The 57,067-nt window shown below is 59.7% G+C and carries 51 protein-coding genes and 1 riboswitch (1 of these 52 running past the window's edge); of the genes, 25 read left to right on the plus strand and 26 right to left on the minus strand.

Going from position 1 to position 57,067, the window contains the following annotated elements:
* Positions 1–234: 234 nt before the first annotated feature.
* Positions 235–1,146, minus strand: a complete 912-nt coding sequence (locus tag ABCN01_RS01465) for a hypothetical protein (RefSeq protein WP_035137032.1) — start codon at positions 1,144–1,146, stop codon at positions 235–237.
* Between the two features lie 214 nt (positions 1,147–1,360).
* On the opposite strand from ABCN01_RS01465, the gene ABCN01_RS01470 reads away from it, so the two are divergent.
* On the plus strand, positions 1,361–1,771 hold the full coding sequence (locus ABCN01_RS01470; protein ID WP_342995630.1) for a peptide deformylase: 411 nt from the start codon (positions 1,361–1,363) through the stop codon (positions 1,769–1,771).
* A gap of 75 nt (positions 1,772–1,846) precedes the next feature.
* Here ABCN01_RS01470 and ABCN01_RS01475 read toward each other — a convergent pair whose 3' ends face one another.
* Both ABCN01_RS01475 and ABCN01_RS01480 read right to left on the minus strand, forming a co-directional pair.
* The gene (locus tag ABCN01_RS01475) at positions 1,847–3,328 is read right to left on the minus strand and encodes an aminotransferase class I/II-fold pyridoxal phosphate-dependent enzyme (RefSeq protein ID WP_342995738.1); all 1,482 of its coding nucleotides are present in this window, start codon (positions 3,326–3,328) and stop codon (positions 1,847–1,849) included.
* Between the two features lie 201 nt (positions 3,329–3,529).
* Positions 3,530–4,387 (minus strand): LysR family transcriptional regulator, encoded by an 858-nt coding sequence (locus ABCN01_RS01480; protein WP_342995631.1) that lies wholly within the window; start codon positions 4,385–4,387, stop codon positions 3,530–3,532.
* 282 nt (positions 4,388–4,669) lie between these two features.
* Here ABCN01_RS01480 and ABCN01_RS01485 point away from each other — a divergent pair, with 282 nt between their 5' ends.
* The gene (locus ABCN01_RS01485; protein ID WP_342995632.1) at positions 4,670–5,416 is read left to right on the plus strand and encodes a DMT family transporter; all 747 of its coding nucleotides are present in this window, start codon (positions 4,670–4,672) and stop codon (positions 5,414–5,416) included.
* A gap of 139 nt (positions 5,417–5,555) precedes the next feature.
* On the plus strand, positions 5,556–7,805 hold the full coding sequence (locus ABCN01_RS01490) for a KUP/HAK/KT family potassium transporter (RefSeq protein WP_342995633.1): 2,250 nt from the start codon (positions 5,556–5,558) through the stop codon (positions 7,803–7,805).
* A 79-nt stretch (positions 7,806–7,884) separates the two neighbouring features.
* Here the strand turns inward: ABCN01_RS01490 and bsh are convergent, their stop codons facing one another.
* Together bsh and ABCN01_RS01500 are read right to left on the minus strand one after the other, a co-directional pair.
* Positions 7,885–8,850, minus strand: a complete 966-nt coding sequence (gene bsh, locus ABCN01_RS01495; protein ID WP_342995634.1) for a choloylglycine hydrolase — start codon at positions 8,848–8,850, stop codon at positions 7,885–7,887.
* Positions 8,851–8,981: 131 nt separating this feature from the next.
* Positions 8,982–9,401, minus strand: a complete 420-nt coding sequence (locus tag ABCN01_RS01500; RefSeq protein WP_035137017.1) for a peptide deformylase — start codon at positions 9,399–9,401, stop codon at positions 8,982–8,984.
* A gap of 193 nt (positions 9,402–9,594) precedes the next feature.
* Between ABCN01_RS01500 and ABCN01_RS01505 the strand changes: the two genes are divergently transcribed.
* Positions 9,595–10,905, plus strand: coding sequence for an NCS2 family permease (locus ABCN01_RS01505; RefSeq protein ID WP_342995635.1), 1,311 nt, complete (start codon positions 9,595–9,597; stop codon positions 10,903–10,905).
* Positions 10,906–11,084: 179 nt separating this feature from the next.
* Positions 11,085–11,708: an alpha/beta hydrolase gene (locus ABCN01_RS01510; protein ID WP_342995636.1), complete on the plus strand. Its 624-nt coding sequence runs from the start codon at positions 11,085–11,087 to the stop codon at positions 11,706–11,708.
* Between the two features lie 60 nt (positions 11,709–11,768).
* Here ABCN01_RS01510 and ABCN01_RS01515 read toward each other — a convergent pair whose 3' ends face one another.
* The 4 genes from ABCN01_RS01515 to ABCN01_RS01530 form a co-directional block, all read right to left on the minus strand.
* Positions 11,769–13,103 carry a uracil-xanthine permease family protein gene (locus ABCN01_RS01515; RefSeq protein WP_342995637.1) on the minus strand — a complete coding sequence of 445 codons (1,335 nt, stop codon included), beginning with the start codon at positions 13,101–13,103 and terminating at the stop codon, positions 11,769–11,771.
* Between the two features lie 123 nt (positions 13,104–13,226).
* Positions 13,227–14,360, minus strand: coding sequence for a 5-methyltetrahydropteroyltriglutamate--homocysteine S-methyltransferase (locus ABCN01_RS01520; RefSeq protein WP_342995638.1), 1,134 nt, complete (start codon positions 14,358–14,360; stop codon positions 13,227–13,229).
* 155 nt (positions 14,361–14,515) lie between these two features.
* Positions 14,516–15,412, minus strand: a complete 897-nt coding sequence (locus ABCN01_RS01525; protein ID WP_055286633.1) for a LysR family transcriptional regulator — start codon at positions 15,410–15,412, stop codon at positions 14,516–14,518.
* A 10-nt stretch (positions 15,413–15,422) separates the two neighbouring features.
* Positions 15,423–16,331: an HAD-IIB family hydrolase gene (locus ABCN01_RS01530; protein ID WP_342995639.1), complete on the minus strand. Its 909-nt coding sequence runs from the start codon at positions 16,329–16,331 to the stop codon at positions 15,423–15,425.
* Between the two features lie 66 nt (positions 16,332–16,397).
* Positions 16,398–16,508, plus strand: a riboswitch (TPP riboswitch).
* Between the two features lie 51 nt (positions 16,509–16,559).
* On the opposite strand from ABCN01_RS01530, the gene thiM reads away from it, so the two are divergent.
* Genes thiM through ABCN01_RS01545 form a run of 3 tightly spaced genes read left to right on the plus strand, consistent with a single transcriptional unit; the run spans position 16,560 to position 18,436 of the window.
* A complete protein-coding gene (gene thiM / locus ABCN01_RS01535; RefSeq protein WP_342995640.1) occupies positions 16,560–17,399 on the plus strand; it encodes a hydroxyethylthiazole kinase in 840 nt (279 codons plus the stop codon).
* A gap of 3 nt (positions 17,400–17,402) precedes the next feature.
* On the plus strand, positions 17,403–17,744 hold the full coding sequence (locus ABCN01_RS01540) for a thiamine-binding protein (protein WP_260699032.1): 342 nt from the start codon (positions 17,403–17,405) through the stop codon (positions 17,742–17,744).
* The gene (locus ABCN01_RS01545) at positions 17,741–18,436 is read left to right on the plus strand and encodes a thiamine phosphate synthase (RefSeq protein ID WP_006234517.1); all 696 of its coding nucleotides are present in this window, start codon (positions 17,741–17,743) and stop codon (positions 18,434–18,436) included. Before ABCN01_RS01540 ends, ABCN01_RS01545 begins: the two co-directional genes overlap by 4 nt.
* Positions 18,437–18,536: 100 nt before the next feature.
* On the opposite strand, the gene ABCN01_RS01550 is transcribed toward ABCN01_RS01545, so the two are convergent.
* Positions 18,537–19,406 carry a patatin-like phospholipase family protein gene (locus ABCN01_RS01550; RefSeq protein ID WP_342995642.1) on the minus strand — a complete coding sequence of 290 codons (870 nt, stop codon included), beginning with the start codon at positions 19,404–19,406 and terminating at the stop codon, positions 18,537–18,539.
* Between the two features lie 324 nt (positions 19,407–19,730).
* Here ABCN01_RS01550 and ABCN01_RS01555 point away from each other — a divergent pair, with 324 nt between their 5' ends.
* The 6 genes from ABCN01_RS01555 to ABCN01_RS01580 all read left to right on the plus strand — a co-directional run bounded on the left by ABCN01_RS01555 (position 19,731) and on the right by ABCN01_RS01580 (position 27,068).
* Entirely contained in the window at positions 19,731–22,448 is a 2,718-nt protein-coding gene (locus tag ABCN01_RS01555; protein ID WP_342995643.1) for a bifunctional diguanylate cyclase/phosphodiesterase, read from the plus strand.
* A 127-nt stretch (positions 22,449–22,575) separates the two neighbouring features.
* On the plus strand, positions 22,576–24,105 hold the full coding sequence (locus tag ABCN01_RS01560) for a diguanylate cyclase domain-containing protein (RefSeq protein ID WP_342995644.1): 1,530 nt from the start codon (positions 22,576–22,578) through the stop codon (positions 24,103–24,105).
* Positions 24,106–24,179: 74 nt separating this feature from the next.
* The gene (locus ABCN01_RS01565; protein WP_195544244.1) at positions 24,180–24,803 is read left to right on the plus strand and encodes a flavodoxin family protein; all 624 of its coding nucleotides are present in this window, start codon (positions 24,180–24,182) and stop codon (positions 24,801–24,803) included.
* 11 nt (positions 24,804–24,814) lie between these two features.
* On the plus strand, positions 24,815–25,156 hold the full coding sequence (locus ABCN01_RS01570; RefSeq protein ID WP_022093957.1) for an arsenate reductase family protein: 342 nt from the start codon (positions 24,815–24,817) through the stop codon (positions 25,154–25,156).
* Positions 25,157–25,242: 86 nt separating this feature from the next.
* Positions 25,243–26,373 (plus strand): GTP-binding protein, encoded by a 1,131-nt coding sequence (locus ABCN01_RS01575; RefSeq protein WP_342995647.1) that lies wholly within the window; start codon positions 25,243–25,245, stop codon positions 26,371–26,373.
* Between the two features lie 95 nt (positions 26,374–26,468).
* Positions 26,469–27,068: a tRNA (cytidine(34)-2'-O)-methyltransferase gene (locus tag ABCN01_RS01580; protein WP_195233114.1), complete on the plus strand. Its 600-nt coding sequence runs from the start codon at positions 26,469–26,471 to the stop codon at positions 27,066–27,068.
* Positions 27,069–27,097: 29 nt separating this feature from the next.
* On the opposite strand, the gene ABCN01_RS01585 is transcribed toward ABCN01_RS01580, so the two are convergent.
* The 4 genes from ABCN01_RS01585 to ABCN01_RS01600 form a co-directional block, all read right to left on the minus strand.
* Positions 27,098–29,593, minus strand: coding sequence for an excinuclease ABC subunit UvrA (locus ABCN01_RS01585; RefSeq protein ID WP_342995649.1), 2,496 nt, complete (start codon positions 29,591–29,593; stop codon positions 27,098–27,100).
* Positions 29,594–29,603: 10 nt separating this feature from the next.
* On the minus strand, positions 29,604–30,722 hold the full coding sequence (locus ABCN01_RS01590; protein WP_342995650.1) for an AAA family ATPase: 1,119 nt from the start codon (positions 30,720–30,722) through the stop codon (positions 29,604–29,606).
* Between the two features lie 93 nt (positions 30,723–30,815).
* Positions 30,816–32,819, minus strand: coding sequence for a GTP-binding protein (locus ABCN01_RS01595; RefSeq protein WP_342995651.1), 2,004 nt, complete (start codon positions 32,817–32,819; stop codon positions 30,816–30,818).
* Between the two features lie 305 nt (positions 32,820–33,124).
* The gene (locus tag ABCN01_RS01600; RefSeq protein ID WP_342995652.1) at positions 33,125–33,613 is read right to left on the minus strand and encodes a GNAT family N-acetyltransferase; all 489 of its coding nucleotides are present in this window, start codon (positions 33,611–33,613) and stop codon (positions 33,125–33,127) included.
* Positions 33,614–33,690: 77 nt separating this feature from the next.
* Here ABCN01_RS01600 and ABCN01_RS01605 point away from each other — a divergent pair, with 77 nt between their 5' ends.
* On the plus strand, positions 33,691–33,987 hold the full coding sequence (locus ABCN01_RS01605) for a hypothetical protein (RefSeq protein ID WP_055310006.1): 297 nt from the start codon (positions 33,691–33,693) through the stop codon (positions 33,985–33,987).
* A 48-nt stretch (positions 33,988–34,035) separates the two neighbouring features.
* Here the strand turns inward: ABCN01_RS01605 and ABCN01_RS01610 are convergent, their stop codons facing one another.
* Positions 34,036–34,740 (minus strand): class I SAM-dependent methyltransferase, encoded by a 705-nt coding sequence (locus ABCN01_RS01610; protein WP_342995653.1) that lies wholly within the window; start codon positions 34,738–34,740, stop codon positions 34,036–34,038.
* Positions 34,741–35,181: 441 nt separating this feature from the next.
* On the opposite strand from ABCN01_RS01610, the gene ABCN01_RS01615 reads away from it, so the two are divergent.
* Positions 35,182–35,583 (plus strand): hypothetical protein, encoded by a 402-nt coding sequence (locus tag ABCN01_RS01615; RefSeq protein WP_342995654.1) that lies wholly within the window; start codon positions 35,182–35,184, stop codon positions 35,581–35,583.
* A gap of 125 nt (positions 35,584–35,708) precedes the next feature.
* Here ABCN01_RS01615 and ABCN01_RS01620 read toward each other — a convergent pair whose 3' ends face one another.
* The gene (locus ABCN01_RS01620; protein ID WP_342995655.1) at positions 35,709–36,524 is read right to left on the minus strand and encodes a putative RNA methyltransferase; all 816 of its coding nucleotides are present in this window, start codon (positions 36,522–36,524) and stop codon (positions 35,709–35,711) included.
* A gap of 178 nt (positions 36,525–36,702) precedes the next feature.
* Here ABCN01_RS01620 and ABCN01_RS01625 point away from each other — a divergent pair, with 178 nt between their 5' ends.
* Entirely contained in the window at positions 36,703–38,085 is a 1,383-nt protein-coding gene (locus ABCN01_RS01625; protein WP_342995656.1) for an MATE family efflux transporter, read from the plus strand.
* Between the two features lie 27 nt (positions 38,086–38,112).
* Here the strand turns inward: ABCN01_RS01625 and ABCN01_RS01630 are convergent, their stop codons facing one another.
* The gene (locus tag ABCN01_RS01630; protein ID WP_117734567.1) at positions 38,113–38,979 is read right to left on the minus strand and encodes a LysR family transcriptional regulator; all 867 of its coding nucleotides are present in this window, start codon (positions 38,977–38,979) and stop codon (positions 38,113–38,115) included.
* Between the two features lie 156 nt (positions 38,980–39,135).
* On the opposite strand from ABCN01_RS01630, the gene ABCN01_RS01635 reads away from it, so the two are divergent.
* Together ABCN01_RS01635 and ABCN01_RS01640 are read left to right on the plus strand one after the other, a co-directional pair.
* Positions 39,136–40,038: a DMT family transporter gene (locus ABCN01_RS01635; protein ID WP_117769856.1), complete on the plus strand. Its 903-nt coding sequence runs from the start codon at positions 39,136–39,138 to the stop codon at positions 40,036–40,038.
* A gap of 87 nt (positions 40,039–40,125) precedes the next feature.
* Complete coding sequence (locus ABCN01_RS01640) at positions 40,126–40,851, plus strand: uracil-DNA glycosylase (RefSeq protein ID WP_342995658.1); 726 nt, start codon at positions 40,126–40,128, stop codon at positions 40,849–40,851.
* A gap of 50 nt (positions 40,852–40,901) precedes the next feature.
* Here the strand turns inward: ABCN01_RS01640 and ABCN01_RS01645 are convergent, their stop codons facing one another.
* The 3 genes from ABCN01_RS01645 to ABCN01_RS01655 form a co-directional block, all read right to left on the minus strand.
* The gene (locus ABCN01_RS01645; protein WP_342995659.1) at positions 40,902–41,582 is read right to left on the minus strand and encodes an SDR family NAD(P)-dependent oxidoreductase; all 681 of its coding nucleotides are present in this window, start codon (positions 41,580–41,582) and stop codon (positions 40,902–40,904) included.
* A 9-nt stretch (positions 41,583–41,591) separates the two neighbouring features.
* The gene (locus tag ABCN01_RS01650; RefSeq protein WP_022093974.1) at positions 41,592–42,314 is read right to left on the minus strand and encodes a VUT family protein; all 723 of its coding nucleotides are present in this window, start codon (positions 42,312–42,314) and stop codon (positions 41,592–41,594) included.
* A 156-nt stretch (positions 42,315–42,470) separates the two neighbouring features.
* Positions 42,471–44,084: a peptide chain release factor 3 gene (locus tag ABCN01_RS01655; protein ID WP_342995660.1), complete on the minus strand. Its 1,614-nt coding sequence runs from the start codon at positions 44,082–44,084 to the stop codon at positions 42,471–42,473.
* 217 nt (positions 44,085–44,301) lie between these two features.
* On the opposite strand from ABCN01_RS01655, the gene ABCN01_RS01660 reads away from it, so the two are divergent.
* From ABCN01_RS01660 to ABCN01_RS01675, 4 genes are all read left to right on the plus strand, one after another.
* Positions 44,302–44,682, plus strand: a complete 381-nt coding sequence (locus ABCN01_RS01660; RefSeq protein WP_342995661.1) for a GntR family transcriptional regulator — start codon at positions 44,302–44,304, stop codon at positions 44,680–44,682.
* Positions 44,683–44,705: 23 nt separating this feature from the next.
* The gene (locus ABCN01_RS01665; RefSeq protein WP_342995662.1) at positions 44,706–45,587 is read left to right on the plus strand and encodes an ABC transporter ATP-binding protein; all 882 of its coding nucleotides are present in this window, start codon (positions 44,706–44,708) and stop codon (positions 45,585–45,587) included.
* Positions 45,584–46,291 (plus strand): ABC-2 transporter permease, encoded by a 708-nt coding sequence (locus ABCN01_RS01670; RefSeq protein WP_342995663.1) that lies wholly within the window; start codon positions 45,584–45,586, stop codon positions 46,289–46,291. Before ABCN01_RS01665 ends, ABCN01_RS01670 begins: the two co-directional genes overlap by 4 nt.
* A gap of 68 nt (positions 46,292–46,359) precedes the next feature.
* Positions 46,360–47,235 (plus strand): EamA family transporter, encoded by an 876-nt coding sequence (locus ABCN01_RS01675; protein WP_342995664.1) that lies wholly within the window; start codon positions 46,360–46,362, stop codon positions 47,233–47,235.
* Positions 47,236–47,250: 15 nt separating this feature from the next.
* Here ABCN01_RS01675 and ABCN01_RS01680 read toward each other — a convergent pair whose 3' ends face one another.
* The 4 genes from ABCN01_RS01680 to ABCN01_RS01695 all read right to left on the minus strand — a co-directional run bounded on the left by ABCN01_RS01680 (position 47,251) and on the right by ABCN01_RS01695 (position 50,505).
* The gene (locus ABCN01_RS01680) at positions 47,251–48,042 is read right to left on the minus strand and encodes an EFR1 family ferrodoxin (RefSeq protein WP_342995665.1); all 792 of its coding nucleotides are present in this window, start codon (positions 48,040–48,042) and stop codon (positions 47,251–47,253) included.
* Between the two features lie 37 nt (positions 48,043–48,079).
* Complete coding sequence (locus tag ABCN01_RS01685; protein WP_342995666.1) at positions 48,080–49,384, minus strand: chloride channel protein; 1,305 nt, start codon at positions 49,382–49,384, stop codon at positions 48,080–48,082.
* A gap of 125 nt (positions 49,385–49,509) precedes the next feature.
* A complete protein-coding gene (locus ABCN01_RS01690; RefSeq protein ID WP_342995667.1) occupies positions 49,510–50,043 on the minus strand; it encodes an LOG family protein in 534 nt (177 codons plus the stop codon).
* Positions 50,044–50,079: 36 nt separating this feature from the next.
* Positions 50,080–50,505 (minus strand): potassium channel family protein, encoded by a 426-nt coding sequence (locus ABCN01_RS01695; protein WP_225093282.1) that lies wholly within the window; start codon positions 50,503–50,505, stop codon positions 50,080–50,082.
* Positions 50,506–50,703: 198 nt separating this feature from the next.
* Here ABCN01_RS01695 and ABCN01_RS01700 point away from each other — a divergent pair, with 198 nt between their 5' ends.
* Positions 50,704–53,508: an ATP-binding protein gene (locus ABCN01_RS01700; RefSeq protein ID WP_342995668.1), complete on the plus strand. Its 2,805-nt coding sequence runs from the start codon at positions 50,704–50,706 to the stop codon at positions 53,506–53,508.
* Between the two features lie 42 nt (positions 53,509–53,550).
* Complete coding sequence (locus tag ABCN01_RS01705) at positions 53,551–54,030, plus strand: pyridoxamine 5'-phosphate oxidase family protein (protein WP_342995669.1); 480 nt, start codon at positions 53,551–53,553, stop codon at positions 54,028–54,030.
* 70 nt (positions 54,031–54,100) lie between these two features.
* Here the strand turns inward: ABCN01_RS01705 and ABCN01_RS01710 are convergent, their stop codons facing one another.
* A complete protein-coding gene (locus ABCN01_RS01710; RefSeq protein WP_342995670.1) occupies positions 54,101–56,293 on the minus strand; it encodes a hybrid sensor histidine kinase/response regulator in 2,193 nt (730 codons plus the stop codon).
* Positions 56,290–57,067 carry the 3' portion of a substrate-binding periplasmic protein gene (locus ABCN01_RS01715; protein ID WP_343014160.1) on the minus strand. It continues 92 nt past the right edge of the window, so only the last 778 of its 870 coding nucleotides appear in the window; the start codon falls outside the window, past its right edge; its stop codon occupies positions 56,290–56,292. Before ABCN01_RS01715 ends, ABCN01_RS01710 begins: the two co-directional genes overlap by 4 nt.

Raw genomic sequence — 57,067 nt, forward strand, 5'->3', positions numbered from 1 at the left:
CCCCAACGACTAGTCATTCAAGAACGTCCCCAATGACTACCTTTTGGCAAGTTTGAATCAAGGCAACGCCGATGTTTTGGTACCGACAGCGAGCGCCCACCAGAGCGAACAAATTGGCAAGAAAAGAGGGCGGCATAGACCTTCTGGTCATGCCGTCCTCTTTGAATGACAAGTTGTCGCTCTGGTGGGCGCGCAGCGTCAACTAGTTACGCCGTTCGTAGAACCGCGTAACCCCTAGAAACGGTTGCCGCGGAAGCCGCCACCGTTGCGGCCGCCACGATCGCCACCACGACCGCCACGGTCGTTACCGCGGTTGCCGCCAAAGCCGCCACGGTTGCCGCCGCGGTCGCCATAGCCACCACGGTTGCCGCCAAAGCCGCCGCGACCGCCACGGTCGCCGCCGCGGTCACCAAAGCCGCCACGGCCACCGCGATCGCCACCGCGGCCGCCACGGTCGCCACCACGGCCACCGCGATCGCCAAAGCCGCCGCGACCGCCACGGTCGCCGCCACGGCCACCACGGTCGTCACGGCCGCCGCGAGGACCGCGATCCTCGTCCAGGCCCATGGCGACGAGCGGAGCGATAACCTTATCGAGAGCGGCCATCAGCTCGGTGGCCTCCTCGTAAGAAAGCTCGGGCAGGAGCTTCTCCTTCTTGTTGGCAAGCTCGACCAGGCCCTCAGCGGCATCCTCGGCAGCGAAGACGACGATCTTGCGCATATCGCCCTCGGCGTCGTCGATGCGGCCGACCAGATCGGCAGCCTCGGCCTCGGCCATCAGGCCATCGAGCTCACGAAGGCGCATGCCCAGCAGGTCGGACATTTCCTTCTGCTCCATCTTGGGCTTGAGGTCAAGAAGCTTGATGGCGCGCTCGATGTTCGCCATGCGCTCGGCCTTGGCCTCCTCCTCCTTGGAAATAGCAAAGCGACGGCTACGCAGCAGGCGGGCGGCCTTCTGCATCTTGTCCATCAGCTCTTCGTCATCGTAATCAACGGCGGCCTCGACAACCTCGGCCTCCTCCTCGGCGGAAACCTCGTCAGCAGCCTCAACCTCGGCAGCTTCGGTCTCCACGGTCTCGACTGCCTCGACCTCGGCAGCCATGGTCTCGTTCTCGGTCTCGTTCATGATCTCTTCGTTCTCGGACATGAGACTCCTTCTTGGCCCTCTCGGGCATCGTCGCCCCATTCGCGGGGCCCGTCGCGCACTCTTTGCGCTTTAAACATTCATGCCTCTCGGCAAAACGTCCATTAGTTTATGGTGTCGCCATCCAATCTAGCTGCAGAATCTATGTGCACACATTAATGCGACATGTCGCGGTATCATGGCCTGAACCAAACGTGTCCACCTTAAGGAGCCCGCCATGATTAAGCCCATCATGAAATCCGAGTTCTTTTTGCGCCTGCCTTCCGAAGACGCAGGACCCGATGACGCCGTGATCGGGCAAGACCTCCTGGATACGCTCCACGAGCATGAGCACGAGTGCGTGGGCCTCGCCGCCAACATGATCGGCGTGCGCAAACGCATCATCTGCATAAAGGACGGCAACAGGGCGCTCCTGATGTACAACCCTCAAATTCTTGAGCAGGTCAATGCCTATCAGACGAGCGAAGGATGCCTCTCGCTGGTCGGCGAGCGTCCCTGTACCCGCTATCGCCGCATTAAGGTTGAGTATTTGGACGAGAACTTCGTCCACCGCATCAAAAACTTCTCGGGCTACACCGCCGAGATCATCCAACACGAAATCGACCACTGCAACGGGATAGTGATCTAGTTCCACCGATTCAAGAAAGCTCCCTGCAGCAAAACAACTGCAGGGAGCTTTTCATAGTGCGGAGCTTCTATCCCACTAGCTTTGGCGGTAATGATCGAAGAAGTCGGCAAGGTCTTCGAGCGACTCTTTGAGCACTTCCATGCGCGGCAGATACACGATGCGGAAATGGTCGGGCTCGCCCCAGTTAAAGCCGCCGCCGCGCGTGATCAGGATCTTCTTCTCGTGCAGCAGGTCGAGGGCAAACTGCTCGTCATCGGTGATGTTGAACTTCTTCACATCCATCTTGGGGAAGATATAGAACGCCGCGCGCGGCTTGACCACCGAGATGCCATCGATCTTGTTGAGTGCCTCATACACAAAGTTGCGCTGCTCGTAGACACGACCGCCGGGACGGATGTAGTCGTTAACCGACTGATGGCCGCCGAGCGCTGTCTGAACAATCGACTGAGCCGGCACGTTGGAGCACAGGCGCATGTTAGAGAGCATGTTGACGCCCATGATGAAGTCACTCATGCAGCGCTGGTTGCCCGAAAGCACCATCCAGCCAATGCGATAGCCCGCGATCATATGCGACTTGGACAGGCCGCTAAACGTAATGCAAGGCAGGTCGGGGGCGAGCGAGGCAATGGAGACGTGCTCGTAGCCGTCCATGCACAGGCGGTCGTAGATCTCGTCGGCAAAAATCATGAGCTGGTGCCTGCGCGCGATCTCAACAATGCCCTCGAGCACCTCGCGCGGATAGACAGAGCCCGTGGGGTTGTTGGGGTTGATGATGACGAGGGCCTTGGTCGCGCTCGTGATCTTGGACTCCATATCCTCCAGGTCGGGATACCAATCCGCCTGCTCATCGCACAGATAGTGCACGGGATGACCGCCGGCAAGGGTCGCGCACGCCGTCCAGAGCGGATAGTCGGGGCTGGGGATCAGAATCTCGTCGCCATTGTCGAGCAGCGCGTTCATCGAAAGCTGAATGAGTTCGGACACGCCGTTGCCCGTGTAGATGTGCTCCATCTGAACATTGGGCAGGCCTTTGATCTGCGAATACTGCATGATCGCCTTGCGCGCAGAAAACAGGCCGCGCGAGTTGGAATAGCCTTCGCAGTCGGGCAGCTGCTGGCGCATATCCTTAATGACCTCATCGGGCGTGCGGAAACCGAAGGGCGCCGGATTGCCGATATTGAGCTTGAGGATGCGCTCGCCCTCGTCCTCCATGCGGGCAGCCTCGTCGACGACGGGACCGCGCACGTCATACAGGACGTTATCAAGCTTGGTGGATTTAGAAAAAGTACGCATGGTGGTGCTCCTTGGAATTTGAGCTGAGGGATGGGGTTCGGGCTTGGAATCGTTGCGAGGCGATGATGTCTCGCCTTGATCGGCGTCACCGGCAAGCAGCCAGGAAACATCGACCTCCAAAATGCGGGCGAGCAGCTCTGCCACATCGCGCCGCGGAATCGTCTTGCCACTCACATATTGGCTCATCTGACTCTTGCCGAGTTTTTTGCCGAGCATCTCCGATGCGCGGATTACGTCCGACTGGCGAACGTCGCGATCGGACATGGTCTGTCGCAGGCGATCGCTAAACGTCTCTTGGGCCACTAGAACCTCCTTGCTGGCAAAGTTCAATTTACAGAACACGAATTGAACCTGAGTTCAATTTAGGCAGCAGTATAGCGCGGCATATTATCCGAAAGTTCAATTTCACAAGAAAATGTACCGAGCCCTGAGAATTGTCCCAAAGTGGACAACAGGTACGCGCTTTTAGAGGTATTCAAGGAAACGGGCGGCGGCAAGCGAAACGTCAGCCGTGCGATATATCGCATTGATCTGCCGATGAGGATGTCCCTCGAGCGGGCGCACGGCAACATCGAACTGGCAGCGGCGCAAGATGAGCGCGGGAAGAATGCTCACGCCCAGGCCGTCCTCGACCATGGCCATAATCGCATAGTCATCCCAGGTCGACAGCTTAGAGCGCACCGCCAGGCCTGCGCGGCGAAACAGCGGCGTTATTTCGTCGTCGCTACCGCGTTCCAGCAGAATAAACTGCTCGTTGGCCAAATCGGCAAGGGAAACGACCTCCGCGGTGGCAAGCGAAGAGTCCGCTGGCACCACGGCCATCAGCTCGTCTTGCACCAACGGCCGCGACGCCATGCCGGCACCGCGCGGCTCGCGCGGAATAAAGCCCAAGTCGCAGCGGCCTTCTGCCACCCATTGCTCAATCTCGGAGTAATCGCCCATCAGCAACTCATAATCGACGTCCGGATGATCGGCGCGAAATCGTGCGATCACCGGCGGCAGCACGTGGGTCGCCACACTCGAAAACGTACCGATGCAGATTTTGCCGCGCATGAGTCCACGCATCTCGTCCACGCGTCGCTGCAGGCGGCCAAACTCTTCGCATAACGCCTCGACTGCCGGCATGACCTGCCGCCCGTCGGCAGAAAGCACCACGCCCTCGCGGCTGCGATCAAGCACTTTAAAACCCCAGTCTGCCTCAAGGTCGCCCACCATGCGGCTCACGCCCGACTGCGAATAGCTCAGCCGCTCTGCGGCACGCGTAAAGCTGCCCGCACGCACCGTCTCAAGCAGCACTTGCATCTTTTGGATATTGGTCTCCACGGCACGCCTCCACCTTTGCATGAGTTTTTGTCATGTTTGCCATGCATTATATTCGCTTTTCTTCTAAAGCCAGTTCACCCATAGTGAACATGCTCGGATATAGAGGGGATGTCAGCGCATGAACAACGGACTGTTTACGTACCTAGCAGCATTGCTATTGTTTGGCTCCAACGGCATCATCGCCGCTGCCATCGCGCTGCCGAGCTCCGATATCGTGCTCCTGCGCACGTTTTGGGCGCGCTCTCGCTTGTCACTGTCCTCGCCATCACCCAACGCCATAAGTTGCAGGCGCCATCTCGCCCCCGCGAAGTCGCAGCCCTCCTCCTCTCGGGAGCCGCGCTGGGCGCCAGCTGGATTTTTCTGTTCCGCGCCTACCAGACGATCGGCGTCGGCGTATCCTCGCTGCTGTACTACTGCGGCCCCATCATCGTTATGGCCCTCTCCCCGCTCATTTTTGGCGAGAAGCTGACCGGCGGTAAAATCGCCGGCTTCATAGCTGTCGCCTGCGGCGCCTTCCTCATCGCGGCCCAAGGCCTCGGCGGCAATATGCCCATCGCAGGCATCGTGTGCGGCATCGCCTCGGCCTTCTGCTACGCGTTGATGGTCATTGCCAGCAAGGGTGCGCCACATATCGAAGGTCTCGAAAACTCCGCGCTTCAGGTGAGCGCCGCCTTTGTAACCGCGCTGATCCTTACGCTCTTCACGCAAGGTGTCCCCTCGTTCCTCTCCCCCAGCATTGCCGCCGGCATCGATTGGCGCGCCGTTGCCATGCTCGGCATTGTCAACACCGGACTCGGTTGTCTGCTCTACTTTAGCGCCGTCGCCAAACTGCCCGTGCAGACCGTCGCCGTCGTCGGCTACCTTGAGCCGCTTTCGGCCGTCGTGTTCTCGGCCGTCCTTTTGGGCGAAACCATAACACCGGTCCGTCTGATGGGCGCCGCGCTTATCATCGGCGGCGCGATCTTTTGCGAACTCGCCGGCAAACGCACAAACACCAAGGCTGGCATCGCCCAGACAGCACGTGCTTAATAGCTCCTGCTTTGAAATGCTACCTGCGTACGTGAATAATCCCCAGCTGGGGATTATTGTCTAAAATAACCCGATGTGCCAAACTGCTCTTATATGTATAAAGATGGCATAAAGGTCTACTGCTCGTGGCAGAGGCCAGATGTCCAAGGGAGTCCACGTGGCACACAACAAGCTGGAGGCAAGCCTCCAAGACCAGCGTAGTCAAGGCGGGCATGGAGCCATTCCCCTCTCCGCTGGCATGCTGCTCGTAACGCTCGGCGTCGTCTACGGTGACATCGGCACGAGCCCCATGTACACCATGAAATCAATCGTCGCCAACAACGGCGGCATCGGCACCGTCAGCGAAGATATGATCCTTGGCGCGCTTTCGCTCGTCATCTGGACCATGACGCTCGTGACCACGGTCAAGTACGTGGTAATCGCCATGAAGGCCGATAACCACAACGAAGGCGGCATCTTCGCCCTGTTCAGTCTCGTGCGCAAGGTGGCGCCATGGCTGATTCTGCCCGCCATGATCGGCGGCGCGGCGCTGCTCGCCGACGGCATCCTCACCCCCGCGGTCACGGTCACCACAGCCATCGAGGGCCTGCGCACCATCGAGTGGGGCCACGCGCTATTGGGTGACGGGCAAACCAACGTCATCATTATTACCATCATCATTATCTGCGGCCTATTTGCCATGCAGCGCGCCGGCACCTCGTCAATCGGCAAGCTGTTCGGCCCGCTTATGACGCTATGGTTCCTGTTCCTGGCGGGCGCCGGCCTGTTCAACATGCTCGGCAACCTGTCCATCCTACGCGCGCTCAACCCCATCCGCGGCATCATGTTCCTGTTCTCGCCCATCAACCACTCGGGTATTATGGTGCTCGGCTTCGTCTTCCTGTCGACGACCGGCGCCGAGGCGCTCTATTCGGATATGGGTCACGTGGGCAAGGCTAACATTTACGCATCCTGGCCGTTCGTAAAGGCGGCCCTCATCCTTAACTATCTGGGTCAGGGCGCTTGGCTGCTCGCCAACAACTCCAATCCCCAGATGCTCGCGATGGATATCGTCAACCCGTTCTATATGATGCTTCCCGAGCCCCTGCGCCCCTTTGCCATCGTGCTTTCGGCCGTAGCGGCCATCATCGCCTCGCAGGCGCTCATTACCGGCTCGTTCTCGCTGGTATCCGAGGCCACGCGTCTCAACCTTATGCCGCATCTGCGCATCCACTACCCCAGCGACACCAAGGGCCAGCTCTATATTCCGCTCGTCAACAACATCATGTGGGTCGGCTGCATCTTCATCGTGCTGCTGTTCCAAAACTCCGAGCGCATGGAGAGCGCCTACGGCCTCGCCATTACCGTGACCATGCTCATGACCACGACGCTTTTGACGAGCTACATCGCCGGCATCCTCAAGCACAAGCTGGGTGCCTGCGTCTTCGCCCTGCTCTTCGGTGCCATTGAGTTGTGCTTCTTCGCCTCGTGCCTCACCATGTTCTTTGACGGCGGCTACGTCATGATCTTCCTGGCCGCGCTGCTGTTCGGCCTTATGTATGTGTGGCGCCGCGGCACCGCCATCGAGCGCACGCAGACGATCCTGCTGCCCGTCTCCAAGTACATCGACCAGCTCAACCGCCTGCGTAACGACGAGACCTACCCCGTGCTCGCCGACAATCTGGTGTTCCTTACCAACAGCCCCGACCCGCTCACGCTCGACCGCGACGTGCTCTATTCCATCCTGGACAAGCACCCCAAGCGCGCCAAGGCATATTGGTTCATCAACGTGCACGTTACCGACGAGCCCTATACGCATGAGTATTCCGTTGAGACCTTTGGCACAGACTTCCTGTTCCGCGTGCGCCTGGACCTGGGCTTTAAGGTCAACCAGCGCGTTAATGCCTACCTGCGCCAGATCGTTGGCGACTTGATGGCATCGGGTGAGCTGCCGCCGCAGCATCACACCTATTCCATCTACGAGACACGCGGCAACGTGGGCGACTTCCGTTTTTGCATGCTGCGCAAGATGCTTGCCCCCGAAACGGACATCAACCGCAACGACCATCGCGTCATGGCCATCAAGTACGCCGTCCGCCGCGCCTGCGGAAGCCCGGCGCGTTGGTACGGTCTCGAGAACTCGGCCATCATCATCGAGTACGTGCCGCTGTTTGCCCGCATGCGCCCGGCCGTTAAGCTCGTGCGTACCCAGGTGCCGCTCGAGGTTCAGATCGAAGAAGCCGAGGAAATGGAAGTCGACATCTTCTCGGACGACCTGGTCAACGGCAACGAAGCCGGCAAGAACATGAACGTCGATCCCACCGAGCTGCTCGAGAGCGTCGCCGATACGCCCGAACAGCAACAGCTCGACGGCCTCGAGAACGAACAACTCAACGACGCCAACTTCTAGCGACGTTACAAATCAACGACAGCGGCCCTGCACCTCACGAGAGACGCAGGGCCGCTTTGCATTGCAGTAAAGCTAACGGCTACGAACGACGCGGCTCGGGAACCACGAGCCTATCGGGGCTCGCGCCCTCGGCATCCATCAGGCTCACGTAGCGAATCGACGGATCCCCATACATCGCGTAGTAATAATTGCCCGTGCGCGCGCTAAAGCATCCGGTGTAGATAGTCTTCTCGAACTTGCCATCGCCCATCCTGGACGCCCCCTCGATCATCACCACGCCCTCGAGCGAGCGGAACATGCGAACGACGTTTTCGGTCTCGCTCTCCTTTTGCGGGTAATTGGCATTGAGGTACGCCGCCTTTACAAAACGGCTCGGCGAATAGCAATCGCCCGGAATGCCGCGCATGCCGGCACCCGCGCCATAGGGTTTGAGCTCGGCGCCACGCCATGTCGCCGTCTGCGGAAAATCGCTTGTGGCGGTGATATAGGTGCGGAGGTTTTCCATGTGCCACGGGAAGGTCGGCTGATTGGCAAGGGTGTCGACCGGATCGTCGTATACATGCAGGCCGTCAGCCATCATCTCGACCACGATGCTTCGCTGGCTGTCGCCAATAATCCAATGGAGCAGCGACACGCCCAGCCCCTCTCCGGCAGATTTGGCAACAATCACCGTATCGCGCAGCGCAGCCTCGACCTCGTCGACCGTCGAGAACGTCGCTGCCACCCACAGGGGAAACTCATAGGCCGCGATATTGTTCTTGCCGTCGACAGGATCCTCGGCATACTCGGCATAACCCGGGAAATTGAGACCCGCCACAGCGAGGCCCGCATCGTTGCCGCAATCGAAAAACATAGGGTAGTTCTCGTAATCGATGCACATGCCGATTACCGCGTGCGCCGCCGACGCATCGTCGATAAACGAATACGGAATGTGAAATCCGCGCGGCATCACGCGAACCTGTTGGCCGTAGCCAAAGCTCCAGTCGAGGTTGCGGCCTAGATACATGTGACCAGAATTATCGGTAAATCGAATGCTCGTACACATAGCGCCTCCTAGCTTTACGTTCTTGCTAAGGTTATTGTCACCAAACAAAAAGGCGCTAAACACAAAAGCCCGGACATGACAACAATGTCACGCCCGGACCAAAAGAGACGAAGTGCGGTGCTTTGATCCCCTTAGACCAACTTTCCTAGACAGTGGTCAATCATGTGTTGAATCATCTGCGCCTCAAAGCCCGCGTAGTCGCGGCGGCACTCCTTCATCTTGCCGTCGACGATCTGATCAAAGGCGACCTTGCACTTGATGTAGCGCGTGGACTTGGTGACCTCCTCGTGCGTCAGGCAGCTCTCCTCCATCTTGCTGGCGCCCAAGCCAAACACCAGACGGGGGTTATAGAGCACGTGGGGCTCGCCGGCGTCGTCCAGATAGACGCAGACCTTCTTGGTAACGCCAATCTGGTTAGCGGCAAGGCAGCCGGCATCGTCGAGCGACTTGATGGTATCGATCAGGTCCTGAGCAACCGACTCGTCCTCGACGGTCGCGACCTCGCAACGCTGGGACAGGATAGCCTCGTCGTGGCAAAGCTCTTTAATCATACGTTCCTCCATAGGGGTCGTTGTAACCGCTTAAGTATACGGTACCCACACAATTTCATGCGAAAGATACCGCCCGTCCGTTACAAACCGCCGAACATCAACATGTGAGGAACACCAACTTCACAAAGGCGATATAGTGGGTGAGTTCGTGTCAATCGGCCTAAACTCGGGGCCGAACAAGGAAAGGGTATGCATGGACGAACTATTTCACGTCAGCGAGCGCAAGTCCACAATCGGGACCGAACTTCGTGCTGGACTGACAACATTCCTGGCGATGGCCTACATCATCGCCGTCAACCCCGCAGTGCTCTCGGGCGCTGGCATCGATGCGGGAGCGCTCGCCTGCGCCACCTGCCTGGGCGCCGGCATCATGACCATCTGCATGGGCATCTTCGCCAACCGCCCGCTCGCCTGCGCATCGGGCTTAGGCGTCAACGCGATGATCGCTGGAATCACCACCACCGTCTGCGGCGGTGACTGGCACGTGGCCATGAGCGTCATCTTCCTTGAGGGCGTCGTCATCTTGCTGCTCGTGCTTTGTGGCCTGCGCGAGGCCATCATGGACGCCATCCCGGTTGTCCTGCGTCACGCCATCTCGGTGGGTCTGGGCCTGTTCATCGCCATGATTGGCCTGTGCGATGCCGGCATTATCACCGCTGGCGCCGGTACACTCGTCGGTCTGGGCGACATCACCTCCCCCACCTTCATCGTCGGCATCATCTCCATCCTGGTGACAGTCGCCCTCGCCTGCCGCAACGTCCCCGGCTCGCTGCTCATCGGCATCGTCGTCGCCGTCATCGCCGGTATCCCCCTAGGTGTGACCCATGCTCCGACCGGTATCATCGCCCCGCTCGACTTCTCGAGCATCGGTGGCCCCATCGCCGACGCCGGCGGCGTGCCCGCCATCGTCAAGGTCCTTACCGACCCCACGCTTCTCGTCATCTCGTTCTCGCTGCTCATGAGTGACTTCTTCGACACCATGGGCACCGCGATGGCCGTGGCCAAGCAGGGCGAGTTCCTCACCGACGACGGCAACGTCGAGAATATCAAGGAGATCCTGATCGTCGACTCCGCCGCCGCTGCTGTGGGCGGTTTCATGGGCGTCTCCTCCATCACCACCTTCGTCGAGTCCACCTCTGGCGCTGCCGACGGTGGCCGCACGGGCCTCACCTCCGTCACCACCGGCGTGTTGTTCATTCTCGCCGCGTTCTTCTCCCCCATCGTCACCATCGTTTCCAGCGCCGCCACCTGCGGTGCTCTGGTCTACGTCGGCTACCTCATGATGAGCGAAGCCTCCGAGATAGACTGGTCCGACGTGTCGCAGGGTTTCCCGGCGTTCATGATCGTCGCCGGCGTGCCCTTCACCTACTCCATCTCTGCCGGCATTGGCCTGGGCTTTATCGCCTACGTGATCGTCGCGCTCTTTAAGGGCGAGGCCTCCAAGATCAAGCCGCTCATGTGGATCGCAGCCCTTGCCTTCCTCGTCTACTTCTTCGTGGCGTAACGGCATAGTCTGCTAAAGCAAAACAACAAGGCGAGGAATCGCATCGAGCGGCTCCGCGCCTTTCTTTTAGCGTCTGCCCCCGTGCCAGCGTGCGACAATTGAGGCTGTCAATATCACAACACCGAGAGAAGCCTGCCTTGGAAGCGCATCATAAACAGATAACCGTTTATTCAGAGTGTGTGGAAGGCGCGCCCGTCATCTACCTCCCCGTGGTTATGGGCGACGGTAGTGAAGTCTACGAGCGCTGCCGAGAGCTCGACTGCCCGCCATTCACCCTTGTCGCCATTGGAGGGCTCGATTGGAATCGCGAGCTGAGCCCCTGGGAATGTGAGGGAACTATACGAGATGCCGAGCCCTTTGGCGGACAGGCTGCTGGTTTTCTTGACGAGTTGTTGAAGCAGATAATCCCCCAGGCCGAATCATCGCTCCCGCAACCGCCCGCCTGGCGCGGCGTTGCCGGCTACTCGTTGGCGGGTCTTTTTTCACTGTGGGCACTTTGGCAAACAGATGTCTTTGAGCGCGCGGCAAGTGCATCGGGGTCGCTGTGGTTCCCCGGCTTTATCGACTACGCGCGCGAGCGCACGATGACAGCCACGCCCGACGCCGCCTATCTGTCGCTCGGTAAAAAGGAAACCAAGACGCCCAACCGCATGATGCGGCACGTACTCGACGATACGCGCGCGATGGAAGAGCTGTTTATCGAGCGCGACATTCCAACAACGCTGGAGCTCAACCCCGGCAACCACTTTGCCCAAACTGACCTGCGCATGGCGCGCGGCATCCACTGGATACTGACGCATTAAAAATGGCGTCCACGCGTACATACGCATGGACGCCATTTTTAATTTGGCTGAACGCAGCTACTATTCAGCAGTCTCCTCAAGCTCGGAAGTATCGAACTCAAAGTCATTACCAGGCAGGATGGCGTTGAGCACAATGCCCACCAGCGAGCCCACGGCAAGGCCCGAAAGCGAAATCGTCACGCCGCCCAGCTCCAGCACGATGGCACCGGCGGTACTGTAGGCAATGCCGAGCGAAAGCACGAGCACCAGAGCCGCCACCAGCACGTTGCGGTTGTTCTGGAAATCAACCTGATTCTCGATGAGGTTACGCACGCCAACGGCGCTGATCATGCCGTAGAGCACGAGTGACACACCGCCGATAACGCACGCCGGCATAGCAGCGATCACAGCAGCAAACTTGGGGCAGAACGAAAGCACGATGGCACAGCAGGCGGCAATGCGAATCACGCGCGGGTCGAACACACGCGTAAGCGCAAGCACGCCGGTGTTCTCGCCATACGTGGTGTTGGCCGGAGCGCCAAAGAGCGACGCCAAGATGGTCGCCAGGCCATCGCCGAGCAGGGTACGGTGCAGACCGGGATCGGCAATGTAATTGCGTTCGCAGGTAGAGCCAATGGCGGAGATATCGCCAATGTGCTCAATCATGGTCGCAAAGGCCAGCGGCATGATGGTGATGATGGCCGTCGTGGCAAGACCGCTATCGAACTGCGGGCCAAAGAGCGCAAACACGGTGTTGTCCCACACGATGGGCAGACCGACCCACGGAGCGGCGGCAACGCCCGAAAAATCGACCTCACCCAACGCAGCCGCAACGGCATAGCTCACCACAACGCCCAGCAAAATCGGCACGATCTTGACCATGCCGCGGCCCCAAATATTGCAGATGACGATGACGGCCACGGCGACAGCGGCGACAAGCCAGTTGGTCTGGCAGTTGGCAATGGCAGAGCTCGCTAGGATCAGGCCGATGGAAATGACGATGGGGCCGGTCACCACCGGCGGGAAGAAACGCATAACGCGCTTGGCGCCAAAGGCACGGAACAGGGCCGCCAGCACCGGATAGAGCAGGCCGGCACAAGCTACGCCCAGGCAGGCGTAGGGCAAAAGCTCGGTCTCGCCGTTGGGCGCGATTGCGGCATAACCGGCAATAAAGGCAAACGATGAGCCCAAAAATGCCGGCACCTTACCGCGCGACAGGAAGTGGAACAGCAGCGTGCCGATACCGGCGAACAGAAGCGTCGCCGAAACGGAAAGGCCGGTGAGCACGGGCACGAGCACCGTGGCTCCGAACATCGCAAACATGTGTTGCAAACCCAACACAAACATGCGCGGGCGGCCGAGCGACGATGCATCGTAGATGGCATCGGTGACGGCGGGCGTCGAGGATTGGGACATGGAAGTCCTTTCATGATGGAAGGGCGATCAGGCATATCGGATAACCTGCCCGAACGATACGATCCGAACCATTGTACGTGATACACCATGTCTCGCGCGCGCCGTCACCTGCAAACGGTAGCGTTACTTCCAAACGCGCTCGGCAATGCGCTTGACCAGCGCGATCTTTGCCCACTGCTCGTCCTCGGTCAGCTTGTTGCCAATCTCACAGCTGGCAAAGCCGCACTGGGGCGACAGGTACAGGTTCTCGAGCGGCACATACTTTGCGGCCTCGTGGATACGTTCGACGATAACGTCCTCGTCCTCAAGCTCAGCCGCCTTTGTAGTGACCAGTCCCAGCACGACCTTCTTGCCGGGAGCAACGTACTTGAGCGGCTCAAAGCCACCGGCGCGCGGCGTATCGAACTCAAGGTAGAACGCATCGACGTCCTCGTGCGCAAACAGGTACGGTGCAATGGGATCGTAACCACCCTCGAAGGCATACGTGGAGTGATAGTTGCCGCGACACACGTGCGTATTGATAACCAGATCGTCGGGCTTGCCCGCGATGGCGGCATTGTTGAGCGCCACGCCCAGCTCGCTCACTTTTTGCAGGTCAACCGGGCTCATGCCGGTCTTGGACACAAAGTCGGTATCGCAATAGATGCCCCAGGTGCAGTCATCAAATTGGATGTTGCGGCAGCCCGCAGCATACAGGTCGGCAATCACGGTGCGGTATGCTGCGGCAATGGCATCGGCGAGCTCTTCGTCGGTCTTATAGACGGCACGCAGGCTCTCCTGCTGGCCATCACAGCGGTCGAGTGTGACTTCGGAGAACGTCTGGATCGGCGCCGGAATGGTCTGGCGCGCGATCTGGCCCTCACCCTCGAGCGACTTGACAAATTTGAAGTGCTCGACGAACGGATGGTTCTCGCCGCTAATGGGGCCGGTTACCACGGCGGTGTCGGCGGTAGTCTCCTCATCGTGAAACATGTAGCCCGTACGCGAGGCGCGGCGCTCAATGCCGTTGAGTCCCCACATAAAATCGAGGTGCCAGTAGCTGCGGCGGAACTCGCCATCGGTGATCACCTGCAGGCCGGCGGCCTTCTGCTTGGCCACCAAATCGCGAATGGCATCGTCCTCGACGGCCTTAAGGCCGGAAGCGTCGAGTTTACCCGCGACATAGGCGGCACGGGCATCCTTTACAGCCTGCGGACGAAGAAAACTGCCGACGATATCGGCACGAAACGGCGCGTTCGGTTGAATCGAAGTGCTCATAGATATCTCCCTTTGCATTGGTTGCTTTACTGGGACAGAGTATGAGCGCTTATATGGTCATCGTAAAATATACGTTTATAACAGTTTGATATAGATGCTTCCTATATCAGTCTGGACTGTCATAAAGAGACTTGAACCGTGCGGAGCACAGCAGCCTAGATATGCTGACGAATCGCGTCGATATAGGCCCGACCGTAGCGCGTGAGCGTCGTGTTCTTGCGCGTGATGATGCCAATCTCCATGTACTCGTCCACGTCGAGCGGAATCGAGATAATGCCGGGGCCGTTGAGCTCGTGGCTGATCACGCCCGAGCATACCGTGTAGCCGTTGAGGCCCATGGCCAAATTGAACAACGTCGCACGGTCGCGCACGCGGATATTTTTGCGACGCTCGAACGTCGAGGTCAGCTCCTCGGAATAGTAAAACGAGTTGTAGCTGCCCTGCTCGTAGGACAGGAACGGGTAATCTTCCAGATCCTCGAGCGTCACGCTGGAGCGGTCCGCCAGCGGATGGTCGGCGCAGACGAAGACATGCGGCGTGGCGCAGAAGAGTCCTTCGAACACGAGCTCGTTGGCCACCAGCATGCGCTCGATGACCTCGCGGTTATGCTCGGATAAGTACAGGATGCCCAGTTCGCTTTTCATATGCGCGACATCCTCGATAATCTCGTGAGTCTGCTCCTCGCGCAGGGTGAAGTCGTAACGCGCGGCATCGAACTCGCGGATCACGTCGACAAACGCGTTGACGGCAAAGGAATAATGCTGGCAGCTCACACTAAAGTGCGGCACCTGCTCGGATGCGCCCTTGTACTTGCCCTCGAGCAGGTCGGCCTGGTCGAGTACCTGGCGCGCATAGCCCAAGAAGGTCTCGCCTTCCTCGGACACAATGACGCCCTTGTTGGTGCGCTCAAAGATGTGCACACCCATCTCGTTTTCGAGATCGCGAATCGACGCGGTAATCGAAGGCTGCGACACAAAGAGACGGCGCGAGGCCTCGGTAATGCTGCCGCATTCGGCAACTTTGACGACATATCTGAGCTGCTGGAGCTTCATGGCTGTCTCCTTAGCTGTTCGCGAGATTCGCGTCGGCTGCACCCTCCTGACGCATAAACGACGGCATCTCCCCCGTCGCGGCGCAGGCGGCAATCTGATGCAGAGCCCCGGCAACCGCATCATCTGCCGCAGCGCCGATATGCCAGCGTGCGGCAGCCGTGACGGCCTCGTTGGCATTGGCGACTGCAACGGAGTTGGGAACGGCATCGATCATGGGCAGATCGTTATCGGAATCGCCAAATACGGCCACCTCGTCGGGCGTCAGGCCCAAGGCGCGTGCCAGCTCCAGCGCAGCGCAGCCCTTGTCCCAACCATCCGGAAGGATGTCGAACAGGCGCACTCGGTTGTTGGGAAACACAAGCGAGAGTTCCGGCACCTCAACGGCAACGCGCTCGCGTAGCTCCGCGAGCTCCTCACGCGAACGGGCACTCCAGATATTCGCCTTAAACACCGGCGCGCCATCGACGACGGGACGACACGGGGCCTCTTCGCCTTTGAGCCATGCATTGCCGCCCGACTCCATAGCGCGACGCACACGCTCGGGATTGCTCGTCACGCAATAGGCATCGTTACCCCAAAAGTCATCGCCCAGGCTGTAGACTTTTAGAAATGTATCGTCGGTCTCTTGCTCCAAGTAGTCAGCCAAGCGCATAAGAGCGGCGTTGTCGGTTGCATGCGAGGCTACCGCCTCGCCGTCCACAAACATGACCTGGCCATTGCAGAACGCACCGGTCGAAAAGCACTCGGAACAATTTTTGAACATCCAGCCCATCGCGGACGGCTGACGGCCCGAAACCGGGCCAAAGTGCAGACCCGCCGCCTGCATGGCATGAATGCCCTCGATAGCGTAGTCGCTGGCGCCGTCATGCCCAGCCGGAATCAGCGTATCGTCCATATCGGTCAGCACAAGTTTGATCATAGAGTCCCCCCCCCCCGTCATTTTCACCGCAACCATTGTAACGGTGCGCTAGTATAGGGAACAACAGATTCGATGCGGGAGTGCCGGCGGTGCAAACCACAAGGCTGAGAGGGCATGGGGCCCAATCCTTTGAACCTGTCAGTTAATGCTGGCGTAGGGAGCATGCCGCCTTTACAGGGGCGCTGTCTATGCACAGCGCCCCTTTTCTATGCCAAGGAGGCATGTGCAGTGATTGATTCGGAACAGCTTAAGCAACATATGGTCAAGACCGTGGAGGAGATTCGCGCCACCAATCCGATGGCCGGCTCCATCACCAACACGGTGACGATCGACTTTGTCGCCAATGCTCAGCTCGCCGTGGGCGGATCAGCCGCCATGGTCTATCTGCCCGACGAGGGCGAAGCGCTCGTTGCCGGCGGCGGCGCCATCTATCTCAACATGGGCACGCTCTTCCCCATCTACGAGCAGACGATTCCCCGCGCGGCCAAGGCGGCACACGACGCCGGCAAGCCTTGGGTGCTCGATCCGGTTGGTCTGGGCATCGGCAGCCTGCGCACCCAGCTGGTAAACGAACTCAAGCAGTACCAGCCCGCCATCGTGCGTGGCAACGCCTCCGAGATTATCGCGCTCGCCGGCCTGTGGGGTCTTGAGGGCGAGGCGGCCGATCTGAGCCGCGTACGCGGTGTCGATACCACCGACACGGTAGACGCCGCCCGCGATGCCGCGGTGGCGCTCGCCCGCTACACCGGTGGCGCCGTAGTCGTCTCGGGCGAAGTCGACCTGATCACCGACGGCACGACCGTGGCCAAGTCCCACGGCGGCAGCCCGCTCATGTCCAAGATCACCGGCTGCGGCTGCTCGCAGGGCGGCGTGCTGGCTGTGTATGCCTGCGCCGCCGATCCGTTTACGGCAGCCGTCTGCGGTACCGCCGTCTACAACGTCGCTGGCACGCGTGCCGCCGCTGTCGCCGATGCCCCGGCAAGCTTTAAGGTTGCCTTTATCGATGAGCTCTACCGCGCGACCGCCCAAGACATCGCCGATAACCGACTCGAGCTCGAGGAGGCATAGGCCATGTCCGAGCCCACAACCAATACCGGCATGAACACGCTCGTCGCCGTGGCCATCGCCCCGTGCGGCACCGGCGATGAGCTCTCCGCCGAGGTCGCCGAGGTCGTGCGCGTCATACGCGAGAGCGGCCTTCCCAACCGCACCACCTCGATGTTCACCGAGATCGAGGGCGACTGGGACGAGGTCATGCAGGTCGTGCGCGACGCAACCTTTGTGTTGGCGAGCAAGGGCATCCGCACCGAAGTCGTGCTCAAAGCCGATATCCGGCCCGGATTTACCGACACCATGACCGGCAAGCTCGAGCGCATGGAAGCACAGATCAAAAAGCAGGAGGAAGCACGATGAGCATCCGCGACAACCTTGATATCTCGGCCTATCTGGTACTCGGCCCCGAAAACACGCTCGGGCGCCCCGTGGGCGATGTGGTGGCCCAGGCGCTCGACGCCGGCTTTACCTGCATCCAGGTGCGCTCCAAGGTGGCAAGCGCCCGCGAGATCATTGCGCTGACCGGCGACGCCGCGCAGGCAATCGCTCAGGCCGGCAAGACCGGTCAGGTCGCCTTGCTGATCGACGACCGTCTGGACTGTGTGCTTGCCGCACGCGAGCAGGGTATTGCTGTCGACGGTGTGCACGTGGGCCAAAGCGATATTCCCGTCGAGGTCTGTCGCAAGTTGCTGGGCCCCGACGCCATCGTGGGCCTTTCGGCCCGTTGCGAGGAGATGCTCGAGTACGTCAAGACCGCCGACATGAGCCTAGTCGACTACCTGGGCATCGGCCCACTCCACGAGACTGAGACCAAGCGCGACTGCGGACGCGCGGCCGACGGCTCTATCATCACCAAGAGCTTTGAGGACCTGGCCGCACTCCACGCGGCAAGCCCCGTGCCCATCGTGGTGGGCGGCGGCGTCAAGACAGCCGACTTGCCGCAGCTCAAGGCCACCGGCGTCGACGGCTTCTTTGTGGTGAGCGCCGTCTGCAGCGCCGATGACCCCTACGCCGCGGCCAAGGAGCTTGTCGACACCTGGCAGCAGGCATAGGCATAAGCCGAGCAGCTGATTCGCAGCCTCATATCTTCAGCAATGAAAGCGCATCCCAGTTTGGATCTCCATTCCGGGATGCGCTTTCCGCATGCGACCCTTACCCCGCCAGATACGCTTTCAACGCCGGCAAGGTCGCCTCCGCATCGCGGCGACCAATCTGGTAGATGCGCTCAAGTTCATCGGGCTCGCGACACAGCGACGGCACCTTCACCGATTCGCTCGGCCGCACCACAAAGATCTCGCCGGCAGCCTCGCGACGTGCCAGGTCATCGAGCGTGGCATTGTAGACCTCATGCCGATGCTCAAGCGCTGCGACAAACTCCGGATAGTGACGGAACGCGCGCCGCAGCATGGGCATCACACTGTTGGGCTGCTTCACAAAGCCCGCCGGCTGCGTGAGTACCACGATATTGCGGTCATACCCCTGCGCAAACAGCCATGCGCTGGGAATGGAATCAGCCACGCCGCCATCCAGGTACTTGCGGCCCTCAATGGCGACAGGACGCGTCGCCACGGGAATTGCCGACGACGCCCGGATCCACTCGATATCGCGCTCGTCGCCATACGGCAGATCGTGATAGACGGCCTTGCCCGTCTCGATATCGGTACACACGCACGTAAACCGCATGGGGCAGGCGCGATATGTCTCCAGGTCGATGGGATCGCGCTCGATGGGCACCTCGTGATAGGCAAAATCGGCATTGAACATATCGCCGGTTCGCAGCCAGCTGGTCACGCTTGCGTAGCGCTTGTCGGCACAATAGGCCTTGTTGTAGCGAATGGCGCGGCCGATCTGGCGCGATTTAAAGTTGTAGCCAAACGCCGCGCCCGCCGAGACACCCACCATATGGTCGCAAGTTAAGCCGTGCTCCATCCAAACGTCGAGCACGCCCGCCGTATACATACCGCGGTAGCCGCCTCCCTCGAGTGCCAGCCCCACCGTGCGCGTCGTATTTGACTGTGCCATGCGACCATCTCCGTCCCCACAAATTCAAACGGAACAAGTATACCCGTCAACATATATCGTCTCAGTCGCATTTTCATCGAACATCGCATCGTCGCGCTACCGCTTGTCGAATAATAGCCGCCCACAGCATGTGCACCCATATATAATTGTGCACTATTGTTTACACTACTCAGCTGTTATCAACAGTGAACATTAGCCGACAAATTAACTCAACAACGCAGCAAGGCGGGGGCCTGGATACATGCAAAACGCCGAGCAACGACGCGTGTACACAACGAGCTCGCCCGACGCAATCCGCCCCGACCTCAGAAAGCCGCTTAGAACATGGATACTGTCAGCAATTACATCGAAACGCTCGAAAAGACCGTCCGTGACCTTCTCGAGCGGCAGGAGGATCTGATCAGGACTGCCTTTACCGACCAGCTTACTGGGCTTGGCAACCGTGGCGGCTTTGCCCGTTCCCTCGAGGAGCTCTGGGAGCAGGACGCCCCCGTTACCATGGCGTTCATCGATATCGACAATCTCAAGCACTGCAACGACGTCTTTGGGCATGACGAGGGCAACCGCTATATCTTGCAGGTAAGTCTCTATCTTAAGCTGTATATGAAGGTGGGCGAAGCGGCGTTTCGCATAGGCGGCGACGAGTTTGCCATCCTATCTACGATTGCAACCGAGGACGACCTCGCCGAACGTCTGAAACACTGCCGAACGGTTCTGCTCAAAAACAACGATTCCGAGATGCCCCGCTCGTTTAGCTACGGAGTGTCACATGCCGACCCCGCCCTGGGCGAGGCTTCCAATCGCATGACGCTCGATGCCGACCATCGCATGTACGACTACAAGCTACGTCATGCCATGCACCTCGATCGACGCAATATCACGCAAGTTCACGCCGACGACTTCGAAATAAGCGATCGTATTTTTGACGCCTTTTCGATGCTCAACGAGGGCCGTTATTTCTTTATCGAGAACTTGGACAAACATCGCACCCTTTGGTCACAAGGTGCCTTGCGCGATCTTGGCCTTCCCTCGGAGCACATTGACAACTGTCGCGATTACTGGAAAACGCGCGTCCATCCCGACGACCTTGAGGCCTGCATCAACGACATCGACCAAGTCTACAACGGCACCAAGCACCGTCGCGTCATGCAGTATCGTGTGCGCAACGCCGTCGGCGACTACGTCCTTTGCCGTGCTCGCGGGTTTCGTATCGACGGAGACGGAAATGTCCCCTCGCTCTATGTCGGCGAGCTCGTCAACCACTCACTTGCCGAAACCGTCGACGCCGCCACAGGCCTCGGAACGCAGCGCATGCTGGCCAACGCCATCGACGCCTGCCGCCGCGATCGTTGCGAGACAGGGCTTATAGCGGTGCGCGTTCGTGGCACGACAAAGCTCAACGAGCTCTACGGGGCCGAGGCTGTCGACAACATGCTTGCCGAATACGCAGGCCGCATGCTGTCGATCACCCGCGGCAGGAGCCGGGTCTACCGTTCACGAAGCGTCCAGTTCGTCGTGCTCAGCAACGACCTAGACCACGAGGCATTCGAGCAACTGACCCGCCACCTTAAAGAGGCCGTTTTCGCCCCTGTTCGAATCGCAGGCGACACCATTACTCCCGTCTGCCTTGTCGTCCCGGCCTTTTACGAGCACTTAACCCATCAAGCGACCGCCGTTTTAGGCGAACTCGACCGTCGCCTTCGCACGGCCGGCGGGCTTGTTCCCAACGACAGCCTCCCCATACCCGAGGCGGAGCGCAAAAGCGCCATAGCCGAACGTATCGACTCGCTCACGGGCCTCTATCGACCCAGCGAATTTATGCGGCGCGCCAACGCATTTCTCGAAACAAGGCGCAACGGCACCTGGTGCATCGCCACGGTCGACATGGGCCACATGCGCCTGTTTAATGAATGGCACGGCCAGGCCGAGGGCGACCGCGTACTCGCCGATGTGGGCACGGTCCTCAAGGACATCGAGAATGCCGATATGGGCGTCGCAGGGTACTGGGGCCAAGATGACTTTTGTGTACTCATCCCCTTTAAGCGCATCACCGTCCATCAAATCTACAACCGTGTTCGTGAGGCAGTAGCCAGACATGATGATGGCGTAGGTTTCTGGCCGTCCATGGGCGTTTACCCCATCGACTCCAATGAGGAAATCACCATCGATGCGCAGGCAAAGGCCATGTTTACCAATCGACGCGCAAAAAACGACTTTAAGGAGCGCATTGCCATTTTCCGCCCCGCGGAGTACGAGCGCGAAGTCGCGTTCCACCGCACGCTGACCGAATTCCAGTACGCGCTGTCAAATGGTCGCATCACGTACTATCTTCAGCCCCAGGTCGATATGGAAACCGGCGAGATTATTGGCGCCGAAGCACTCACCCGCTGGATTGACAAGGACGGCTCTCTCATTTCGCCCGCAACGTTTATCCCCGCACTCGAGGAAAGCGGCTTTGTAGTGACACTCGACAAGTACATTTGGCAGGGTGTCGCCATATGGCTTCGCGAGCGTCTCGATCGCCGTCTTCGCGTGGTTCCGGTCTCGCTTAATGTGTCGCGCGTGGATATCCTTGCCTGCGACGTTGCCGAACATATGGGGGCGCTCGCCGCCCAATACAACCTACCGCCCGAGCTCATGCGTATCGAGATCACCGAGACGGCTTATACGGGAGAATCCGAGGCCGTGGATAAGCTGACCGCAGATCTGCACACCCGCGGCTTCTCGACCTATATGGACGATTTTGGCACCGGTCAGTCCACGCTCGCGATGCTCAAGAACGTCAACGTCGACGTCATCAAGCTCGACCGCACCTTTGTGCCCACCGACCGCGATCAAGGCCGCAGCACGCAAATCATTTCATCGATGCTCGAAATGGCGCAGTCGCTCCATCTGCCCGTCGTGGTCGAAGGCGTCGAGACAAATGAGCAGGCGAACATGCTACGACAAATGGGCGCCCGCTACGCTCAGGGCTTTCTCTACTACCGCCCCATGCCGGCGAAGGATTTTGAGGCATTGCTCGATGGTGGCAATAACAACTGATACGCTCGCGCGCAAAACGCCACCGTCGAAGGGGATATTTGTCTCCATTAGCTAACTTATATCCCCAATTCAAACCGAATTGGGGATATGATACAAACCGTTGTTCCGCCCAAGGAGGTTATCCATCATGAACGAGTCATATCGCCTGGGCGAGCAATCGATTATTGCCTATCTTCAGCGACTTGCGAACGGCGTCTCGACCGCTGAACTCGATGTTGCCGCGCTGCCTGCTGAGCTACGCGCCGTTGGTGAGCAACTGCAAAAGACGCATGCCATCCTGCAACAAGAGCGCCAGCTGCTTGAGCGCAACGCCTATATCGATCCGCTCACCAACTTGGGCAACCGCAACGGATTCGACCGTCACGTCGAGCAACTCTGGCGCAAAGGCGACCCCTTCACCTGCGCCTATATTGACATCGACCATCTCAAGCATTGCAATGATAGGTTTGGCCACGCCGAAGGCAATCGCTATATTCTGGGCATCTGCCGCACGCTCTCCGAAACCATGGAGAACGATGAGATGCTGTTCCGTATCGGTGGAGACGAGTTTGTGCTTATCTCGCTCTCCGCAAACGAGATTGAACTCGAGCAGCGCTTGGAGCAGGTACGTACCAGGCTGATCGAGGCGAGCTCAGGTGGCAAGGCGCCCATGATCGGCAGCTTTAGCTTTGGCTGCTCACGCGTCGATCCACTTGCTGGCGACACGCGTCGCCAGATGACGATGGATGCCGATCGCAAGATGTATCGCTATAAGCTTATGCATCGTGTGCAGCAACCGAAAGACGATGACGCGCCGCAACGTCCAATCGTCGATCAGCTTCCCTGCAACGACCGGGTGTTCCAAGCGATCTCCATGAGCTCCGAGACGCGCTATCCGTTTATCCTCAATCTCGATACGGGAGAATCGCAATGGTCGGTTAACGCCGTGCGCGATTTTGACCTGCCCTCCCAGCACCCTTTTAACTCACTCGATATGTGGCTCGCCCGCGTTCATCCCGAGGACCGCGACAACGTACGTGCCGAGCTCGACATGGTGATAAACGGCACGTGGCACTTCCACTACATGCAGTATCGCGTAATGGATGCCACCGGAAAATACGTGCTTTGCGACTGCACGGGCTACCGCTTGGACGGCACCGATACCGAGCCCGGCATGTATGTGGGCATTATCATCAACCGAAGCTTGGCAGATACGACCGATTCCGTGACCGGCTTGGGCGATATTCACGCCCTGGTCAACGCCATTGGCGAAATGCGTCGCGTGGCGCGCAAGGCTGGTTTGATCGCCATCAAAATCGACGATATCGCTCAGGTCAATGCCCGCTTTGGCTTTGATGCGGGCGACCGCGTTTTGGCAGAATGTGCCGCCTGTCTGGTGGAATGCTCGCGCGGTAAGGGTCGTATGTTCCGCTCGACGGGGCCGATGTTCGTGGCTCTTTTCGACGACTTTGATCCCGAAGAAACCGATGCGATTGCAGAGGAAATCGAGCGGTTCCTGGGTTCGCCCGTGCTCTTTGGCCCATTTGAATATCAGCCACCCATTCGCGTGGCCACGCTCCATCTGGACGGCGTCGACCGTCAGCCCGTTTCCATTTTGAACGAGCTCAAAGCGTTGCTCGGAAAAGCCGTGCAGGTGCCAGGCACCAAACTGGATTAGCGCCGCGCCCGCGCCGCCTCCCCCATCGTGCGATAATCCTCTGCAGAAGTCACCAAAAGCAGAGGGAGTTAGTGATGAAGGTTCTTTTGGTCAATGGCAGCCCCAAGGCAAACGGCAACACCGCCCGCGCACTCGCCGAGGTCGCCGAGCAACTCAATGCCGAAGGCATTGATACCGAGGTGTTTCAGCTGGGCACCAAGCCCATTCGCGACTGCATTGGCTGTGGTCAGTGCGGCAAGCTCGATTGCCGCTGCACCTTTGACGATGACGTGGTGAACGAGCTCATCGCTGCCGCCGAGCAGGCAGACGGCTTTGTCTTTGGCTCGCCCGTCTACTATGCGCACCCCAGCGGCCGCATCCTTTCGGCCCTCGATCGCGCCTTCTATGCCGGCAGCAAGGCCTTTGCGCACAAGCCGGGCGCTGCCGTCGCCGTCGCCCGTCGCGGCGGCACGTCGACCACCTTCGATGTGCTCAACAAGTACTTCACCATCAACCAGATGCCCGTGGTTGCCTCCACGTACTGGAACAACGTGTTTGGCGCCATGCCGGGTGAAGCTGCCCAGGACGCCGAGGGCCTGGCCACCATGCGCAACATCGGCAAGAACATGGCCTGGCTCCTGCATTGTATCGAGGCAGGACAGGCCGCCGGCATCGAAGCCCCCGAAGCCGATCGCGAGCGCACAAACTTCATCAGGTAGAACGGCGGAACATGAATATCCAGATTTTTGGCACCAAAAAGTCTTTCGACACCAAGAAGGCGCAGCGTTATTTTAAGGAGCGCCGCATTAAGGTGCAGTTTATCGACCTTAAGGAAAAGGAGATGAGCAAGGGCGAGCTCACGAGCGTGATGCAGGCGGTCGGCGGCATCGACAAGCTGCTCAACCCCAAGGCCAAGGACGAGGAGACGCTCGCGCTCATCCAGCACCTCACCCCTAGCCAGCGCTTCGACAAGCTGCTCGAGAACCAGCAGGTTCTAGCCGAGCCCATCGTGCGCAACGGCAAAAAGGCCACCGTCGGTTATTGCCCCGATGTATGGGGAGCCTGGGAGTAGCCTGTGTTATTTGCCGGCGCGTGGGTATAAGAGCAGGCGTTTGGCATAAGATTCAACTGTAAGCCATGTCTAACAAAGGAGGGCACATGCCCAACAAACCCGTGAAGATCATCATGCTTACCGGATACCTCGGTGCCGGCAAGACCACGCTGCTCAACCACATCCTCGCTAACGACGGCGGCATCCGCGCCGCCGTGATCGTCAACGATATCGGCGAGATCAACGTCGACGCCAGCCTTATCGCCGACGGCGGCCTTTCCGAGACCGATGACCTCATCCCGCTCACCAACGGCTGCATCTGCTGCACGCTTTCGGACGACCTTGCTAACCAGCTGCAGGGCATCGCCGATTCGGGCAACTTCGACTACATCATCATCGAGGCCTCGGGCATTTGCGAGCCTATCCCCATCGCCTACACCATCTCGAGCTTCTGCGACGAGGCCAAGGTGGGCGGCGAGCCCAAGCTCGCGCTCGACAACATCGTGGCCGTGGTCGACTGCGCCCGCATGTACGACGAGTTCAACGGCGGTCGCGACCTGCTGGCAGAGGATATCGACGAGGACGACATCGAGAGCCTGCTCATCCAGCAGATCGAGTTCTGCTCCACGCTGATCCTCAACAAGACCGATACCGTGAGCCCTGAGCAAATCGCCGAGCTCAAGGCCATCGTGCGCAGCCTGCAGAAAGACGCTATGATCGTCGAGGCCCAAAACGGCGAGGTCCCCATGGAGGAGCTGCTCGATACCGACCGCTTCGACTTTATGCGCGCCTACAACTCCGCCGCCTGGATCGAGGCCATGGAGCATCCCGAGGAGCACGACGACCCCGAGGTGCTCGAGTACGACATCGAGACCTTTGTGTACTCGCGCCGCAAGCCGTTTGACCTGCAGAAGTTCACCGATTTTGTTGAGCAGGAATGGCCCGACGAGGTCATCCGCGTCAAGGGTCCGCTGTGGCAGACCGGCAATCCGGACATGTGCTACATGTTTGAGCAGGCCGGCCACCAGATGCGCCTGATGGAGAACGGTCTGTTTGTCGATTCTGCGCCCGAGGGCGAGAAGCAGAAGATCATCGACGAGAACCCCGAGATCATGCAAATTTGGGACGACGAGACGGGCGACCGTATGACGAGCCTGTGCATTATCGGCCGTCACATGGACAAGGATGCGCTCATCGCCTCCCTCGATGCCTGCCTGACCGACTGGCACCGCGCCTAGGTTTATCGAAGCGGGTATTTTTCCGCCTACGTAACCGCCAAACCACCACGAAGGTGCCCTTCGTGGTGGTTTTTCGTTCTGAGCCAAGGAGATTCATGTTCAATATCGTGCTGTATGCACCCGAGATTCCGGCCAATACGGGCAATATAGGCCGTACCTGCGTGGTCACCGGTGCCCATCTGCATCTGGTGGAGCCACTGGGCTTTTCGCTCGATGACAAGACGGTACGTCGCGCCGGTCTGGGCTACTGGCAAAACTTGGACGTGACGACTTATGCTGGCTGGGAGGATTTCCTTGCGCGCAACGGCCTCTCCCCTGCCGACGAGCGCCTGCATCTGCTGACCAAAAAGGCACGCCGCACCTATGCGCAGAGTACCTACCGCGATGGAGACTACTTGGTCTTTGGCAGCGAGAGCTCGGGCATTCCCGAGCCACTGCTTGCCGCGGCGCCCGAGCGCTGCGAGCGCATCCCGATGCTGCGCGATTGTGACTCACTCGATAACGCCGAGGCCTGGGAAGCCCACGAGGAATCGCTGGGGCATACCGAGGACAGCCACGAGGCCATCCTTCAACAGGATATCTGCGGCAACTTCGTCAATCCGGACGACTACCGCATCAGCGCACTCAACCTCTCCAATAGCGCCGCCATCGTCCTCTACGAGGCCCTGCGCCAAACAGGCTTTCCGGGAATGTGACAAAGAGGCTGTCCCTTTGTCACATTCGGTTATAGGTAGCGACCGGTAATGCTCTTGGAGCAGGCTGCGATGTCGCCCGGCGTGCCGGCGCAGACGATTTGCCCGCCGGCATCGCCACCGCCCGGGCCCATGTCGATCACATAATCGGCGTTACGGATAAGGTCGAGGTCGTGCTCGATCACGACAACTGTGGCGCCCTTGGCAACGAGGCCGTCGAACACACTCAGCAACACCTGAACATCGAGCGGATGCAGGCCGATCGTGGGCTCGTCAAACACAAACGCGGCATCATCCTGCACGCGGCCCATCTCGCTCGCAAGCTTAAGACGCTGTGCCTCGCCGCCCGAGAGCGCCGGCGTGGGCTCACCGAGCGTGAGATAGCCCAAGCCCAGGTCGTGCAAGGTCTGCAAGCGCGCCTGAACCTTCTTGAGTCCCACCGTGGCGTCGAGGGCCTCGTCCACACTCATGTCCATGAGCTGCGGCAACGTAAGCAAGCTCCCGTCCTTGCCCTCGCGATGGATATGCGAAGCCGCATCCGCATAACGCGAGCCGCGACATGCCGGGCAGACGATCTCGACATCGGGCAAAAACTGCACGTCGAGCGATATCGAACCCGTGCCATCGCACGTAGGGCAACGCAAGGCGCCAGTGTTGTAGCTAAAGGCGCCCGCCTTGTAGCCGGCCGCCTTGGCCTCGGGCGTACGGGCGAAGGCGCGGCGCAGCTCATCATGGATGTCGGCATAAGTCGCCACCGTCGAGCGCACGTTGGCGCCGATGGGCGTAGCGTCAATCAGATTTGCGCGGGCAATGCCCTCGGCATCGACCCAACGCACGTGCCCCGGCAGGCGCTCGCCGGCTGCCTGCGCCTTGAGTGCCGGAATGAGCGTCTCGAGCACCAACGTCGTCTTACCCGAGCCCGAAACGCCCGTCACCGCAACCAAGCGACCGCGCGGGATATCGACTTCGAGTGGCTTGACGGTATGGATGGCATCGGTTGCCATGCGGATATGGCCCTGGTCGAACATCTCGTCGTCAGTCACCTGCGGACGCAAGCGCTTGGGCTCTGCGCGCAAAAACGGAGCGATGCGGCTGCCCCGCGATTGCTCGACCTCGCCTACCGTACCAGTGGCAATCACATTACCGCCGTCTGCTCCGGCAACGGGGCCCATCTCGACGAGATAGTCGGCTTCCGCCAGTACGCGCGTATCGTGGTCGACAACAACCACGGTGTTGCCGTCATCCACCAGATCGTGCATCACGCCTACCAGGCCGTCGACATTGGCAGGATGCAGGCCGATCGAAGGCTCGTCCAACACATAAAGCACGCCTGTCGATCGGTTGCGCACCACGCGAGCAAGCTGCACGCGCTGGCGCTCACCCGTGGAGAGCGTGGCACCGGCGCGATCGAGTGAAAGGTAATCGAGGCCCAGGTCGACCAGACGACGGGCCGCGCTCAAAAACGAATCGCATATATCCGTCGCCATGGGCCGCATCTCGGGCGGCAAGGATGCGGGCACCCCGCGCACCCACTCATTCGCCTCGCCCAGCGTCATGGCCGCGGCCTGCGCCAGATTGATACCGCGCACTTGGGGCTGGCGCGCAGCCTCGGAAAGACGCGTGCCGCCACAATCACGACATGGGCCCTCACGCAAAAAGCGAGCCACGCGCTTAAGCCCCTTGTCGTCCTTAACCTTGGCGAGCGCATTCTCAACGGTATAGACGGCGTTGTAATAGGTAAAGTCGAGCGGCGTGGCGCCCTCGCCGTTTTTGGGAACGTAGAGAATGTGCTTTTTAACCGCCGAACCATGGAACACGATGTCGCGCTCTTGAGGCGTGAGCTGGTTAAACGGCACGTCGGTACGCACGCCCATCTCGCCTGCCACCTGCTTCATCAGATCCCACATGAGCGTACCCCAGGGAAGCACCGCGCCCTCGTTGATAGTCTTTGACTCGTCGGGCACCAGGCTTGCCTCGTCCACCTCGCGCATGACACCGGTGCCGCCGCAGGTAGGGCACGCACCACCGCTATTGAAAGCCAAATCCTCGGCACTCGGCGCGTAGAACTCGCGGCCGCACGCAGGGCACGTGAGCGACAGGCCCGCAGCCACGTTAAGGCTCGGCTCTACACGCGCCCCGCAATGCGGGCACACATGATGGGCGCAACGGCTAAAGAGCAGACGCAGGCTGTTGTTGAGCTCGGTCATGGTACCAAAGGTCGAGCGCACGCCCGGCACGCTGGGGCGCTGATGCAGTGCGAGCGCCGCCGGCACGTGCAGCACTTCGTCCACCTGGGCGTGTTCGGCCTGTGTCAGACGGCGGCGGGTATAGGTGCTGAGCGCCTCCAGGTAACGTCGCGAGCCCTCGGCATAAAGAACCCCCAGCGCCAGCGAACTCTTGCCCGAACCCGACACGCCGGCAATACCCACGAGCTTTCCCAGCGGAATATCGATATCGATGTCCTTGAGGTTATGGACGCGCGCGCCACGCACCTCGATAGTCTGCGGACTCATCTTCTGTTCCGTCATCTTTATCACCCTACTCGTGCCATAAAACTCGATCGCGAATGTACGCGCCCAGCATGGGCACGGTAAACCGGACGAGGCCGTATCCGGCAGCCTCGATGACGCGCTCGCGAATCAGGCTTGCGCGATATTTACTCGCCCAGCTCTGAGTGCGATCGCAGCGCTCAATGATGTCCGCCATGCGCGTCGGTTTACCCTCGTCAACCGCCATGGCCTCGATAAATAGGCGCTGCGGGCTACGCAGCCCGTAATACAGGGGCGCGTCGACCGCTTCGTAGAACTCGGAGACGGCATCGGCGCAGCCAGCCTCGACATCGTACACTTCAATGACCTGCGAGCCACGCCGGACAGCAGACCGCCACATGTAATAGCCCACCAGCTGAACCATATAGGGATGCCCCATGCTTTTGCGCGCCGCATGGTCCGCCGTCTCCGCGTCAACGTAAAGACCAGCGTCTTTGACCGTCTGGATATACGAATCGCGCACCTTGGGCAAAGATATCGCCCCCAGCGTACGCTGCTGGGCACGCCGCAAAAACGTCACGCTCGGCTCTTCGAGCAGATCGTCAACCATACTGGGTAAGCCGGCAAAAACAAGCGCAAGGCCGCGCTGGTCGCTATCGGACAAGCCCGTGGCATCCTGGTCTCCGAGCACCTGCTGATAGAGAACGGCAAGAGCCGCCAGCTCCTCGATAGACGCAGATTGAGCCTCGTCAATCGCAAACAGTATGCCCTTGCCTGGACCGAGCTTCTTGAGGCGCTCGTTGACCAGCCCTCGCAACGTCTCGCCCTTTGCTCGCGCCGCCTCGACCGACATCCGCCCAAACGACGGCCCAAACTCCATTGACGTCACAACGGGTTTATTCGAGCGAAGCGCGTCGGCCAGGCGGTCGCACAAGCCAAGCGAAGCGGAATCGGAGACAACCGCCCATCCGCGCTCGCTGGCGAGACGTTGCAGCTCCCGCAGGAGAACCGTCTTGCCGCAGCCGCGGTTTCCCGTAATGAGCATGAGCCTGCCCGGCGCTCCGGCGCCGTTGTCGAGTCCTTCCTCAAAATCTTCGATGACCGACTCTCGACCGATGAGTATCGGAGGCCGCTTGCCAGCCGTGGGCTTAAAGGGATTTGGATTCATGTCGGCCTCCTCGGATTGGCAAACGCTGCCTATAGTTATACCAACTTATACCGAGTTATACCAACAACAGGTGACAAAGGAACTGTCCCTTTGTCACCTATGGCCGAAGAACTCTGCGTCTGCCGCTCGCCAGGGGCGAAAGGTAGCGGGATCGATCTTTACGTGCGCCGCGGCGGGTACGTCGTACCATTTGACCGTGTAACCGGCGCCGTGAGAGCAAAAGACCGAATCGGGCGTGTTGGGCAGATCGGCCTCGGGCTCATAGGCGGCCGTCTCGATTACGCGCTCGGCATCATGGCATGCCGCATAGCCGGCGAACTCCAGGTACAGATGCCCACGACCACTCGTGTAGGCAGCCACCTCCAGCGCGTAATCCTGCACCTCTGATGCCGGTACACGACCCACAAGCTTCGCCCGGTCGCCTGTCATCGTCGGCGGCTCGTACTCGGCACCCATGCGCGTGGCATCCGAGAGCGCCCGACCCACGCACTCCCCCGGCACCTCGAGCTCAAAGCGATACCACGGCTCCAACAGCACCGCCGCGCCGGCCTCGCGCGCCTGCATCAAACCCTGGCGAATCGCGCGGTACGTGGCCTGGCGAAAATCGCCGCCCTCGGTATGTTTGGCATGCGCACGGCCGCCCGTGAGCGTAATGCGCACATCGGTGATGGGCGAGCCGGTCAGCACGCCCAGGTGATCGCGCTCCATGGCGTTGGTGAGTGCCAAACGCTGCCAGTTAAGATCGAGCTCGTCGGTCGAGGTCACGGTACCAAACTGCACGCCCGAACCCGCTGGCAACGGCTCCAGGCGTAGATGCACCTCGGCATAGTGGCGCAGCGGCTCAAAGTGGCCCACGCCCTCGACCGGCTGCGAAATAGTCTCCTTATAGAGAATGCCGCCAGACTCAAACGCAACCGAAAGGCCAAAGCGATCTGCCAACACCCGCTGTACGACCTCGAGTTGCACGGCGCCCATCAACTGCAAATGAATCTGCTCAAGATGCGTATTCCAGCTTACGCCGAGCATGGGATCCTCGTCCGCCAACTCAGTCAGTGCCTTGAACACCGTATGGACATCGTGCTCGTTCGGCAGCACCGTATAGGTGAGGACCGGCGCAATGACGGGCGCATCGCCCGCGGGCTCCGCGCCCAGGGCGTCCCCTGGGCGAACGTGCGCAAGACCCGTCACGGCGCAGATGCCGCCAGCGGCAACTTCTTGGGCAAGCTCATACTTCTCGCCGTTATAGATGCGTAGCTGATCGACCTTCTGCTCCCATGCCTCGGCACCGGAACGTCCGTTAATCATCTGTTTGGCATGCAGCGTGCCGCCGGTCACTTTAACCCATGCCAAGCGCTCGCCGCGATCCCCGCGGCTCACGCGGTAGACGCGGGCGGCAAACTCCGAGCGCCATGCCTGTTCGCGCATCAGCGCGCATATGCCATCCAGCAGCTCGTCCACGCCTTGGTCCTTGAGTGCCGAGCCGGCAAAGCAGGGAAAGAGCTTGCGCTCGGCAACCATGCGTGACAGCGTTGCGACAGAAAGCTCACCCGCCTCAAGAAACTCCTCGAGTGCCGCCTCGTCCAACGCAGCAGTGTCCTCCTGAACGGCGCCGCCCGCCAGCAGTTCGTTGGCATCCAGGCAGCCCTCGGAAAGACGTTGCCCAAGTTGTGCCAGCAAAACATCGCGGCCGGGATTCTCCAAATCGATCTTGTTGATAAAGATGAACGTCGGAATGTCATAGCGCGCAAGCAGGCGCCACAGGGTTTCGGTGTGCCCCTGCACGCCGTCGTTGGCACCCACAACCAAAATCGCATAGTCGAGCGCGCGCAGCGTGCGCTCCGCCTCGGCCGAAAAATCGACGTGGCCGGGCGCATCCACAAGCATGACGCGGGTATCGCCATGGTCGAGCACGGCCTGCGACGAGAAGATCGTAATGCCGCGCTCGCGCTCGATCGCGTTAGTGTCCAGATGCGAATCGCCATCGTCCACGCGCCCGCGCTTGCGAATGCGACCCGCGTTGAACAGCATGGCCTCGGCCAGCGTGGTCTTGCCGGCATCGACATGCGCCAAGATTCCAACGACCGCTTGCTTCGACATGGCTCTCCTCTTATTACAAGCCCATCGCACGCGGCAACGGGCGCTCACGCTCCACACTGGATGATACAATTTACGGGCCGGCGGGCGAAGCGGGCCCTATCCCCCGACCGAGCTCATCGCCCCGCGTTGCCGCGCGGCGTTTTTCGTAGGTTCGCGCCTTGCGAAAGCCGGCACCTCCCCTTTTTGTCTGCCCGGGCTCATCTGGGGCGATAACAACGCAAGCCCCACAACAACGCGTTTTACCAAAAATGGCCCCACTCGGGGCCATTTTCATTTCGGTGAAACGCTGGTATGTGACTCGGCCTTTATGCCTCGCGCAGCCAATCAAACGCGACGCGCGGCGTACCGTCCGACACATATACGATACCGGCGCGCTTAAACCCGGCCTTGGCGATGGCGCCCTGCATGGGCAGGTTGTCCTGGTGCGTATCGATGCGCAAGTGATCGGCACGTTCTTTGGCAAAGGCAAACATCGCAGCCGCGATACCGTGCACGGTGCCGTCGGATGCCACACGGTGCAACACGGCGTACGGGGTATCGCTGCGCCATTGCCCGTCCTCAATTACGTCATAGCACTCGTCCGGACCCGGCAAAAAGGCAAACGTCGCCACCACGCGACCGTCGACTTCGCACACATAGCTGCCACCGGCGGCAATATCGGCAGCCAGCTGCTCGGCCGAAGGCGTGCCCTCGGGCCACTGCGTGGCGTTGCCATGCGCACGCATAAAGGCGCGGGCCGCGCCATAGATAGCCATGACGGCGGGAATGTCGGTATCGAGGGTTTTTCTGATCATCACACGGCGACCTCACGTTTATTGGTATCACTTTGATTGAGCAATGATACCAACGTTTGGAGAGGGGCGCGATGCAGATGGGGAGCAAAAAGCGAGCCGCCTGGTCAAAGGCCAAAAGCGAGTTTTTGGGCGCTGCCACCGGCGGCGATATGAGCGACCTGTTTGCGCGCGAAGACGAGCGCCGCGATGCCCTGGACGCCGAGCGCGATGAAGCCTGGCGCTACAAGTCGTGCGAACGCAAAAACCGTTACGACACGCGCGCCGAGGCCGAGGCCGTTATGGCCGACTGCGAAAACCGCGGGCGGCGCGGCTTAGCCTGCTACAAATGCGAATACTGCGGCGGCTGGCACCTGACGTCGCACCCTTGGAAATAGACCCCGCATCGGCACGGCACTGACGGAGCGCCAACCATCGCACTCAAGCTACGGGCGCGGCGGCACCAAAACATCGTAGCGAACGGCCTTGCCCGCAAGTTGATAGCTCGGCTTAACGCCGGCAAGCAGTGGCCCCTTCACCGGCCGCTTGATAACGACTTTGCGCGGATGCACCGCAAGCGCTGCCTGGACCAGCAATTCCTCGTCGGCGCATGGCTGCTCCAGATGATGTAGGAGCTGGAACTTCTTTTTGACCGCCGCACTTTTGGTACGCTCGGGAAACATGGGGTCCAGGTACACCGCGTCGGGGGCGGCAAGCTCGCCCCGCCCGATCAACTCAGCTGTATGGCGAAGGCCGGCAATGCTGTCCTCGCCCGCATGAAGGCACATGCGAGCCACGGCAGCCGCAAGCGCCGGATCATCTGCCGCGCGATCCAAAGCATCCTTGAGAAGTGCCGCGATCACGCAATCCTGTTCATACAGGTCGACGGTAAAGCCCGCAGCCGCCAACAGCAGCGAATCCTCGCCAAAGCCCGCCGTGGCATCAATCGCCCATGGTTGCTCGATGCCTTTTGTGCGCGCAGCCTTCACCAGTAGCTCTTGCTGCAAACGGCCCTGCTTGAGTCGTGGAAGCATGCGGCCAAAATCGGCGCGCAGCTCCATCGTGCCGTCGGTGAGCGTGAGGCCCTCGGACTTCCCGGTCAGCTCAAGCCCCGCGGCCCGAGCAACAGAAAAGGGATCGACGACGCCCATGGGTACTCCTTAGCAAGCAAAACGAATACGTGGGCGCCGTTTATGCCAGCACCCAACCGTCCGCTATTGTCCCACATGCGACATGGCCCACAGCATCCCAATGCAAAGCACCGCCATCAATCCCGTGCACACGGCAGCGATCACAGAATCACCCATGCGCCTTCCCAACGACCGCGGCTCACGCACTTGCCCGGCTCCGTACATCATGGCTCCTCCTTGAGACCAACTCCTTGTTACGGCCTCATCATCTCAGCGCCGCACATGAGCTGCCATCGATTTGGCTTACGTCCAGCTTTCCTTTTTGAAAGGTTGGGTTGGGCCGCGCGGGCTCAAAGCGCTTTCAGGCGCATGCATCGCCGCGTTGAACTACAATGTGCTTCACCATATGTACAGCACATGGGCTACGCCAGACCGGCCGTACCCGTATCGAAAGGACCAGCCATGAGCTTCACTCGCAAGACTCTCAAAATCCTTGCTCTCATCTACTTTGTTTTGGGCATCGCCAGCCTCGTCACCGCCGGCGTCGGTATCGCCACGGGCGGTCTCGATTCCATGTACGGTTCGTACGCCACGCTCGCAGCGGTCGTGCTTATCGCCAAGGGTCTCGTCGACCTTGCCGCAGGCGTCGCCGGTATCAAGGGCGCCAACAAGCCTTCGCAGGTGGACGGCGCGTTTAAGCTCGGTATTGTTGCCGCGGTCGCCACGCTTGCCCAAGCGGTGCTCACGCTTCCCGCGTTTGGCGGCGACGCCATCAACTATGGCGCCTTTGTCATCGTGGTGTACGACCTGTTCTTTGTTCAGCAGGCACACGCCGTTAAGGCCGAGAACAAGGACCGCCTGTAAGCGCTCGCGTCTCATAACCTCTGCAGCCAAGCAACTAAAAAGGGCCGATCGCGCATCTCCGCGGTCGGCCCTTTACGTTTGCCCAGATAAAACCTGCCAAAATAAACCTGTCCCTTTTTGGCAGGTTAGCTGTGGCGGTACTCGGCGATGATGAAGTCAATATCGGTTTGAAGGGTGTCCAAGTTTGCCAGGCGCTCTTTGTCGGCAGGGCGCGTGCGGTAGTAGTACGGCGTCATCTGGAACACCGCCTCGATGTCAGCCTGGGTCTGGAGCGTAATGTTCGCAGACACCCGCTGCGTTCCGACTAACTCGAGCTCGGTGGTCTTCGGCAGCTTCTCATCGTTAAGGTACGGTGTGTCGTAGAGCACCTCTTTAAGCCCAAAGAGATGACGGGCACCCGGCACCACGGTATAGAGCGAGCCCTCTGGCGCCAGCACGCGGGCAAACTCACGCTCGTTAAAGGGAGCGAAGAGCTCGGTCACCATATCGAAGGCGCCATCGGCCACGGGGATGTCCTTCATGTTGGCCACGAAGTAGGTCGCATCGCCGCGCTTGGCGGCAAGGCGCACCATCTCTTTGCCCAGGTCGAAACCGTAAGCATCCACGCCCGGCACCGCGCCCATGGCGCTGGTGTAGTAACCCTCGCCGCAGCATATATCGAGCAGCGTCATGGGGCCGTTCGTAGTCGCGGCACGCCCAGACACCTGCTTGCGTACCAGTTCAACCATCGCATCGCGCAACGGTGCATAGTAACCGCAGTTCAGAAAGTCACGACGGCTGCGCGCCTGCGACTTGGGATCACCCATGGAGTCGCCGCTCTTGGACGAGCGCAGCAGATATAGATAGCCCTCGCGCGCACGGTCAAACCGGTGTCCGCCCGCGCATGCAGCACCGCGCTCGTCGTCCACCAACGGCTCATGGCAAACGGGACACAACAACATGGCAACTCCTTAGCGCGAACAACACAACGCCCACCATTGTCGCACGCCTTCCCCGCCTAGTCATTGGGGACGTTCTTGAATGACTAGTCGTTTAAGAACGCCCCCAACGACTAGTCGATTAGGAGTATCATCGTCTGCGCAAATAAGCACGATATAGCACGTTAGAGATTGAGAGCGTATGGCTGATACCGTATCTAAGCATATTGACATGACCACCGGATCGCTGTGGCGCAATATTCCCCTGTTCGCCTTCCCCGTGGCCGCCACGAGCATCTTGGAGCAGCTGTCGAACCTCATCGCCACGGTCATTATCGGTAACTTCTCGGGCGACCAGGGAACCCTCGCCATGGCGGCGGTCGGCTCCAATGTTCCGCTTACCAGTCTTATGCTCAACCTGTTTATTGGCATGTCGCTTGGCTCCAACGTGGTCATCGCCAACGCTATCGGCCGCAACGATCAAAACATGGTCAAACGCGCCGTCCATACCTCGATTTTAATGGCACTCGTGGGCTTTGTCGTCATCGCTCTGGGCGAGATCTTTGCCGAGCCCATGCTCGCCGCGCTCAACGTTCCCGCCGAGACCATGCCGCTCGCCTCACTCTATCTACGCGTCTTTTTGCTCAGCATGCCCTCGATTTTGCTCTACAACTTTGAGGCCGCGATCTTCCGCTCCGTCGGCATCACCCGTATGCCGCTGCAGGCGCTTGCCGTGTCCACCGTCCTCAACATTGGCCTGGACCTCATCTTTGTCCCCGTACTCCACTGGGGTGTCGCGGGCGTCGCCATCGCCACCGCCATCGCCTACACCGTCAGCGCCGCTACGCTCTTTATCCGCCTGCTCAAGACCGACTCCGTCGTCCGCGTCACCCTACGCGACCTAGCTATCGACCCCGTCGCCCTCAAGCGCATCGTCAAGATTGGCCTGCCCGCCGGCATCCAAAGCGCCGTCTTTGCCGTCGCCAACATCATCATCCAGTCTGCCATCAACAGCCTGGGCACCGAGGTCATGGCGGCATCGAGCGCCGCCATGAGCCTGGAGTACGTGTGCTACAACCTGCTCAACAGCTTTAGCCAGGCTTGCACCACCTTTGTGGGACAAAACCACGGTGCCCGCCAGATCGACCGCTGCACCAAAACGCTCAAGGTCTGCCTGGTCGAAGGCGGTATCGTTGCACTCACCACGATCATCGTTATTGTCGGCCTGGGGCGCGAGATCTTGTCGCTCTTTAACAGCGATCCCAACATCGTCTCGATCGGCTATATCCGCGTATGTTCGATCTTCCCGGCGTACGCCTTTAGCATGTTCTACGAAAACATGTCCGGCTACCTGCGCGGCTTTGGTATCTCGCTCACGCCCGCCCTCATCACCACGATCTGCGTCTGCGGCATCCGCTTCTATTGGGTGTTCTGCGTGTTCCCGCACTTCCGCACCTTTGCGAACATCATGATGGTCTACCCCATCAGCCTGGGCACCACGGCGTTCTTTATGGTTGTGGCGGTGCTACTTTGCCACCCGGCACGCACCTATCGCGCCACCCAAGCCAAAGCGACAGCCCGCTAAACACCGCACCCAACGCCACGCCAGTCATTAATTGACAATATGCGAGCTCATATAGTCGATAAAGCGCCTCGTGGCGATGGGCATGGTGTCCCAGCTGCGCCAGGCGGCCACCACGTCGCGCGAGGGGGCATGCACGATGGGACGCACGCGAATATCGGCTCGCATTCCCTCCACAGTACGGCGATATAGCATACTCACGCCTAGGCCCTCCTCCACCATCGCCATGATGGTGTAGTCATCGGTGACCTCGCTCGTCACATGCGGCGACAGGCCATGCGCCGCGAATGCATCGAGCACCAGGCTCTGTTCGCCCTCATCCAGAAGCACAAACGGCTCGGAAGCCAGGTCGGCGAGCGTCACCTTTTCCTTTGCCGCCAGCGGATGCGCGACAGGCAACAGTGCCACCAACTCGTCGTGATAGACCACGCGCTTCTCGAGCCCTGCGGTAAACCCACGTGCCGTAAAGCAAAAATCCACTACGCCGTCGTGCACCCATTGGGCGTTGCGCGTGTAGTCGCCCTGCTTGAGGGTAAAACGTACGCCCGGGTGCAGCGCCCCAAAGTCGCGGATCACGCGCGGTAACACGGTTCGACTCACGTTGGTAAACGTCGCGATGCGAATATCGGTCGACGAAAGCCCCAGCAGCTCCTGGCGCTTGCCCTCGAGCTCAGCCTCGGCAGTCACAATCTGGCGCAGGTACGGCAGATATTGTTTACCGTCGCGCGTAAGCGAAACGCCCTGCTTACCGCGCTCGATAAGCGTGGTACCCAGCTCGCGCTCGAGTGCCTTGACGGCCTGGCTCACCGCGCTTTGTGTATAGCCCAGCTCGTCCGCCGCGCCCTTAAGACTGCCGCGATCGACCACCATACAAACAATCTGATACCGCGATGCCATCGTGCCTCCACCTCGATATAGCTGTAAAACGTTTTGCCAGGGCTTTTCTGCAGCATTAGTATTTCTTAATCATACTGAAGATACATTCGCTTTACTACATCCACATCTGAGAGCAGAATCCTTTTTGCGAAACCGTTCTGTAACAAAAGGAGTCCCATGGATCGCAAAAAAGCAATCGCGCTCTCATTTTCCGTTCCCGTCGCATGGGGCTTTTCGTATCCCCTTATGAAGATCGGCATGGACAGCATGAACGCCACGAGCATCGTCGCGCTGCGCTGCATCATCGCCTTTGCGGCTTGCCTGCTGCTCTTCCACAAGCACGCGTTGCGCATCAACCGTAACCTTATGGTCCGCGCCGCCATCATCGGCGCCATTATGGCAACCGAGCTCACCTGCATGTGCCTGGGCTCCAGCCTCACCTCCGCCTCCACCGCCGGCTTTTTGCAGAGCCTGACGGTCGTGATCGTGCCGTTTGCCAACGCCGCCCTGCTGCGTCGCGCCCCCGAGCGCAAGGTGCTCATCGGCACGGCCATCGTCACCTGCGGCATGCTGCTGCTCTCGGGCGCCGACTTCACTAGCCTGAACCCGGGCGCGCTCATCATGCTGCTCTCCGCCTTTATCTACGCTGGACACATCATTGTCGCCAAGCGGTTTGTCGAAGAAGTCGATCCGCTTGCTCTGGGCGTTTGGCAGCTGGGCTTTGGCGGCTTGTTCTCGGGCATCGCCGCATTCACCTTTGGCGGCTTCACGCTTCCCAGTACGCCCAGCGAGATCGTGGTCGTCGTTGCCCTCGCACTCATCTGCTCTGCCTACGGCTTTATCACCCAGACGCTCGTGCAGCCCCACGTGCCCGCCGAGACTACCGGCTTCGCCTTCTCGCTCGAGCCGGTCTGCTCCGCCGTCTTCTCGTTCTTCCTGGTCGGCGAGGTCCTGAGTCCCATCGCCTTCTTTGGCGCCGCCCTCATCCTCACCGGCGTCATGGTGGCAACCGTCGAGCTTCCGCGCCTTCGTGCACATGGACAGGCCCGCATGGCAGGAGCGCCCGAGCACGTCTCGTAGACCCCACTCCTTATGCAGCCGCGGCATAAAGATCTCCAGACGCCTTTACAATAGATGTCAACAGAGCATCTGCCATAAAGGAGCCCCATGGACACCGCAACCCGCGACCGCAACATAGCAACTTGGTTGAGCGATGCGCCGCGGCCGGTACGTGAAACTACGAACCAGCTGCTCGAGCGCATCGCCCTTTTGCGTGCCAAGCAAACCATCTACCCGGCACAAGACGACATCCTCAATGCCCTCGCCTACACGCCGGCCGACCAGGTCAAAGTTGTCATCTTGGGTCAAGACCCTTATCACGGACCCAACCAGGCCATGGGGTTGTCGTTCTCGGTCCCCGCGACGCAAACCAAGTTGCCGCCGAGTCTGCGCAACATCTATAAGGAACTCAAAGCCGATCTGGGCTGCCCCATTCCCGCCACGGGAGACCTAACCCCCTGGGCACAACAGGGCGTCCTGCTCCTCAACACTACGCTCACCGTGCGCGAGCATGCCGCGAACTCGCACGCCAAACTGGGCTGGAGCACGCTCACCGACTACATTATCGAACGCTGCTGTCAGCTGCCCCAACCGGTCGTCTTTTTGGCATGGGGCCGCTTTGCCCAGCAGATGGTCGATGGTAAGCTCGCCGCGACCGGCGCGGGCAAGGCAACCGGCAAGTTCTGCCTGGCATCCACGCACCCCTCGCCGCTTTCGGCCAACCGTGCCACGGCAGAACTCCCCGCCTTTATGGGGTCGCGCCCCTTCTCTGCTGCCAATCGGCTACTCGAACAGCACGGCTCGACCCCCGTCAACTGGGCTTGCCTCGGCTAAAAATCGATACATCAAAAACGCGCCCGACGGCTTTCCATCGGGCGCGTTTCCTATTCGGGCCAAATAAATTGCGTGCGGCCGGCCTCGCCGCCATCGATCAACAGGCTCTGCCCGGTCATAAACCGGTTGGTCACGCCCACAAAGTAGATCCACTCGGCGATCTCTTGGGCGGTGGCCCAGCGTTTAAGCGGCGTGAGCTCCATAATCTGGTTCCACAGGTGTTCGTCTTCCATCACGCAACGGTTGAGCGGCGTTATAACGCCGCCCGGGTCCACACTGTTGGCGATGGCCTGCGGTGCCAGGCGGTTTGCAAGGTTCTTGGTGTAGGCGATAACACCGCCCTTGCTGGCGGCATAGGCGGGAAACTCCGATCCCGTATGTCCGCTCGCCGACCCCACATTGACCACGGATTTGATAGCCGGCGCAGGCTTGGCGGCAAGCCCCTCCCCCACAAAGGCGTAGCGCTCGGTCACGTTGATGGTGCCACACAGGTTGGCGGCAATGTCGTCGGCCGAATCCTGCGTACCGGCAACGTTCACGATTACCTGAGGCTCAAGGTCGCCTGGAAACGAGTCCGGCTCGCGAACATCAACGATCAGATGGCGGTAGCGCTCGTGTTCGATCGTCGCCGGCAAAAGATCAAAGCCCACGACCTCGTGGCCCTCATCCAAAAAGCGCTGCACGCACGCGGCTCCGATACCGCCCGAAGTGCCCGTGATCAAAACCCGCATACTTGCTCCTTAGGCGGTTGCGTGGCGCTCGAGGTACTCGGAACCCACATTCTCGCGCTCCCAGCCGCGCACGACCTTGTAGCCCACGGGGCTCAGGAAGACCTCGCATAGCAGCTCGGCAACAGCGCCGGTCAGCGAGCACATGAGGACCTGCACCCAGGTCCAACCAAAGAACGTGTGGCTCACCACGATGGCAAAGACCAGGTTGTCGATAAACTGGCCAACACCCGTGGACACATAGGAACGGAAGGCAAAGCTCGCAAAGTTATTCTTCTTGAGCATACGGCCGAGCGACTGGTTGAGCGTGGAGTTAACCACGGCAGAAACGAGCATGGCAAGCGAAGAGCCCAGCACCACGTACCAGGTGCCGCCGATGGTGGCGTTAAGGGCGGTGTTGACCTCGATCATGCCCGTGTCGTAGTAAGCGCCCCACATGCCGGGCGTGAGCGAACATGCCCAAAAGCACAGGCTCACGGCCAGGTTGACCAGCAGCGCGAGGATAGAGATTTTGATGGATGCCTTGGCGCCAAAGCGCTTGCAGATCATGTCCTGGCACAAAAACGAAACCCAGCTCACCACAAAGCCGCAATCGAGCGCCAGATACGGCAGACTGATGAGCTCTTTGTTGGCCAGCAGGTTCATCATGATGACGCTCACGAAAAACAGCGAAACCGTTGCCGCGGGAATGCTCCGCAACAGGACCTTGTAGTCCTCCATGACCTTCTTGATCATTATGTACTCCTTTGGTTTTAGGTTTAACGAGCAGGATATCGGACCCGAACTGCTCGGACGCCCCGGTCTTGAGACGACGGTGGGTATGATAGCCGCTCACACGGCATCAGGCAAGCAAACGGCGCGGCAGCCCCGCCAGGCCACCGCGCCGGCACACTAAAACGCTACGTTGCCAAACTCCGACAGGATAAGATCGGGGTTGTGGTCGGTTGCCCAGTCCACGTTCCACGGGCTCGTAAACAGCAGCAGCTTGCCGCCGCGCATGTCCTCGACGCGCAGGGTGTCGCGCGTGAGCGAAAGGCCCGGGATATCGATAGTGTCGGGGTCGTTCTGGATCCAGCGGATGTCCGTATAGGGCAGCGGCTGGCGACGAACCTCAACACGGTACTCAGCCTTGAGGCGGCGCTCGAGCACCTCAAACTGCAGCACGCCGACCACACCCACGATGACGCTCTCCATGCCGGCACCCAGCTCGCGGAAGATCTGGATGGCACCCTCCTGGGCAAGCTCCTCCATGCCCTTGACGAACTGCTTGCGCTTGAGCGTGTCGACCTGCGTAATGCGGGCGAACATCTCGGGGGCAAACGTCGGGATCTGCGGATACTGCACGTGGCGCTTGCCGGAGCACACGGTGTCACCGATGCTAAAGATACCCGGGTCGAACAGGCCCACGATATCGCCCGCGTACGCCTCGTCCACGATGGCGCGGTCATCGGCCATCATCGACGTGCCCGTGGCAAGCTTGAGCTTGCGGTTGCCCTGCACGTGGAAGGCGTCCATGCCGCGCTCGAACTTGCCCGAGCAAATGCGCACAAAGGCGATGCGGTCGCGGTGGTTCTTGTCCATGTTGGCCTGGATCTTAAACACGAAGCCGCTAAAGTCGTCGCGGCAGGGATCGACCGGCTCGGTGGTGAGCGTATCGGTATAGGCGCGCGGCGTCGGGGCCAGACGCAGGAACTCCTTGAGGAAGGGCTCCACGCCAAAGTTGGTGAGCGCCGAGCCAAAGAACGCCGGGCTCAGCTTGCCGCAGGCCACAGCATCCAAGTCGAGCTCGTCGCCAGCGCCATCGAGCAGCTCGATGTCGTCCATCAGGTTCTTATGGTTTTCCTCGCCGATGAGCTCGTCCATAGAAGGATCGCCCAGTTCGGCCTCGACCTCGGCGACCTTCTTGGTGGCGTTGGCGTGGCCGTCGCCCTCAAAGGCGATAACGCGACGGGTCTGACGGTCGAACACGCCGCGGAAGTTGCGGCCGCTGCCGATCGGCCAGTTCATGGGATACGTATTGATACCCAGGACGTTCTCGATCTCTTCCATGAGCTCAAACGGGTCACGAGCCTCGTGGTCGAGCTTGTTCACAAAGGTGAAGATGGGAATGTGGCGCAGCGTACAGACCTTAAAGAGCTTTTTGGTCTGGGCCTCGACGCCTTTGGCGCCGTCGATAACCATGACCGCGGCGTCGGCGGCCATAAGCGTACGGTAGGTATCCTCCGAGAAGTCCTGGTGGCCGGGGGTATCGAGGATGTTGACGCAGGCGCCGTTATAGGTGAACTGCAGCACCGAGGAGGTAACGGAAATACCGCGCTCCTTCTCGATGTCCATCCAGTCCGAGACGGCATGCTTGGCCGAGCTCTTGCCCTTGACCGAGCCGGCGGTCTGAATGCTGCCGGTATAGAGCAGCAGCTTCTCGGTAAGCGTAGTCTTACCGGCATCCGGGTGGCTGATGATCGCGAATGTGCGGCGCGACGAGATTTCATCCGACAGGCTTGCCATGCGGATCCTTTCTTGCGTTCTATATGCATTACGTCGATGTAACTGCCCTATTGTAGCCGTGAAACCTCGCCATAGGGCACCTATCAGGACAAATTCATCAGTTGGGGTCTGGGTAGCCGGCTTAATCCGAATTTGTCTCTTGCGTAACTGTGCATAGCGTATATATACTGTGCTTACCGGTTATATACACGTGTAGCCCAACAGCTAAGGAGCCGCTGTGGACATTATCCTATCCAATTCGAGCGACAAGCCCATCTACGAGCAGATATCCTCGCAGGTCAAAGCTCAAATCCTTTCGGGCACGCTCGCCGCGGGAGCCAAACTCCCCAGCATCCGCGCACTCGCGAGCGACCTGGGCGTGAGCGTCATCACCACCAAGCGCGCCTACGCCGATCTGGAGCAGCTCGGGTTTATCTGTACCGTGCAGGGCAAGGGCTGCTTTGTTGCCGACGGCAACAAAGAACTCTTGCGTGAAAACCAGCTCTGCCATATCGAAGAGCTGCTTACGCAGGCGGCAGAACAAGCCGAAGCCCTGGGCGTCACGCGCGACAAGCTGCACGAGATGCTCGACCTTGTAGCCCCCGAAACCATGCAGTAGCCATCTGCAAGAAAGGCTATACCATGCAAAAGTTGCTAGAACTCAAAGGTGTATCGCGCCGCGTGAGCGACCGCTTTTCACTGCGCGACGTCACGCTCGCCGTGGAACCCGGCCAGATTGTTGGCTTTGTGGGCGCTAACGGTGCCGGCAAGACAACGACCATTCGCGCCGCGCTCGGGCTTATCAAGCTCGATGCCGGCGAGGTACGCCTGTTTGGGCAGCGCTGTGGCGCCGACGCGCCCGATGAGACACAGCGCTGCCTGCGCTCCCGCGTCGGTCTCGTCCTGGACACATGTCCCTTCCCTTCAACGCTCAAGGTGGGCCAGATCGAGGCACTCGTAGGACCGGCGTACCCCACGTGGGACCGCGAAACGTTCGCCGGATTCATCAACCGATTTGGCCTCGATCCCAAGACAAAGGTCAAGGACCTCTCCCGCGGCATGGGCATGAAACTGCAGCTTGCCTGTGCACTCAGCCACAATGCCAAGCTGCTCGTTTTGGACGAAGCCACCGCGGGCCTCGATCCCATGGCGCGCGAGGAACTGCTCGATGAGCTGCTTGCTTTTGTCGCCGACGGCCAGCACAGCGTGCTGCTATCGAGCCACATTACGTCCGACCTCGATCGCGCCGCCGACCGCGTCATCTGCATCGATAACGGCTCGATTGTGTTTGACCTGCCGCGCGAGGACATTACCGACCGAGCCGGCATCGCCCACTGCACCCAAGCGCAGGCCGCCGAGCTTATGGCTTGCGTCGAAGGTGCCCGTGCCGCCCACCACGCCTATAGCGTGGACGTGCTCGTGCCCAACCGTCGCGAAACGCTCGAGGCCTTTCCCGAGATTCCCTGCGATCGGGCAACCATTGACGACTATCTTCGCCTCACGCTGAAAGGGGCTTCGAAATGAAACGCGCCTTTATGTCCGAGCTCGCCATCGCTCGCACGCTCATCCCGAGCATTGCGGGCGTCGGCCTGTTCATCTTCGTCGTGCTGACCGCCGTCAGGGCATCGAATGGTGATTCCGATATGAGCGCCGCCGGCGCCTTCGCGATCAGTGCCATGTCGCCTATCATGGCCATGACGTCGCTGGCCGGGCTCGACAACCAAAACGGATGGGAGCGCTATCGGGCAACGCTGCCCATCTCACGCAAAGACATCGTCAGCGCACGCTACCTGTGCATCACTATTTTCTCGGTCATCATGACGTGCGCGGCCGTGCTGTTGAGTATCGTCGCCATCCCGATCTTAAACAGCGTGGGTATCCCCTCCACGGGAGAGACCGTCTTTGAGACCGCAATCGCCTCGGCAATATCGATGCTTTTCTCCCTCATGGCGGTGTTTTTGGTACTGCCTCTGTTCTTTCGATTTGAACACATGAAGGCGCAACGCCTATCCGTTGGTCTGTACGCTCTATACATGTGCCTTATCATGGTCACGCTAAACTCATTCAACCCCATCAGCAACCAGCTCATGTCGATGATTGCCGGGGCGAATCCCGATCCTTCCGTTCTTGGCTTCCTGTGCGCAGGAATTGCCGCGCTGGCAACGGTCGTCCTTGGCGCTGTCAGCTGCGCCATCAGCACCAAGGTCTACCGGGCACGCAACCTATAGGCAAGCGCGGTATCATTGGACATGCGCCATAGATCTGGCGTGGTCTTTTTTGAGGAGGCGCTCAACCCGTGTCGTGGGTCGTCGCAGCATTTGCGTCAGCATTCTTTGCCGGCATCACATCCATCTTGGCCAAATGCGGCATCAAGCAGACCGACTCCGATGTCGCGACGGCCATTCGCACCTGCGTGGTGCTCGTTTTCGCCTGGGCAATGGCGGGCATTTCTGGATCCATTGGAACCATTGGCAGCATCGAACCCAGATCCTGGCTCTTTCTCGTCCTCTCGGGACTCGCTACCGGCGCTTCGTGGATCTGTTACTTTAAGGCGTTGAGCATCGGAGACGTCAATAAGGTCGTACCGGTCGACAAGATGAGCACCGTGCTCGCCGCGCTGATCGCCATCGTGCTTTTTGGCGAGACGAGCAACCTTGCGGTTAAGCTCGTGGGAACCGCCGTCATTACCCTCGGCACGTTTTTAATGACCGAGAAGCAGCAATCCGCCGGACCCGAGCAGCAGCAAGACCGGACCTGGCTCGCTTACGCCCTCGGCGCCGCCATGTTCGCAGCACTCACCTCCGTCCTCGCTAAGATCGGCATCGAAGGCGTCGAGTCAAACCTGGCCACGGCAATCCGCACCTGCGTGGTACTGGTTATGGCATGGGCAATCGTGGCAGCTAAAGGCAAGATGGGCCAAGCCGTGCACGTAGACCGCTACGAGCTCGTATTTCTCGCGGCATCGGGCATCGCGACCGGAGCATCGTGGCTGCTCTATTACTATGCCATCGCCGCAGGCCAGGTGAGCGTCGTGGTGCAGATCGACAAACTATCGATTGTCGTATCGGTACTATTTGCGCACTTGGCATTCAACGAAAAGGTCTCGCGGCGCAGCGCCATCGGTCTCGCCCTCATCGTACTGGGCACTGCGGCGCTCGCGGTTTGGAAGTAGCGCGGCCAGCAGCCGCTACATCCTCACACCTGGCTTGGGATGCCTGTACTGACCGTGGGATGCCGTGCGCTTACCGTGCGAGATGGCAAATTTGGGACAACGGTGCAGGCAACGAAGGCAGGCTGCGCACTCCGGCTTTGTCCAGACGGGAAGGCCGTCGCGCATCTCAATCGCCGCCATGGGGCAGCGCTTGGCACACAGGCCGCAGCCGATGCAGCGATCGGCATCGACGGCAAACTTGCTCGTCTGTTGTATGCGCGGCAGCCCAATTGCGTGATACGCGCACGATGCAAACAGAGGCACGCGATGGCGCATCATGTTGCCCGTGCGGCGTGCCCGCACCGCCTCGATCACGGCATCAATCTGCGCCTCGGCAGCTCTATTGATACCCTCAGCCTTTTGAGGGTCAGACAGGTCGAAAACAGGCGTCCAGGTATCGGGCATCTTGACGCTCATCGCCGCATCTAACTCGAGCCCACGCTCGTGCAGCAGGTCGCGGGCAAACTTGGCAGATTGGCCGGTCGTCGAACCGTACGTCGAAACATAGAACGTATAGGGGCGCTCGCCGCCCTTTGCACCGGCAGCAATCGACAGGTCGGCAGTCTTCAAAAACTCGATCATCGGTGTCGGCAGACCCCAGGCATACACCGGAGCAACAAATCCCAGCTGGCAGGGGCCTTCCGTCGCAACAAGGCGAAGGGCTTCGACATCAAAACGCTCAATCGACACAACCTTGTCGTCTGTCGCCGCCGCAATGCGACGCGCCACATGTTCGCTGTTCCCCGTCGCGCTAAAGTACAGGATCATCTCGTACCCCTCTGGAGTTGACTCGCGATTAACCGCGCTACTTGCGCAGCGGCTTGGGTAGCGGGATACCGGCGGCGATGACAGCCGCGATGATCATGCAGACGATACCCTTGAGTGGGAAGCACATGAGCAGCAGGCCCACGACCATGACCGGCTGGCGCATGACGGCGCCCATCGTCGATGCCGTGCAGACGGCAACGCAAAAGACCGGATCTGTGCCGGTGAGGATAGCAAGGCCATAGCCCAAGCTTACGCCCGAGAAGATAACCGGGAAGAAATGACCGCCGCGCCAGCCCAAGTTGATGAGGGCGGGGGTCAGCATGGCCTTGACCAGACCGGTCAAAATAAGCACGCCGGCGGGAATGGTCAGATAGGTTTCCATGAGCACGTCGGCCTGGGTCTCGCCGGCAAACATGGTGTAGGGCAGGACCGTGCCGCAGATGGCGAGCGCCAGACCGGCCAGCATGGCTTTGACGACAGGGCGCGCCCCTATTGCATGGGCAAGCGCTTCGCTCGCGTGCTCAGAGACAAAGTACAGCCAGCCGCAGATTGTTCCGATCAGCGACAGAGGGACGAGCCAGGTAAGCTCCAGGTTGCCCACCTCGGCGGACTCGAACCTGGGCATGCCCATGCCGCCGCCCACAAGCTGGCCAAGCAGCAGGTAGGTACCCAGACCGCCGGCAATCGCAATGCCGTAGACCACCGTCTTTTGCACCTTGGGCAGCTTGATGGTGATCTCGCCGGACGCGGACTCATCGTCGGCGTCTTCGCCCTGGCCGTCGGCGCTACCGGCAAGCGGTGCCACAAAACCAAAGACGGGCGCGGTAAAGAGCGCCGTCAGGGCAGCCTGGGTGCCCAGCAGCGTAAGCTCCCTAAACTCGGCGCCAAAGCGACGCATGCGGTCGCCGACCCAGCTGCACAGACCAGCGATAACGCCGGTCAGGCCAGCCTCCGGTCCAATACTTCCGCCAAACAGCAACGGCAGCAGCGCCGCGAGCGAAAGCTTGCCCAGGTTGTCGTACGGGTAGCGCCCGTCTTGCTTAACCTTAGCCATCACCTGGTTGAGGTCATCGGTCTTGGTGCCTGTCATCTTTTCGTACAGACCGATCAACAAGCCGCCCAGCAGGCACACAAAAAACGGGTACGGCAAAAAGCCAAACGGGCCACTGGCAAGCTCGGGCGAAGCGACGCCCAGCGCGTGCGGAATCTCGGTCCATAGACAGTCGATGCCGTGCTCCATCGCAAAAAAGAACAGCCAGACCGCGGCACCTGCGAACGCACCGGTCACGGCAACGCTAACTAAAAACAGCGCGCGGTTTGTGGGTTTGACAAGGTTATCCATCGGGTCCTCCCGCGGTCAAAGTCGACATAATTACGTTTTATTGTAGAGCGAGCGTTGCCCGAACGAGCCAACCGTCTGCGCTGCAAACGGCACCATTGGGAGCCATTGTGGGGCAGGCTCAAGACTTATCCGTTGATAATCGAGGCAATCTCGCGCAAATCGTCGGCAAAGTAAATGCCTTGCTGGCGCTGCGGGCTCGATAAGCCCTTATCGATCATGTGCCCGAGCAGCGCCTTGAGGTCGTTGTAGTAACCGTCCAGGTTATACAGGATGCACGGAGAGCTCAGGTGCCCCAACGACACCGCAGACATGACCTCGGCAATCTCCTCGAGCGTGCCCGTCCCACCGGGAAAGGCGATGAACGCATCGCCGAGCTCAATCATCTTGGCCTTGCGCTCGGCCATATCGCTCGTCACGATAAGGTCGTCGATACCGTCATGTTGAAACTCGGCCTCGATAAAAAAGCTCGGCTCCACACCCGTCACATGTCCGCCAGCATCGAGCACGCTATCGGCGAGCGCGCCCATCAGGCCCGACTTGGACCCGCCGTATACCAGCGCGTGGCCGTTGGTGCCAATCCACGTGCCGAGCTCTCGCACTGCAGGCAGAAACGCCGGGTCGTTGCCGACGCTCGCGCCCAGGTACACCGTGATGTTCATATGCAATCCCCCTCGTCGTGACGCGCGGCACCCGTTCTATCGTTGCCGGCGACGGTACTCGCGCACGCGGCGCGACAAATCGGCGAGCTCATCGCGGTCGAGTTCTTCCAAATGCTCAAGATCGTCCATAAAGCGCGCCATGGTGTCCTTTTGGCGCAGTTTGATGAGCGTATTGCAGTAGTTCACCGCCACGCCCGTGAGCATGGCGATGTAGAAGATACTGATGACGCTTAGGATAACGGTAATGCCGCGGGCAACCGGCGTTTCGGCGGGGATATCGCCAAAGCCGATCGTCGAGACCGTCTCAAAGCTAAACCACAGGCCATCGCCAAAGGTGAGGGTCGTGGGCTCGGACAGCCAGACGGCCGTCGAGCACAGCAGGTAAAAGATAAGAAACAGGCCTGTGATGCGTGCAAAGCCAGCCTGTCGCAGCACATCGGCAAGCGTCCTCAACCTGTTCATCGAGACCCCTTTTCTCAGACGCCCAATCACGTTCGCTCGGTATTGTCCCACAACCGGCAGTTAGGGACGTTCCTTTTGTGCCGGCAGAAAGGGACTGTCCCCAACTGCCGGGCGGGAACGTTTAGCGGTACAGCTGCCGACTGGGCAGGCTGAGCTGGTATCCTTATGCGGTAATGTCTCAATTCGTTAGGATTGCACGTGAGAGCTGCCACTGTCCTTCGTTCAGTTATATATCGCGCCCTGGCCATTGTGCTTGCCGCGCTTGCCGTGCTGAGTCCTATCGCGCCTGTCCAGGCTTTTGCCGATGACTCTAGTCAGCAAGTCAAGACGGTCCGCGTTGGTTGGCTCGTCAGCAACGAGGGCTTCCAAGACGGCACCCCCGGCGAGCGTCTCTCGGGATGGGGTTACGAGTACCTCCAGACCCTGTCGTACTACACGTCCGGCTGGCGGTACGAATACGTCTCCGGCACCTTCACCGAGCTTATGGACATGCTCGAGGCAGGCGAGATCGACCTCATGCCCAACATCTCCTACTCCGAGGAACGTGCCCAAAAGCTGCTCTTTTCCTCGAACCCCGAGGGCACCGAGCGCTACTACATCTACGCCAGGCCCGACCGTGACGACCTTGCAAAGGGTGACCCTCAAGCACTCCAGGGTCTCACTATCGGTTGCAACCCCGACGTCATGCAAACCTTCGTTGGCCAGCAATGGCTCGCCAGCGAAGGAATCGCCTGCACATACAAGGAGTATGACGGAGGATCCGACCTCTTTGACGCGCTCGCAAACGACGAAGTCGATGCCGTCATCATGAACGACACAATCTCGTCGCCCAATGCCTCCCCCATGTTCTACATTGGTTCGAACGACTACTACTTTGCCGTTCCCAAAAGCCGCCCCGACCTGATGGACGACATCAATGCTGCCATGACGGCAATCGCCCGCGTCAACCCACGCTATAACGACGAAGTAAAATCTCACTACTCGACCCAAAACAGCGGCTCATCATCGCTCAACGGCCCCGAACGTTCCTGGCTCAAGGCGAACAACAACACCATCACGCTCGGCTACATTACGGGCAAACTCCCCTACTGCAACGAGGACGAAGACGGCGAAATGGAAGGCTCGCTCGCATCGCTTGCGACGACGCTACACGATAAATTTGGCATTACGGTCAAAACCGTCGCCTTTGATAGCTACAAGATGATGTCAAAGGCCCTGTCAAAGGGAAGCATAGACGTTGCGCTGCCGGTATACCGAGATTACTGGTTTGCCGAGCAAACAGGCGTTGTGCAGTCGATATCGTTGGGGACCATATCCCTCACCGCCATCCACACCGGCAGCAACCTGAACAAAGACCTTCAGAACATCGCCTGTACCAAATCATCGTTTGTCAACAAAAATGCACTTGAAAGTCTGTTCCCCACAGCGACCGTAACCGAATACCAATCCGACGATGAAGCGTTCGACGCCCTCAGGAAGGGAACGGTGCACTGCATCGTCGCTCCCAGTTCACGCGTAAAAACCATCGGTGACCGTTACGATCTCGAGGACTGCGAGACGACCGAGCTCCCTGACACCTGTGAGATCTCGTGCTGGATTTCGCGCGGAAAACCCGAGCTGTTGGGAATCATCAACAAGGGCATCATCAATGCCGGAGAATCGCTCTCCGCAAGCAATTTCTCCTCCACGTCGTACACGGCCCAGGAATCCAACACGCTTCAATTCCTTTATCGCAACCGCACCGCCATTGCAGCTACCCTCATCGGTATGTTGTCGGTCGGCATCGTCCTGCTCATCTGGGCGCTCGTGCGCGCTCGAACCGAGCGCAAAAAAGCCGATGCTGCCAACGCCGCTAAGACGGCATTCCTCACGCGCATGAGCCACGACATCCGTACGCCGCTCAACGGTATCCTGGGCCTTATCGAGATCGAGGAATTGAAGGAAGGCGATATGCAAGTCGCCCGCGAGAGCCGTGCCAAGGCGCGCGTTGCCGCCAATCACCTGCTCTCGCTGATCAACGACATCCTCGAGATGGGCAAAATCGAAGACCGCAAGCTAACACTGGAGCATGCGCCTTTTAACCTCAAAGAGCTCTGTGACGATACGCTGGTGCTGTGCAAGCTCCGCGCGTCCAGTAACGGCATCACAATGCAGGACAATAGTCTGCCGTACGCCACGGGGCCATACATGATCGGCAGTCCCACCCATATCCGACAGATTATGATCAACCTGTTGGACAACAGCATTAAGTACAACAAGCACGGCGGCTCCGTCACCTTTAGCTCAAAGACCAAGCCACTCGATAACGGGCGCGCGCTCTTTTGCTTTAGCGTTTCGGATACCGGCATTGGCATGGCTCCCGAGTTTTTAAAGCATATCTATGAGCCGTTTGCCCAAGAAGGTGACGATGCGCGCAGCAAGTTCCAAGGAACCGGCATGGGCATGCCAATCGTCAAGTCGCTTATTGAACTGATGGGCGGCACGATTGAGATTTCGAGTGAGGTTGGCGTGGGAAGTACGTTCAACGTCCAGATTCCGCTCGATATCGACAAAGACCCTCAGGCAAGAGAACGCGCGGACGAGCAAGCAGACAGCTGCTCGCTTGCCGGCATGAACGTTCTTTTGGCAGAAGATAACGAGCTCAATGCCGAGATTGCCCAGGCGCTGCTCGAAAGCGAAGGCATTGTCGTAACTCGCGCCGCCGATGGCAACGAAGCGGTCGACCTATACGTTGGCCGTCCCGCCGGCAGCTTCGATGCGATCCTGATGGATATTATGATGCCGGACATGGACGGCTACGAGGCAACCCGCGCGATTCGTCTGAGCGAGAAGGTCGATGCAGCCGATATCCCCATCATCGCGCTCACCGCCAACGCCTTTGCCGAGGACGCCCAGGCGGCACACGACGCCGGCATGAACGCCCATCTGTCCAAACCGCTCGACTTTAACAAGCTCAAAAACATACTCGCCCGCATCAAGAAAAACGGATCCGTTTCGCTATAGTTTGTGCTCAACCACCACGCACGACCAGAAAGGAAGCCAACGATGTTTAGGCCCTTACGTCGAAAGAAACGCGCCATCACTGACGAGGAAGCGCGCGAGCTGCTCGCTACCTGCAAGCGCGGCGTCTTTGCCGTCAACGGCGACGACGGCTACCCGTACGCCATTCCCGTCAACTACTTCTTTGACACCGAGAACGACAAGATTTATTTCCATGGCGCCAAGGCCGGCCACAAGGTCGATGCACTCAAGCGCGATGACAAGGTCTGCTTTACCGTTTACGGCAACGAGTGTTACAAGGACGGTGACTGGGCTCCCTACGTTATGAGCACCGTGGTCTTTGGCCGCTGTCGCCTGGCGAATGACACCCCCGCGTTTATCGAGGACAAAGTCCGCCAGCTCGCCCTTAAGTACTACCCTTCTGCCGAAGAAGTCGAAGAGGAAATCGCCAAAGACATCAAGGGCGTCCAGCTCTACGAGATTACGATTGAGCATCTTTGCGGCAAGCAGATTCAGGAAAAGTAAGCCTCAAAAGCAGGCCTCATCAATAACAATATGGCCCGGTTCCAACCCACCTTGGAACCGGGCCATAGTGCTATGAAGCGTCGGCAGCTATGTGCGCAAGCGCCTCAACGAGCTCCTGCGAGCTCACGGGTTTACTCAGGTGCGCATCCATGCCCGCCTCACGCGAAAGCCTGCGGTCGTCGGCAAAGGCGTTGGCACTCACGGCGATAATCGGCGTGGTCGCGGCATCCTCGCGATTGAGTGCTCGAATTCGACGCGTGGCCTCAAGGCCATCGATACCGGGCATCATGATGTCCATCAACACCACGTCGTACTCGTGCGGCGCGCTCGCGGCAAACGCCTCAACGGCAGACTCGCCATCCTTAGCATGCGTCACGACGGCACCGGCATGGCCGAGCGTAAACTGCGCGATCTCGGCATTCAGATCGTTATCCTCTACGAGCAAAACGCGCAAGCCCTGGAGCGCATCGCCGTCTCCCGCATCCGCGCGCACTGCCTGAGGAATCTCGGAGCGCTTGCATTTCTCGAACGGCAGGCGGATGGTAAACGTCGTCCCCTGCCCCAAGACGCTCGTAAAGCTCATGGTTCCGCCCATAAGCTCGACCAACTGTTTTGCGATAGGCGCGCCCAGGCCAGTTCCCGATGAAGCGCCTTCCACCTGTTGCTCCTCGCGGCAAAACGGCTCGTAGAGGTGCTGTTGGAACTCCTCGCTCATGCCAATACCGTTGTCGGCGATCGTGTATTCATAGACGAGGACGCCATCCGCCGGCTCCACCTCGCGGCACACCAGGCGAACATAGCCGCCCTGGCGGTTGTACTTGACGGCATTGCCGGCAATATTGAGCAACAAGCGCTTGAGGTGCGTCACGCTCACCCGTGCATAGGGATGATCAAGCGTCTGCTGGTCGCAGATAATTGTCACCAGACGCTCCTCGGCCTGGCGCTCAAGAATATCGCGCACCTCGTGGTTGAGGGTCGCCAAGTTTGTGGGAACAAGCTCCAGGTCGACCTGCCCGCTCTCCAGGCGACTCATATCGAGTGCCTCGTTGGCAAGGTCGAGCAGTAGTCCCGATGCTGTCCAGATTTTTGAGCGGCACTCGGTCTGCTTTTGCAGATCGTCCGCATTGGCATCGCCGACCTCGACCATACCGCGAATGCCGTTGATGGGCGTGCGCAGATCATGGCTCATGCGGCGCAAAAACTCCGTCTTTGCCGAGTTGGCAGACGAGGCCTCACGCGCCGCCTTTGCCAGCTTGTCGCCATAGTCGCGCTCCTGCTGCAGCAAGTCCGTCAAACGTCGACGGTCAGCGCGGCGACGCGCCATCACAACAACGGCTATAACACCGCTGTAGAGCACCAGCACGCCGGCAGCAACAGCTGCGACGACCTCAAAGTAGCGCCGTGCCGAGGCATAGGTGTACACGTAGAACCCGCGCGCTTTTCCAAATGTGCCCAAATACCACTCGCCATTGGCGTTAACCAATCTGACCTTACCAGCCGGGCATCGATCCTTTATACCGTCGACAATGAAGACATCCGTCGCAGGCAGATTGAACACGCCCAATATGGTGGGTTCAACGGCATTGGTCGCAACGACCTTGCCGTCGCTTTCGATCACGATATTGCCGCTGTCGATGGTCTCATAACCACCGAGCAGGCTCTGCAGTTTGAGCGTATTGCTTGCAACTGCCTTCGCGCTCTGATGCCTTACCGCGACAACGATACCCTCGTCATCCCGCCGGGTTACGCAGCCAATGTCTGCGACCGAATCATCCGAAAGCGTAATGCGGGCGGTATAGGACTTAAGCGGATGGGCTGCCACCTCCAGCACGGGTGCTTCCTTGAGATACGTAGCGAGCGACTCGTAGCCCACGCCATCCGTCGAGGACTCGGACACCAAATTGCCTGATGCGTCCATCACGATCAGTGCACTCACGTTGAACTGGTCAGCATATTGCTCCAACATGGCGTTATCCACCGAACCGTCGCGCTCCATATCGCGCGCCGTCTCTCCGGCGATCTCCATAACGCGAATCAGGTTTTTGGTCGTATAGGCGCTATTGAATGCATCGTAGGAAAGGCTCTGCGTCGCCACGTAATCGACAACGTCGGCAAAGCGCTGCTCGGCTTGGGCCGTCGCGTAACCGTAGCTCATCATGCCGGCAACAACCGAGAGCGCTATCCCCAGCAGAGCGACAAGGAGCCATACCCCTGCCGAACGATTGCCCCGCTCCTGAGCGGCGTGGTCGGGCGCATCGATCATGACAGGCCCTCCATATTCAAAAATGGCGAAGGGTCATCAAAGTACTTTGACACCAGACGTTCCATGGTGCCATCGGCAAGCATTTCCTGGTAGGCATGAGTGAGCTTAACGTCGATGCCGCGCGTATCGTTGATATCGAAAGCGGTACCCAAACCGACCTCTAGCAGCGGCTCATCCAGAATACGATACGTCACACCATAGTCTTTTTCGTAGGTGAGCAGCGAGGACTCATGCGCGGCGATGGCGTCGACCAGACCCTCGACGAGTGCCGGGTTCAGGCATGAACGGTCCGAAAAGCAGTAGAGCTCTTTGATCTGCGGAACGTTTTCATTTGTACGATTGAGCAAAATGTCCTCGGGCTTGGTGGTGGACTGGACCGCCACGACCTTATCCTCAAGATCGGCAAGCGTGTAGATATCGCTCTGGGGATCGACCGCGACCACCTGGCGGCTCGCAAGGTACGGGCCGGCCCAACGATACTCGTTTTCGCGACCCGTCATGCTAAAGCTGCCCATGACGCAATCGAGCTCGCCGCTCGCCAGCAGCTCTTCCTTCTTTTCCCAATCGATCAGCTGGTACTTTGGCTTGTAACCAATGCGGGCCAAAGCCTCGGTTAGTATCTCGACATCCAGGCCAACGATATCGCCGTACTCATCGGTATACACAAACGGTGGATAGAGGTCGCTGCCAACGTTGAGCGTCTTAAGATTGTCGTCCTGGACCTGCGAGGCCTCCAGGCCTTTTGATGCAGACGTCGATGCCTCGTCATTCGAC

Source organism: Collinsella aerofaciens (assembly GCF_039062365.1).
GTDB lineage: Bacteria > Actinomycetota > Coriobacteriia > Coriobacteriales > Coriobacteriaceae > Collinsella.

What these genes read in the sequence shown, in the direction of transcription:
- ABCN01_RS01465 (WP_035137032.1), bottom strand. Translation starts at nt 1,146, where the DNA reads ATGTCCGAGAACGAAGAGATCATGAACGAGACCGAGAACGAGACCATG.
- ABCN01_RS01470 (WP_342995630.1), top strand. Translation starts at nt 1,361, where the DNA reads ATGATTAAGCCCATCATGAAATCCGAGTTCTTTTTGCGCCTGCCTTCC.
- ABCN01_RS01475 (WP_342995738.1), bottom strand. Translation starts at nt 3,328, where the DNA reads ATGTCCGATCGCGACGTTCGCCAGTCGGACGTAATCCGCGCATCGGAG.
- ABCN01_RS01490 (WP_342995633.1), top strand. Translation starts at nt 5,556, where the DNA reads ATGTCCAAGGGAGTCCACGTGGCACACAACAAGCTGGAGGCAAGCCTC.
- bsh (WP_342995634.1), bottom strand. Translation starts at nt 8,850, where the DNA reads ATGTGTACGAGCATTCGATTTACCGATAATTCTGGTCACATGTATCTA.
- ABCN01_RS01500 (WP_035137017.1), bottom strand. Translation starts at nt 9,401, where the DNA reads ATGATTAAAGAGCTTTGCCACGACGAGGCTATCCTGTCCCAGCGTTGC.
- ABCN01_RS01505 (WP_342995635.1), top strand. Translation starts at nt 9,595, where the DNA reads ATGGACGAACTATTTCACGTCAGCGAGCGCAAGTCCACAATCGGGACC.
- ABCN01_RS01515 (WP_342995637.1), bottom strand. Translation starts at nt 13,103, where the DNA reads ATGTCCCAATCCTCGACGCCCGCCGTCACCGATGCCATCTACGATGCA.
- ABCN01_RS01520 (WP_342995638.1), bottom strand. Translation starts at nt 14,360, where the DNA reads ATGAGCACTTCGATTCAACCGAACGCGCCGTTTCGTGCCGATATCGTC.
- ABCN01_RS01525 (WP_055286633.1), bottom strand. Translation starts at nt 15,412, where the DNA reads ATGAAGCTCCAGCAGCTCAGATATGTCGTCAAAGTTGCCGAATGCGGC.
- ABCN01_RS01530 (WP_342995639.1), bottom strand. Translation starts at nt 16,331, where the DNA reads ATGATCAAACTTGTGCTGACCGATATGGACGATACGCTGATTCCGGCT.
- ABCN01_RS01540 (WP_260699032.1), top strand. Translation starts at nt 17,403, where the DNA reads ATGTCCGAGCCCACAACCAATACCGGCATGAACACGCTCGTCGCCGTG.
- ABCN01_RS01545 (WP_006234517.1), top strand. Translation starts at nt 17,741, where the DNA reads ATGAGCATCCGCGACAACCTTGATATCTCGGCCTATCTGGTACTCGGC.
- ABCN01_RS01550 (WP_342995642.1), bottom strand. Translation starts at nt 19,406, where the DNA reads ATGGCACAGTCAAATACGACGCGCACGGTGGGGCTGGCACTCGAGGGA.
- ABCN01_RS01555 (WP_342995643.1), top strand. Translation starts at nt 19,731, where the DNA reads ATGGATACTGTCAGCAATTACATCGAAACGCTCGAAAAGACCGTCCGT.
- ABCN01_RS01560 (WP_342995644.1), top strand. Translation starts at nt 22,576, where the DNA reads ATGAACGAGTCATATCGCCTGGGCGAGCAATCGATTATTGCCTATCTT.
- ABCN01_RS01565 (WP_195544244.1), top strand. Translation starts at nt 24,180, where the DNA reads ATGAAGGTTCTTTTGGTCAATGGCAGCCCCAAGGCAAACGGCAACACC.
- ABCN01_RS01570 (WP_022093957.1), top strand. Translation starts at nt 24,815, where the DNA reads ATGAATATCCAGATTTTTGGCACCAAAAAGTCTTTCGACACCAAGAAG.
- ABCN01_RS01575 (WP_342995647.1), top strand. Translation starts at nt 25,243, where the DNA reads ATGCCCAACAAACCCGTGAAGATCATCATGCTTACCGGATACCTCGGT.
- ABCN01_RS01580 (WP_195233114.1), top strand. Translation starts at nt 26,469, where the DNA reads ATGTTCAATATCGTGCTGTATGCACCCGAGATTCCGGCCAATACGGGC.
- ABCN01_RS01585 (WP_342995649.1), bottom strand. Translation starts at nt 29,593, where the DNA reads ATGACGGAACAGAAGATGAGTCCGCAGACTATCGAGGTGCGTGGCGCG.
- ABCN01_RS01590 (WP_342995650.1), bottom strand. Translation starts at nt 30,722, where the DNA reads ATGAATCCAAATCCCTTTAAGCCCACGGCTGGCAAGCGGCCTCCGATA.
- ABCN01_RS01595 (WP_342995651.1), bottom strand. Translation starts at nt 32,819, where the DNA reads ATGTCGAAGCAAGCGGTCGTTGGAATCTTGGCGCATGTCGATGCCGGC.
- ABCN01_RS01600 (WP_342995652.1), bottom strand. Translation starts at nt 33,613, where the DNA reads ATGATCAGAAAAACCCTCGATACCGACATTCCCGCCGTCATGGCTATC.
- ABCN01_RS01605 (WP_055310006.1), top strand. Translation starts at nt 33,691, where the DNA reads ATGGGGAGCAAAAAGCGAGCCGCCTGGTCAAAGGCCAAAAGCGAGTTT.
- ABCN01_RS01610 (WP_342995653.1), bottom strand. Translation starts at nt 34,740, where the DNA reads ATGGGCGTCGTCGATCCCTTTTCTGTTGCTCGGGCCGCGGGGCTTGAG.
- ABCN01_RS01615 (WP_342995654.1), top strand. Translation starts at nt 35,182, where the DNA reads ATGAGCTTCACTCGCAAGACTCTCAAAATCCTTGCTCTCATCTACTTT.
- ABCN01_RS01620 (WP_342995655.1), bottom strand. Translation starts at nt 36,524, where the DNA reads ATGTTGTTGTGTCCCGTTTGCCATGAGCCGTTGGTGGACGACGAGCGC.
- ABCN01_RS01625 (WP_342995656.1), top strand. Translation starts at nt 36,703, where the DNA reads ATGGCTGATACCGTATCTAAGCATATTGACATGACCACCGGATCGCTG.
- ABCN01_RS01630 (WP_117734567.1), bottom strand. Translation starts at nt 38,979, where the DNA reads ATGGCATCGCGGTATCAGATTGTTTGTATGGTGGTCGATCGCGGCAGT.
- ABCN01_RS01635 (WP_117769856.1), top strand. Translation starts at nt 39,136, where the DNA reads ATGGATCGCAAAAAAGCAATCGCGCTCTCATTTTCCGTTCCCGTCGCA.
- ABCN01_RS01640 (WP_342995658.1), top strand. Translation starts at nt 40,126, where the DNA reads ATGGACACCGCAACCCGCGACCGCAACATAGCAACTTGGTTGAGCGAT.
- ABCN01_RS01645 (WP_342995659.1), bottom strand. Translation starts at nt 41,582, where the DNA reads ATGCGGGTTTTGATCACGGGCACTTCGGGCGGTATCGGAGCCGCGTGC.
- ABCN01_RS01650 (WP_022093974.1), bottom strand. Translation starts at nt 42,314, where the DNA reads ATGATCAAGAAGGTCATGGAGGACTACAAGGTCCTGTTGCGGAGCATT.
- ABCN01_RS01655 (WP_342995660.1), bottom strand. Translation starts at nt 44,084, where the DNA reads ATGGCAAGCCTGTCGGATGAAATCTCGTCGCGCCGCACATTCGCGATC.
- ABCN01_RS01665 (WP_342995662.1), top strand. Translation starts at nt 44,706, where the DNA reads ATGCAAAAGTTGCTAGAACTCAAAGGTGTATCGCGCCGCGTGAGCGAC.
- ABCN01_RS01670 (WP_342995663.1), top strand. Translation starts at nt 45,584, where the DNA reads ATGAAACGCGCCTTTATGTCCGAGCTCGCCATCGCTCGCACGCTCATC.
- ABCN01_RS01680 (WP_342995665.1), bottom strand. Translation starts at nt 48,042, where the DNA reads ATGATCCTGTACTTTAGCGCGACGGGGAACAGCGAACATGTGGCGCGT.
- ABCN01_RS01685 (WP_342995666.1), bottom strand. Translation starts at nt 49,384, where the DNA reads ATGGATAACCTTGTCAAACCCACAAACCGCGCGCTGTTTTTAGTTAGC.
- ABCN01_RS01690 (WP_342995667.1), bottom strand. Translation starts at nt 50,043, where the DNA reads ATGAACATCACGGTGTACCTGGGCGCGAGCGTCGGCAACGACCCGGCG.
- ABCN01_RS01695 (WP_225093282.1), bottom strand. Translation starts at nt 50,505, where the DNA reads ATGAACAGGTTGAGGACGCTTGCCGATGTGCTGCGACAGGCTGGCTTT.
- ABCN01_RS01705 (WP_342995669.1), top strand. Translation starts at nt 53,551, where the DNA reads ATGTTTAGGCCCTTACGTCGAAAGAAACGCGCCATCACTGACGAGGAA.
- ABCN01_RS01710 (WP_342995670.1), bottom strand. Translation starts at nt 56,293, where the DNA reads ATGATCGATGCGCCCGACCACGCCGCTCAGGAGCGGGGCAATCGTTCG.